Origin of the sequence: Nocardia inohanensis NBRC 100128, from assembly GCF_001612945.1 — a bacterium.
Classification (GTDB): Bacteria; Actinomycetota; Actinomycetes; order Mycobacteriales; family Mycobacteriaceae; genus Nocardia; species Nocardia inohanensis.
This window is the reverse complement of record NZ_BDBK01000011.1, coordinates 56,168-112,641: the sequence shown is the minus strand read 5'-3', so window position 1 is coordinate 112,641 and position 56,474 is coordinate 56,168. Positions and strand designations below refer to the sequence as shown.

Annotated in this window: 58 protein-coding genes, 1 tRNA gene, 1 other RNA gene and 1 riboswitch (2 of these 61 running past the window's edge); of the genes, 34 read left to right on the top strand and 26 right to left on the bottom strand. The window is 67.4% G+C overall.

What is annotated here, in order from left to right:
- Positions 1–3,414: the 5' portion of an AfsR/SARP family transcriptional regulator gene (locus NI1_RS22245; protein ID WP_157535265.1), read on the bottom strand. It extends 255 nt beyond the left edge of the window; only the first 3,414 of its 3,669 coding nucleotides appear in the window; its start codon is at positions 3,412–3,414; its stop codon lies off the left edge, out of view.
- A gap of 178 nt (positions 3,415–3,592) precedes the next feature.
- Between NI1_RS22245 and NI1_RS22240 the strand changes: the two genes are divergently transcribed.
- Positions 3,593–4,384 carry an SDR family oxidoreductase gene (locus tag NI1_RS22240; RefSeq protein ID WP_067824404.1) on the top strand — a complete coding sequence of 264 codons (792 nt, stop codon included), beginning with the start codon at positions 3,593–3,595 and terminating at the stop codon, positions 4,382–4,384.
- Between the two features lie 16 nt (positions 4,385–4,400).
- Positions 4,401–4,856: a T6SS immunity protein Tdi1 domain-containing protein gene (locus NI1_RS22235; protein ID WP_067824236.1), complete on the top strand. Its 456-nt coding sequence runs from the start codon at positions 4,401–4,403 to the stop codon at positions 4,854–4,856.
- 4 nt (positions 4,857–4,860) lie between these two features.
- Here the strand turns inward: NI1_RS22235 and NI1_RS22230 are convergent, their stop codons facing one another.
- Positions 4,861–6,840, bottom strand: a complete 1,980-nt coding sequence (locus tag NI1_RS22230; RefSeq protein WP_067824234.1) for a molybdopterin-containing oxidoreductase family protein — start codon at positions 6,838–6,840, stop codon at positions 4,861–4,863.
- A 64-nt stretch (positions 6,841–6,904) separates the two neighbouring features.
- Entirely contained in the window at positions 6,905–7,804 is a 900-nt protein-coding gene (locus NI1_RS22225; protein WP_067824232.1) for a TIGR03619 family F420-dependent LLM class oxidoreductase, read from the bottom strand.
- A gap of 175 nt (positions 7,805–7,979) precedes the next feature.
- Here NI1_RS22225 and NI1_RS22220 point away from each other — a divergent pair, with 175 nt between their 5' ends.
- The 3 genes from NI1_RS22220 to NI1_RS22210 are packed head-to-tail and all read left to right on the top strand — an operon-like array spanning position 7,980 to position 9,917.
- On the top strand, positions 7,980–8,342 hold the full coding sequence (locus NI1_RS22220) for a YciI family protein (RefSeq protein ID WP_067824229.1): 363 nt from the start codon (positions 7,980–7,982) through the stop codon (positions 8,340–8,342).
- Positions 8,343–8,349: 7 nt separating this feature from the next.
- Positions 8,350–8,679, top strand: a complete 330-nt coding sequence (locus NI1_RS22215; RefSeq protein WP_067824226.1) for a YciI family protein — start codon at positions 8,350–8,352, stop codon at positions 8,677–8,679.
- A complete protein-coding gene (locus tag NI1_RS22210; RefSeq protein ID WP_067824223.1) occupies positions 8,676–9,917 on the top strand; it encodes an RNA polymerase sigma factor in 1,242 nt (413 codons plus the stop codon). The genes NI1_RS22215 and NI1_RS22210 overlap by 4 nt, the downstream gene beginning before the upstream one ends.
- 102 nt (positions 9,918–10,019) lie before the next feature.
- On the opposite strand, the gene NI1_RS22205 is transcribed toward NI1_RS22210, so the two are convergent.
- Both NI1_RS22205 and NI1_RS22200 read right to left on the bottom strand, forming a co-directional pair.
- Positions 10,020–11,249 carry an acyl-CoA dehydrogenase family protein gene (locus tag NI1_RS22205; RefSeq protein ID WP_067824221.1) on the bottom strand — a complete coding sequence of 410 codons (1,230 nt, stop codon included), beginning with the start codon at positions 11,247–11,249 and terminating at the stop codon, positions 10,020–10,022.
- A 26-nt stretch (positions 11,250–11,275) separates the two neighbouring features.
- Positions 11,276–12,664, bottom strand: a complete 1,389-nt coding sequence (locus NI1_RS22200; protein WP_439957290.1) for an acyl-CoA dehydrogenase family protein — start codon at positions 12,662–12,664, stop codon at positions 11,276–11,278.
- A gap of 221 nt (positions 12,665–12,885) precedes the next feature.
- Here NI1_RS22200 and NI1_RS22195 point away from each other — a divergent pair, with 221 nt between their 5' ends.
- Both NI1_RS22195 and NI1_RS22190 read left to right on the top strand, forming a co-directional pair.
- Complete coding sequence (locus tag NI1_RS22195; protein WP_157535263.1) at positions 12,886–13,146, top strand: hypothetical protein; 261 nt, start codon at positions 12,886–12,888, stop codon at positions 13,144–13,146.
- A 69-nt stretch (positions 13,147–13,215) separates the two neighbouring features.
- Positions 13,216–14,646 carry a glycosyltransferase family 39 protein gene (locus tag NI1_RS22190; protein ID WP_067824213.1) on the top strand — a complete coding sequence of 477 codons (1,431 nt, stop codon included), beginning with the start codon at positions 13,216–13,218 and terminating at the stop codon, positions 14,644–14,646.
- 357 nt (positions 14,647–15,003) lie between these two features.
- Here the strand turns inward: NI1_RS22190 and hisN are convergent, their stop codons facing one another.
- Together hisN and NI1_RS22180 are read right to left on the bottom strand one after the other, a co-directional pair.
- A complete protein-coding gene (hisN, locus tag NI1_RS22185; RefSeq protein WP_067824402.1) occupies positions 15,004–15,789 on the bottom strand; it encodes a histidinol-phosphatase in 786 nt (261 codons plus the stop codon).
- Between the two features lie 69 nt (positions 15,790–15,858).
- Entirely contained in the window at positions 15,859–16,452 is a 594-nt protein-coding gene (locus NI1_RS22180; protein ID WP_067824211.1) for an NADPH-dependent FMN reductase, read from the bottom strand.
- Positions 16,453–16,608: 156 nt separating this feature from the next.
- Between NI1_RS22180 and NI1_RS22175 the strand changes: the two genes are divergently transcribed.
- The 11 genes from NI1_RS22175 (at position 16,609) to ssrA (ending at position 25,382) form a co-directional block, all read left to right on the top strand.
- Entirely contained in the window at positions 16,609–17,466 is an 858-nt protein-coding gene (locus NI1_RS22175; RefSeq protein WP_067824209.1) for a helix-turn-helix transcriptional regulator, read from the top strand.
- 150 nt (positions 17,467–17,616) lie between these two features.
- On the top strand, positions 17,617–18,741 hold the full coding sequence (gene prfB / locus NI1_RS22170; RefSeq protein ID WP_067824400.1) for a peptide chain release factor 2: 1,125 nt from the start codon (positions 17,617–17,619) through the stop codon (positions 18,739–18,741).
- A 6-nt stretch (positions 18,742–18,747) separates the two neighbouring features.
- Positions 18,748–19,605 carry a mechanosensitive ion channel family protein gene (locus NI1_RS22165; protein ID WP_067824206.1) on the top strand — a complete coding sequence of 286 codons (858 nt, stop codon included), beginning with the start codon at positions 18,748–18,750 and terminating at the stop codon, positions 19,603–19,605.
- A complete protein-coding gene (locus NI1_RS38090; protein ID WP_157535262.1) occupies positions 19,592–19,759 on the top strand; it encodes an Rv3103c transmembrane domain-containing protein in 168 nt (55 codons plus the stop codon). The genes NI1_RS22165 and NI1_RS38090 overlap by 14 nt, the downstream gene beginning before the upstream one ends.
- A 57-nt stretch (positions 19,760–19,816) precedes the next feature.
- Positions 19,817–20,506 (top strand): cell division ATP-binding protein FtsE, encoded by a 690-nt coding sequence (gene ftsE / locus NI1_RS22160; RefSeq protein ID WP_067824204.1) that lies wholly within the window; start codon positions 19,817–19,819, stop codon positions 20,504–20,506.
- Entirely contained in the window at positions 20,506–21,411 is a 906-nt protein-coding gene (gene ftsX, locus NI1_RS22155) for a permease-like cell division protein FtsX (protein ID WP_067824201.1), read from the top strand. The genes ftsE and ftsX overlap by 1 nt, the downstream gene beginning before the upstream one ends.
- 70 nt (positions 21,412–21,481) lie before the next feature.
- The gene (gene recQ, locus NI1_RS22150) at positions 21,482–23,641 is read left to right on the top strand and encodes a DNA helicase RecQ (RefSeq protein WP_067824198.1); all 2,160 of its coding nucleotides are present in this window, start codon (positions 21,482–21,484) and stop codon (positions 23,639–23,641) included.
- Between the two features lie 167 nt (positions 23,642–23,808).
- Positions 23,809–23,884, top strand: a tRNA-Glu gene (locus tag NI1_RS22145).
- 119 nt (positions 23,885–24,003) lie between these two features.
- Positions 24,004–24,068, top strand: a riboswitch (guanidine-III (ykkC-III) riboswitch).
- A 12-nt stretch (positions 24,069–24,080) separates the two neighbouring features.
- On the top strand, positions 24,081–24,395 hold the full coding sequence (locus NI1_RS22140) for a DMT family transporter (protein WP_067824196.1): 315 nt from the start codon (positions 24,081–24,083) through the stop codon (positions 24,393–24,395).
- A 48-nt stretch (positions 24,396–24,443) separates the two neighbouring features.
- Positions 24,444–24,920: an SsrA-binding protein SmpB gene (gene smpB, locus NI1_RS22135; protein WP_067824194.1), complete on the top strand. Its 477-nt coding sequence runs from the start codon at positions 24,444–24,446 to the stop codon at positions 24,918–24,920.
- Between the two features lie 89 nt (positions 24,921–25,009).
- Positions 25,010–25,382, top strand: a transfer-messenger RNA (tmRNA) gene (ssrA, locus tag NI1_RS22130).
- Positions 25,383–25,432: 50 nt separating this feature from the next.
- Here ssrA and NI1_RS22125 read toward each other — a convergent pair.
- From NI1_RS22125 to NI1_RS22105, 5 genes are all read right to left on the bottom strand, one after another.
- Positions 25,433–25,645: a DUF5302 domain-containing protein gene (locus NI1_RS22125; RefSeq protein WP_067824192.1), complete on the bottom strand. Its 213-nt coding sequence runs from the start codon at positions 25,643–25,645 to the stop codon at positions 25,433–25,435.
- Between the two features lie 38 nt (positions 25,646–25,683).
- On the bottom strand, positions 25,684–26,736 hold the full coding sequence (locus tag NI1_RS39915) for an ion transporter (RefSeq protein WP_084523538.1): 1,053 nt from the start codon (positions 26,734–26,736) through the stop codon (positions 25,684–25,686).
- A gap of 108 nt (positions 26,737–26,844) precedes the next feature.
- Positions 26,845–28,527 (bottom strand): ABC-F family ATP-binding cassette domain-containing protein, encoded by a 1,683-nt coding sequence (locus NI1_RS22115; RefSeq protein WP_067824398.1) that lies wholly within the window; start codon positions 28,525–28,527, stop codon positions 26,845–26,847.
- 94 nt (positions 28,528–28,621) lie between these two features.
- On the bottom strand, positions 28,622–29,311 hold the full coding sequence (locus NI1_RS22110; protein ID WP_067824186.1) for a DUF899 domain-containing protein: 690 nt from the start codon (positions 29,309–29,311) through the stop codon (positions 28,622–28,624).
- A 124-nt stretch (positions 29,312–29,435) separates the two neighbouring features.
- Positions 29,436–30,023: a hypothetical protein gene (locus tag NI1_RS22105; RefSeq protein ID WP_067824183.1), complete on the bottom strand. Its 588-nt coding sequence runs from the start codon at positions 30,021–30,023 to the stop codon at positions 29,436–29,438.
- 141 nt (positions 30,024–30,164) lie between these two features.
- Here NI1_RS22105 and NI1_RS22100 point away from each other — a divergent pair, with 141 nt between their 5' ends.
- The 4 genes from NI1_RS22100 to NI1_RS22085 all read left to right on the top strand — a co-directional run bounded on the left by NI1_RS22100 (position 30,165) and on the right by NI1_RS22085 (position 31,895).
- Positions 30,165–30,359: a hypothetical protein gene (locus NI1_RS22100; RefSeq protein ID WP_067824181.1), complete on the top strand. Its 195-nt coding sequence runs from the start codon at positions 30,165–30,167 to the stop codon at positions 30,357–30,359.
- Positions 30,360–30,458: 99 nt separating this feature from the next.
- Positions 30,459–30,803 (top strand): hypothetical protein, encoded by a 345-nt coding sequence (locus NI1_RS22095; RefSeq protein WP_157535261.1) that lies wholly within the window; start codon positions 30,459–30,461, stop codon positions 30,801–30,803.
- A complete protein-coding gene (locus NI1_RS22090; RefSeq protein WP_157535260.1) occupies positions 30,778–31,281 on the top strand; it encodes a hypothetical protein in 504 nt (167 codons plus the stop codon). Before NI1_RS22095 ends, NI1_RS22090 begins: the two co-directional genes overlap by 26 nt.
- 131 nt (positions 31,282–31,412) lie before the next feature.
- Complete coding sequence (locus NI1_RS22085) at positions 31,413–31,895, top strand: DUF3237 domain-containing protein (protein ID WP_067824172.1); 483 nt, start codon at positions 31,413–31,415, stop codon at positions 31,893–31,895.
- Here NI1_RS22085 and NI1_RS22080 read toward each other — a convergent pair.
- On the bottom strand, positions 31,871–32,515 hold the full coding sequence (locus NI1_RS22080; protein ID WP_067824169.1) for a TetR/AcrR family transcriptional regulator: 645 nt from the start codon (positions 32,513–32,515) through the stop codon (positions 31,871–31,873). The two genes, NI1_RS22085 and NI1_RS22080, sit on opposite strands and share 25 nt — an antisense overlap.
- 162 nt (positions 32,516–32,677) lie before the next feature.
- On the opposite strand from NI1_RS22080, the gene NI1_RS22075 reads away from it, so the two are divergent.
- The 4 genes from NI1_RS22075 to NI1_RS22060 all read left to right on the top strand — a co-directional run bounded on the left by NI1_RS22075 (position 32,678) and on the right by NI1_RS22060 (position 36,849).
- Positions 32,678–34,009, top strand: coding sequence for an MFS transporter (locus NI1_RS22075; protein ID WP_067824166.1), 1,332 nt, complete (start codon positions 32,678–32,680; stop codon positions 34,007–34,009).
- Between the two features lie 104 nt (positions 34,010–34,113).
- Positions 34,114–34,770: a VC0807 family protein gene (locus NI1_RS22070; RefSeq protein WP_067824163.1), complete on the top strand. Its 657-nt coding sequence runs from the start codon at positions 34,114–34,116 to the stop codon at positions 34,768–34,770.
- 133 nt (positions 34,771–34,903) lie between these two features.
- A complete protein-coding gene (locus NI1_RS22065; RefSeq protein WP_067824160.1) occupies positions 34,904–35,395 on the top strand; it encodes a VOC family protein in 492 nt (163 codons plus the stop codon).
- Positions 35,392–36,849 carry an FAD-binding protein gene (locus tag NI1_RS22060; protein ID WP_067824159.1) on the top strand — a complete coding sequence of 486 codons (1,458 nt, stop codon included), beginning with the start codon at positions 35,392–35,394 and terminating at the stop codon, positions 36,847–36,849. The genes NI1_RS22065 and NI1_RS22060 overlap by 4 nt, the downstream gene beginning before the upstream one ends.
- Here the strand turns inward: NI1_RS22060 and NI1_RS22055 are convergent.
- From NI1_RS22055 to NI1_RS22045, 3 genes are all read right to left on the bottom strand, one after another.
- Positions 36,783–37,499, bottom strand: coding sequence for a DUF4132 domain-containing protein (locus NI1_RS22055; RefSeq protein WP_157535259.1), 717 nt, complete (start codon positions 37,497–37,499; stop codon positions 36,783–36,785). The genes NI1_RS22060 and NI1_RS22055 overlap by 67 nt on opposite strands.
- An 8-nt stretch (positions 37,500–37,507) precedes the next feature.
- Positions 37,508–38,140: a TetR/AcrR family transcriptional regulator gene (locus tag NI1_RS22050; protein ID WP_067824154.1), complete on the bottom strand. Its 633-nt coding sequence runs from the start codon at positions 38,138–38,140 to the stop codon at positions 37,508–37,510.
- Positions 38,141–38,273: 133 nt separating this feature from the next.
- Positions 38,274–38,882, bottom strand: coding sequence for a TetR/AcrR family transcriptional regulator (locus NI1_RS22045; RefSeq protein ID WP_067824151.1), 609 nt, complete (start codon positions 38,880–38,882; stop codon positions 38,274–38,276).
- Positions 38,883–38,961: 79 nt separating this feature from the next.
- Here NI1_RS22045 and NI1_RS22040 point away from each other — a divergent pair, with 79 nt between their 5' ends.
- Complete coding sequence (locus NI1_RS22040; RefSeq protein ID WP_067824148.1) at positions 38,962–40,242, top strand: YhgE/Pip domain-containing protein; 1,281 nt, start codon at positions 38,962–38,964, stop codon at positions 40,240–40,242.
- 29 nt (positions 40,243–40,271) lie between these two features.
- Here NI1_RS22040 and NI1_RS22035 read toward each other — a convergent pair whose 3' ends face one another.
- The 7 genes from NI1_RS22035 to NI1_RS22005 form a co-directional block, all read right to left on the bottom strand.
- On the bottom strand, positions 40,272–41,822 hold the full coding sequence (locus tag NI1_RS22035) for an MFS transporter (protein WP_245663356.1): 1,551 nt from the start codon (positions 41,820–41,822) through the stop codon (positions 40,272–40,274).
- Positions 41,823–42,200: 378 nt separating this feature from the next.
- Positions 42,201–42,605, bottom strand: coding sequence for a large conductance mechanosensitive channel protein MscL (gene mscL / locus NI1_RS22030; RefSeq protein ID WP_067824142.1), 405 nt, complete (start codon positions 42,603–42,605; stop codon positions 42,201–42,203).
- A gap of 117 nt (positions 42,606–42,722) precedes the next feature.
- Positions 42,723–44,291 (bottom strand): BCCT family transporter, encoded by a 1,569-nt coding sequence (locus NI1_RS22025; protein WP_218026803.1) that lies wholly within the window; start codon positions 44,289–44,291, stop codon positions 42,723–42,725.
- Positions 44,292–44,364: 73 nt separating this feature from the next.
- Positions 44,365–44,697 carry a hypothetical protein gene (locus NI1_RS22020; RefSeq protein ID WP_067824136.1) on the bottom strand — a complete coding sequence of 111 codons (333 nt, stop codon included), beginning with the start codon at positions 44,695–44,697 and terminating at the stop codon, positions 44,365–44,367.
- A 13-nt stretch (positions 44,698–44,710) separates the two neighbouring features.
- The gene (locus tag NI1_RS22015; RefSeq protein WP_067824134.1) at positions 44,711–44,938 is read right to left on the bottom strand and encodes a hypothetical protein; all 228 of its coding nucleotides are present in this window, start codon (positions 44,936–44,938) and stop codon (positions 44,711–44,713) included.
- A 130-nt stretch (positions 44,939–45,068) separates the two neighbouring features.
- The gene (locus tag NI1_RS22010; protein WP_067824131.1) at positions 45,069–46,367 is read right to left on the bottom strand and encodes a D-arabinono-1,4-lactone oxidase; all 1,299 of its coding nucleotides are present in this window, start codon (positions 46,365–46,367) and stop codon (positions 45,069–45,071) included.
- A 62-nt stretch (positions 46,368–46,429) separates the two neighbouring features.
- A complete protein-coding gene (locus tag NI1_RS22005; RefSeq protein ID WP_067824128.1) occupies positions 46,430–47,104 on the bottom strand; it encodes a TetR/AcrR family transcriptional regulator in 675 nt (224 codons plus the stop codon).
- A 118-nt stretch (positions 47,105–47,222) separates the two neighbouring features.
- Here NI1_RS22005 and NI1_RS22000 point away from each other — a divergent pair, with 118 nt between their 5' ends.
- On the top strand, positions 47,223–48,719 hold the full coding sequence (locus tag NI1_RS22000; RefSeq protein WP_067824125.1) for an MFS transporter: 1,497 nt from the start codon (positions 47,223–47,225) through the stop codon (positions 48,717–48,719).
- 135 nt (positions 48,720–48,854) lie between these two features.
- Here NI1_RS22000 and NI1_RS21995 read toward each other — a convergent pair whose 3' ends face one another.
- Positions 48,855–50,048, bottom strand: coding sequence for a lipase family protein (locus NI1_RS21995; protein ID WP_067824122.1), 1,194 nt, complete (start codon positions 50,046–50,048; stop codon positions 48,855–48,857).
- A gap of 130 nt (positions 50,049–50,178) precedes the next feature.
- On the opposite strand from NI1_RS21995, the gene crcB (NI1_RS21990) reads away from it, so the two are divergent.
- The 6 genes from crcB (NI1_RS21990) to NI1_RS21965 are packed head-to-tail and all read left to right on the top strand — an operon-like array spanning position 50,179 to position 54,984.
- A complete protein-coding gene (crcB, locus tag NI1_RS21990) occupies positions 50,179–50,616 on the top strand; it encodes a fluoride efflux transporter CrcB (protein ID WP_067824119.1) in 438 nt (145 codons plus the stop codon).
- Positions 50,609–50,953 carry a DUF190 domain-containing protein gene (locus NI1_RS21985; RefSeq protein WP_067824116.1) on the top strand — a complete coding sequence of 115 codons (345 nt, stop codon included), beginning with the start codon at positions 50,609–50,611 and terminating at the stop codon, positions 50,951–50,953. The genes crcB (NI1_RS21990) and NI1_RS21985 overlap by 8 nt, the downstream gene beginning before the upstream one ends.
- Positions 50,950–51,312, top strand: coding sequence for a fluoride efflux transporter CrcB (crcB, locus tag NI1_RS21980; RefSeq protein WP_157535257.1), 363 nt, complete (start codon positions 50,950–50,952; stop codon positions 51,310–51,312). Before NI1_RS21985 ends, crcB (NI1_RS21980) begins: the two co-directional genes overlap by 4 nt.
- 47 nt (positions 51,313–51,359) lie before the next feature.
- Entirely contained in the window at positions 51,360–53,000 is a 1,641-nt protein-coding gene (gene pgm / locus NI1_RS21975; RefSeq protein ID WP_067824111.1) for a phosphoglucomutase (alpha-D-glucose-1,6-bisphosphate-dependent), read from the top strand.
- On the top strand, positions 52,993–54,195 hold the full coding sequence (locus NI1_RS21970; RefSeq protein ID WP_067824108.1) for an MFS transporter: 1,203 nt from the start codon (positions 52,993–52,995) through the stop codon (positions 54,193–54,195). Before pgm ends, NI1_RS21970 begins: the two co-directional genes overlap by 8 nt.
- Positions 54,196–54,246: 51 nt before the next feature.
- A complete protein-coding gene (locus NI1_RS21965) occupies positions 54,247–54,984 on the top strand; it encodes a DsbA family protein (protein WP_067824106.1) in 738 nt (245 codons plus the stop codon).
- Positions 54,985–55,022: 38 nt separating this feature from the next.
- On the opposite strand, the gene NI1_RS21960 is transcribed toward NI1_RS21965, so the two are convergent.
- Together NI1_RS21960 and NI1_RS21955 are read right to left on the bottom strand one after the other, a co-directional pair.
- Complete coding sequence (locus NI1_RS21960) at positions 55,023–56,033, bottom strand: ABC transporter substrate-binding protein (protein ID WP_067824103.1); 1,011 nt, start codon at positions 56,031–56,033, stop codon at positions 55,023–55,025.
- A gap of 87 nt (positions 56,034–56,120) precedes the next feature.
- Positions 56,121–56,474 carry the end of an ABC transporter ATP-binding protein gene (locus NI1_RS21955; protein WP_067824396.1) on the bottom strand. 414 nt of this gene lie beyond the right edge of the window, so the window shows 354 of its 768 coding nt (coding positions 415–768); its start codon lies beyond the right edge, outside the window; it ends in the stop codon at positions 56,121–56,123.

The window sequence follows — 56,474 nt, the reverse complement described above, 5'->3', positions numbered from 1 at the left end:
ATCAGCGCGGCGGGATTCGAACCCGTGCGGGTGGGCGGGATCGACGCGGCCATCCGGATCGAGGTCTTCGGCGACCTGCACGAGTTCGGCGGACTCGGGCATCCCGTCGCCCGCGCGGAAGCCGAAGCCGTGCTCCGGCAACGAGTCTGAACCAGCGCGGAGCATGGCGTCGATCTCGGCGAGTTCGAGTGCGGAGCCGATTCGCTCGGCCAGCGCGCGAGCCTCACACAGCAACTCCCAGGCTCGGGCGCGGTCACCTTCGGCCCGGTGCAGACGGGCCAGATCGATGAGTGCCGGAAGCAGCTCGACCGGGCTGTCCTGCGTGCGCAGCACACCGACGGCCCGGTCCAGCAGCTCCGGGGACGGGCCGCCGGGCGCGGCCAAAGCCTGTGCGCGCAGCGCTCTTCCGATGGTCGCCGGCGTATTCCAGCGCCGAGCGAGCGCCAGCTCGTCGTCCGCGAGCTCGCGGGCTCGTTCGTGTTCGCCCAGACGCACCAACTCGATCGCCGCGGAACTGCGCCAGGGGATGTGCGCCGGATTGGTTATGCCCACCGCGCCGACTCGCCGTCCGCATTCCAGGAAATAGCCCACCGCCGTACGGGATTCGCCACGCGCGACGCACAGCAGCCCCCGAATATGAACGGCGACCGTCCATTCCCACGTCGCCGGATTGGCCGCGGCGGTGCGCTGATCCAGCCAGCGCTCGGCCTCGTCGAGCCGGCCGAGGCCGATCAATGCGTGCGCGTACTGGGCTGCCAGCGTGGCGGGCGGCGTCACGAACCGGTCGTCGATATCGCCCAGCACCGGTCCCAGTTCCGACAGCACCGCACGGTACGCGCCCGCGCGCAGCATGATCTCGGCGCGCAGAATGGCCCGGTAGGTGTCGATGGCGCCGAAATGCTGATCGGCGCGCTGCTCGGTCAGGTTCAGCGCGGCGGACAGTTCGCCGTTCCACATCCGCAGATGCGCCAGCATTCCGAGCAATCGGCAGGGGATCATTTCTTCCGCGTGCTCGAGCGCCAGCCGGTGCACCGCGGTACGGGCATCGATCCGGACGCCGAAGGCATCGGCCCAGGTGAGGATGGCGGAGGAGATCAGATCGGGCGCCGGCCGCGAACGCAGTTCGGCGACCAGGCCACGCCAGGTCGAGGCCGAGAGCCCGGCGATCATCCACATGGACGCGCGAATCTCGGCGGCCGCCTCGCGATCGCGCGGTTCGGTCTCGGCGATGACGGCAGCGAGCAGCCGCATGGCCGCGGTCGCCTCCTGGCGGGTGGCCATGGTCCAGGCCAGCGGGACGGCCGCGGTGGGGCCGGCGGCATGCTCGCGCTGGCTGCGCAGCGCCTCGTCCAGATGTGCTCGCGCCGCGGCGGGATTGGTCCACAGCTCCAATTGCCCCAGCCGGACCAGCAGATCGTCCCGCTGTTCCGGCGTGCAGATGCGCAGGGCCAGCTCCAGCCAGCGCACCGCCTCGGCGATCAGGCATTCGCGCAGGCATTCCTCGGCGGCGTCGATGAGCACCACGGTCCAGCGGGCGTAGCGCGAACCGCACAGATCGCGCAGATAACGTGCGACATGGCGCGCCGGATGGCCGATGCTGCGGTCGTGCTCGGCGGCGGCCGTGCAGAACTCCGCGGACTCCTCGCGCCTGCTGAGCCAGTGAATGGTGTTGGCGATCAAGGGATGCCGGGTCCGGGGCGGCTCGGCGGCGGCGAGAACACCGGCGTCCGTGAGCAATTCGCAGCGGTGCCGCACCTCGCTGGGCGGCTGGTCGCAGGCCGCGGCGAGGGTCTCCACACTCGGATCGAACTGCTGGAGCGCGGCCAGGGCCCGCATCATCCGGGCCCCGCTGTCCGAAAACCCCTGTAGGAGACGGTTGGTCGCGCGCGAGTAGCGGCCGTCGAGCATGCGATCCGGTACCCGGGTACGGTCGGCGCGCTCGGCCATGTCCGCGATCAGCGCGTCGACGAGCAGGGGAATCTCGGCGGCGGCGCGTTCGATCTCCACGGCCAGCTCCGGCGGGCAGGACAGTCCGGTGCGCCGCTGGTACAGATCGGCGATGGCGGCCGGGCTCAACCGCCGCAATCGAAGCACCTGCGCCGCAATCGGTTCCAGGCGACTGTGCAGGTCCACGACGCGTTCATCCCAGAAGCTGCCGTCGAGAGCCACGACGATCAGGGCCCGGGCGGTACGCAGCGCGGGCGCGACGGCGGCCAGCGCTCGGGCCGAGCGCTCATCCATCCGGGTCGCGTCGTCGACCAGCACCAGCAGGTTCTCGGATCGACGCGCCAGGGTGTCGCGCAGTTGCGCGGTCAATGCTTCCTCGTGCGTGATCGGAGCCACGCCGTCGAGGCGGGACAGCAGTTCGTTCGCGAGATCGGCGCGATCTGCGGTCAGGTCTATCCGCAGCGCGTGCGGATATCGCCGCGCGATCTCGTCGAGCAGCGCGGTTTTGCCGTAGCCGGGGCGGCTGGTGATCACGACCAGCCCACCGGCACCGGCGGCCGCCCGGCTGGCGCAGGCGTCGATGGCGGCGCTCTCCCTATCGCGATCGACGAAGTACGGGTTGGGTGAATTATGTTCCGATACCGGAGTATTCGGCTTCGCCGGGACGATCGCCGCAGTCGCCCGCGGCGCTACATCCGGTTCCCGGCCGGCGAGAATGCGGTCCTGAAGCTCACGCAGCTCCGCACCGGGTTCGACGCCGAGTTCATCCACCAGCAACCGCCGGGTATCGCGATAGACGGCCAGCGCCTCGGAGCGCCGGCCACGATCGGCGAGAGCCCGCATCAGCACCGCGCGCAAACGCTCCCGCAACGGGTGCTCCCGCACCAGCGTCCGCAGGGTGTCGATCGCCTCATCGGCGCGTCCCAGCGTCACCGCGAGTTCGAGGCTGTCCTCGAAGATCGCGAGCCGCCGCTCCGCCAGCACGGCCCGCTGCTGCTCGGCCCACGGACCCGGAATACCCGCCAGCGGTTCGCCCGAGCACAGCGCGAGCGCCTCGGCATACCGTCGCGCGGCTTCCTCTCCCGCACTCGATCGGCGAGCCAGCACCGCCTCGGCTACCAATCGGTCCAGCACCCCGATATCGAGCTGATCGTCCTCGATGCGCAACTGGTAGCCGCCGTGCCCCGACAACAGCACACTCGGCGGGGTCCGCGGGGGCCGATCGGGCTCCAGCACCCGCCGCAAAGCCGAAATATGGGTCTGGATCACCGCATTGCCGCTGGCGGGCCGCTCATCCTCATACAGCGCGTCCAACAGCGCCGAAGCCGAAACCCATTGCCGCCGCCGCATGGCCAGCACCGCGAGCACGCCCCGTCGCTGCGGCGGTCCCAGCGGCCGGGTACGCCCGTCCAGCCGCGCCTCCACCCCGTCCAGCAGGATCAGCTGTAGCGCGCCGGCCCGACCCATCGAACTCTCCACGCCTTAGCAATCTGTTCACCCAGAGCAACGAATGGGTTATCCCGACAAATCAACCCGTGACTTTACCGGCCCGGCCCGGCCGCGCACCGCCGACCCCGCGGCGGTGTTCCCGGCGATCGAGGCGATTCGCACTCGCGAGCCGGTCGGTCCGCCGCAGAATCATTGGATGGAGGACCTTTTCGACTATTCCGGCCGTACCGTCTTCGTCGCCGGTGGCACCAGCGGCATCAACTTCGCCATCGCCGAATCCTTCGCCCGTGCGGGGGCGTCCGTGGCGGTGCTGTCGCGCCGTCCGGACAAGGTCAAGACCGCCGTCGACCGTCTCGGCGAATACGGCATCACCGCACTGGGTTTCGCCGCTGACGTGCGGGATTTCGACGCTGTCGACTCCGCGCTCACCACCACCCAGGCCGAGCTGGGCGAGCTGGATGTGGTGATCTCGGGCGCCGCCGGGAACTTCCCCGCGCCGGCCGACTCCATGTCGCCGCGGGCGTTCGCGGCGGTGGTCGATATCGATCTCAAGGGCACCTACAACGTGTTGCGCGCCGCGCACCCGCATCTACGCAAACCCGGGGCCGCCGTCATCAATATCTCGGCTCCGCAGGCCACCGTGCCGATGAGCTTCCAGGCGCACGCCTGCGCCGCCAAGGCCGGGGTGGATATGGTCACCAAGGTCTGCGCGCTCGAATGGGGTCCCGCCGGTATCCGGGTCAATGCCATCGTGCCGGGGCCCATCGCCGATACCGAAGGCATGTCCCGGCTCGCGCCGACGCCCGAATTGGCCGGTGCCGTAGCCGATTCCGTACCACTGGGGCGCTACGGCACCACCGATGACATCTCCGCGTGCGCGCTGTGGCTGGCTTCGCCGCACGCCTCCTACATCAACGGTGCGATCATTCCGGTGGATGGCGGCTGGTCCCTCGGCGGTGCCGCCGTGCTCACCCGGGGCGCTCCATGAGTTGTATTGTGCGCGTGTGGAACTGATCAAATCGTTCACGCCGGACCAATACGCCGACGCCCTGGACACCTGGGAATGGATCGGCCTCGACGGCAAAGCGCCCCTGTTCACCTCGCTCTTCGGTGACATCTTCCTGCGCGCCGACGACGGGATCTGGTGGTTGAACACCATCGACGGCGAGTTCGAACGGGTGTGGGATTCGATCGACGCACTCGAAGCCGAGCTCAATACCGCTGACGGGCAAGCGAAGTACCTGATGGCCGAGCTGGCCGAGGAGCTCGAACGCCGCGGCCTGGTGCCCGGCGCGGACGAGATCTACGACTTCACCCATCCGCCGGCGCTGGGCGGCGAGCTCGATCCCGACAATGTGGATCTCACGAATATGGCCATGGGCGTGAACATTCTCGGCCAAATCCACGATCAACTGCGCGCCGTGCCGCCCGGCGCGCGAGTCAATATCGAATTCTCCTGACCGGCTACCGGACCATCGCCGGATCCCGCGGGGTGATGTGCACGCGGTTGTCGTGGAACACCGCGCCGCCGCCGAAGTCCGCATCGCGTTCGGCGATGGTCGAGTTCACGGTCGCACCGCCGGAGAGCTTGGCCCAGCGGCCCTTGGTGGTCGCGGCTACGCCGGGGCGGACCGCATCGGAGACCGCGGCGATCGCATCGAACGAGCCGCGAGCGTTGGCGACCGTGATCGCGACGCCGTCCGCGATGCCGAGGGCGGCCGCATCCTGCGGGTGCAGGGTGACGGTGGATTCGCCTGCACGGCGGCGCAATTCGGGGTTCGCGCCGAAGGTGGAGTTGAGGAAGAAGTGGGATGCCGCGGAGATGAGCACCAGGCCGTCACCAGGATCCGCGGGCGGGGTGTAGCCGGCGAGCGGATCGTGTCCGGCCTTTTCCGCGCGCCAGGAGACGAACTGGAGTTTGCCGTTCGGGACGGGGCCCGGCTCGACCTTCAGGAAGCCCTCGGCGCGCAGCCGGTCGATGTCGTGGCCCTTCAGCAACTGCTGGGCCAGTTCTTCGTCGGAATCGTAGAGCGCCGGTTCGGTGAGGTTCATGGTCCGGGCCAGCCGGCGGAAAGTCTCTGTGGTGGAAAGGCATTCACCGGGCGGGGTGACCGCCGGTTCGTTCCACACCATGTAGAGGTTGCCGTAGGCGGCGATCACATCGAGATGCTCGGGCTGCATGGTGGCGGGCAGCACGATATCGGCGTAATCGACGGTATCGGTCGGGAAGTGTTCCAGCACAACGGTGAACAGGTCCTCGCGAGCGAGCCCTTCGCGCACCCGGCGCTGATCCGGGTTGGACGCCACGGGATTCGCGGCGATCACGAACAGCGCCTTGACCGGCGGACCGTCGATATCCAGCAGCGCTTCGCCCATCCGCGTCATGGACAGTGTGCGCACCGGATTCGGCAGCAGGTCGTAGCGGGCCAGCTCGGAGAGGTTGAACTTGAAGTGCCCGCTGGTCGAATAGTGCAGGCCGCCACCGGGAATCGCCCAGTCGCCGGTGACGCCCGGCAGGCAGGCGAGGGTCCGCAACGCCATCCCGCCGCCCGCATGCCGTTGAATGCCCTGCGAGACCCGGATCGAGGTGGGCCGGGTGGTCGCGATCCGCTCACCGAGCGCCACGATCCGCTCCACCGGCAGGCCGGTGATCTCGGCGGTTCGCTCCGGCGTGTATTCCATTACCCGGGACCGGAATTCGTCCCAGCCGTCGGTGTGCTCGGCGAGAAAGGCATCGTCCTGCGCGCCCATCGAGATGACGATCCGCATGAGCCCCAGCGCCAGCGCCGCATCCGTACCCGGCAGCGGCGCGAGATGCTCATCGCAGCGTTCGGCCGTCCGCGTGCGCACCGGATCGATCGCCACCGTGTAGGCATCGCTGTCCTGCACGAACTTCCAGCCGTGATGCCCCGAGGTGAGCGGGTTCGTGCCCCACACCAGGATCAACTTCGACTTCGCGAAATCCTCCGGATCCATTCCGCCCGAAGTGCCCAGCGTGTACTTCAACCCGGTCGTGCCCGCGATTGAGCAGATGGTCGGATCATGCAGCGAAGCGCCCAGCGCATTGAAGAACCGCCGCCCCGAAAACCCTTCCAGTCCTTGGATATATCCGAGGCTGCCGGTTCCGTGGAACGGCCAGATGGCCTCCGCCCCGTGCTCTTCGATGATCCCGCTCAACCGCGCGGCGATCTCCCCGAGCGCCTCGTCCCAGCTGATCCGCTCGAACCGGCCCTCGCCCTTCTTCCCCACCCGCCGCATCGGATAGGTGATGCGCTCTCCGGAGTTCAACTGCTCCAGATACCGGTTCACCTTCACGCACAGCGCCCCGCGCGTGATCGGATGCGCCTTGTTCCCGCGCAGCCCGACCGCGACCCCATCCTCGACGTCCACCACCCAAGAACAACCGTCCGGGCAATCCAGCGGGCAAGCTCCCAGCACCTTCACCCGCTCGATCCTAGGCGGCCCCGCGAACCGGCCGCCTGCCCAACATTCCAGGGTGGTGAGGTGGTCAGCCCGGTATCGGCAGGCTGAGCCCGGCCGCGAGCGCTTCCAGCAGTTCCACCTGCTGCTCGGGGAGGGACGGAATGAGATGTAGTGCGATGTGCATCTCGTCGGCACCGACGGACGCGGCGTGTTCGAGGTCTTTCAGAACGGTTTCGGTGAAGGCGCGGGGCGAAAGCCGGTGACGCGCGGGGATCACGTTCACCACCACGGTGCCGGTGCCGCCGGCCGCTCGATACCAGCGGATATTGGTCCGGGTGTCCTCCCAGTCGATCGCGGTGGTGATGAAGCCGTCCCCGATGCGGGCCGCCCGTTCGATGGTGCGCCGGTTGATCGCACCGATGAACACGGGGATGGTGCCCGCATACGGTTTCGGGCCGACCATCGACATCGGAATCCGGTAGTGCTCGCCCTGGAATTCGACCGGGTCGGGGGCCCAGCAGGCCCGCATGGCGGCGATGTGCTCGACGAATCCGGCGCCGCGGCGACCCACCGGCACGCCCGCCGCGACGAACTCCTCGGGAATGTAGAACGGTGGCAGCCGGGTGCCGCCGCCCTGACCGACGCCGACATCCAGCCGCCCCCGCGACAGCCGATCGAGCGTGGCCAGCCTGCGCGCCAGGATGACGGGCGGCTGGAAGATCGAGTTCACGATGTCGGTGGTCACCCGGATCCGCCGGGTGTGCGCGGCCGCCCAGGTCAGCACCTCCAGCGAGTCCCAGGCGTGCGCCTCGGGCAGACCCGCGTCGTTGTTCCAGTGCGGTCCCGCGGGGATCAGCATCCGATCGCTGGCCGAAACGGCATGGAATCCGAGCCTTTCCACCGCCTGAGCCACCGTGACGACGGCGTCGGGGCCGGCGTAGGGCTCGATGTACGGCAGGCTGAAGCCGATCTGTGGCAGGTTCATTCTTGATCTCCCGTGGATCGTTGTCGGGTGCGGAACGCCCAGGTGTGGCGTCCCGTTCGGGAGATAGTCGGAGCCGTGGCGAGATTTTTGCGGTCGGCGCGCAAGAATGCGTCATCGGCTCCGACTTGATGGTGAACGGCGCACAGGACGCCGACCGATCGACAGAGGAGACAACGTGAAGTTCTTGCTGATCATGCACAGCAACCCGCAGGTCTGGGAGGCGCTGACCGAGGAGGAGCGCACCGAGGTGATGCGCGGCCACGGCGCGTTCATGGACACCGTCACCAAGTCCGGGGAACTGATCAGCACCGCCGCGCTGGCCGATCCGTCGCAGAGCGCGGTGGTCCGGGTGCGGTCCGGCGTTCCGGCGGTAACCGACGGGCCGTACCTCGAGGCCAAGGAGTACCTCGGCGGCTACTACCTGGTGGAGTGTGAGAACCGGAAGCGGGCTTTGGAATTGGCGGCGCTCATCCCGGACGCCGCCGTCGACGGCCTCGGCATCGAGGTGCGGCCGGTGGTCTTCGCGGCCGACCATTGAGCACGCCGTGAAGTTCCTGCTGAACCTCTATCTGCGCGCAGCGGCGCTGCCTGGGGACCACTTCGACCACGAACGGTTCCCGGCGGCGCCCGGGGAGTTGATCAGCGCTCACCTGTTCGCCGATCCGTCCATCAGCGCCGTGGTTTCGGTGTCGGACGGTGTCGTGACCGTGACCGAGGGGCCGTATTCGCGCACCCCGGATTACGTCGCCGGCCACTACCTGATCGACTGTGAAAGCCGCGAGCGCGCAGTGGAATTGGCGGCCACGTTGTCGCGTGATCACGATGCCGGCGTGGAGGTGCGTCCGCTGATGGATTCGGCAGGGATGGAGATGTGAACGCCCCCGCACCACTCGAGAACCTGCTGCGCGAGTTGGCGCCGCAGGTCCTCGGGGCCCTGCTGCGCCGCTACGGCGGTTTCGAGGAGTGCGAGGATGCGGTCCAGGAGGCCCTGCTCGCCGCCGCGATGCAATGGTCCGCCGACGGCATCCCGGAGAACCCGCGCTCCTGGCTGGTCACCGTCGCCGCCCGCCGCCTGGTCGATCAGGTCCGCAGTGAGCAGGCCCGCCGCCGCCGGGAGGCGACCGCGGCAGTACGCGAAGGGCCCGCCGATCTCACACCGACCCCCGGCGACGAAAACCCCGCCGACCAGGACGACACGCTCGCACTGCTATTCCTGTGCTGCCATCCGGCCCTGACGCCCGCCGCCCAGGTCGCACTCACCCTCCGCGCGGTCGGCGGCCTCAGCACCGCAGAGGTGGCGCGGGCTTTCCTCGTGCCCGAGGCCACCATGGCCCCCCGGATCAGTCGCGCCAAGCAGCGGATACGTTCCGCCGGAGCATCTTTCGCGATGCCCAGCCCCCCGGAATGGTCGGCCAGGCTGGACGCCGTCCTGCACGTCCTCTACCTGATCTTCAACGAGGGCTACACCGCCAGCTCCGGCCCCGATCTGCACCGCGGCGAACTCACCACGGAGGCCATCCGCCTCACCCGCATGCTGCGCCGTTCCCTCCCCGATGACGGCGAGGTAGCCGGCCTGCTCGCGCTGATGCTGCTGACCGATGCCCGCCGCCCGGCCCGCACCGGCCCCGACGGCACCCTGATCCCGCTGGCCGAACAAGACCGAACCCGTTGGGACACAACCCTGATCGAAGAGGGCACCGCCCTGATCACCACCGCCATGTCCACTTCCCCCCTCGGCCCCTACCAACTCCAAGCAGCAACCGCCGCCCTCCACGTCCAAGCCCCCCGAGCCGAAGACACCGACTGGGAACAAATCCGCATCCTCTACGGCATCCTCGCCCGCATCGCCCCCAACCCCATGGTCACCCTCAACCACGCAGTCGCCGTAGCGATGACCCAAGGCCCCCAAGCCGGCCTGGACCTCCTCAAAGAACTCGACACCGACCCCCGCATGACCAACCACCATCGGCTCTACGCCGTCCGAGCCCACCTCCAAGAGCTGGCCGGCGACCACCCCGCAGCCCGCACGAACTACGACCTGGCCGCCCGCCACACCACCAGCCTCCCCGAACAACGCTACCTACGATCCCGAGCCGCCCGCCTAGCCCGATAGCCGTTCCAATTCACCGGTTATGCCGATGATTCCGCTGGTATCGGGAACGAAAAAACCGGTGTGGCCCGCAGTGGGCCACACCGGTTTTCGTTGGTGCAGTTCTTACTTCAGCTTGTCGGAGCCGAGGCCGAGGACTCGGCGGGCGACGATGAGCTGCTGGATCTGCTGGGTGCCTTCGAAGATGTCGAGGATCTTCGAGTCGCGGCTCCACTTTTCCAGGAGGGTGCGCTGGGAGTAGCCGGTGGTGCCGGCCAATTCGACGGCTTTCAGCGTCACATCCGTGCCCATGCGGCCGGCCTTGGCCTTGGACATGGAGGCTTCCAAGGAGTTCGGCTTCTTGTTGTCGGCCATCCAGGCGGCGCGGAGGGAGAGGAGGTAGGCGGATTCGTAGTCTGCCTCCAGGCGGAGGAATTCCGCGGCGGCGGCGTGCTGGTTGTTGGCGGGCTTGTCGTAGGAGATTTCTACGCCTGCTTCTTCGAGGACCTTGCGGAGTTCCTCGAGGGCGGCGCGGCCGACGCCGACCGCCATGGCGGCCACGAGGGGGCGGGTGTTGTCGAACGTCTGCATGACGCCGGCAAAACCCTTCTCCACGTTGACTTCCGGGGAGCCGAGGATGTTGTCCTTGGGGATGCGGCAGTCTTCGAAGCGGATCTCGGCGGTGTCGGAGGCCTTGATGCCGAGCTTGTGCTCCAAGCGGGACACGGTGAGGCCCTTGGCGTCACGGGGGACGACGAAGGACTTGATGGCGGCACGGCCGAGGGAGCGGTCGACCGAGGCCCAGACCACGATGTGGGTGGCGCGGGAACCGGCGGTCACGAAGATCTTGGTGCCGTTGAGGACCCACTCGTCACCGTCGAGGGTGGCGGTGGTGGTGACGGCGGCCGAGTCGGAGCCGAAGGACGGTTCGGTGATGGCCATGGCGGCCCACACCTTGCCGAAACGCGCCAGCTGCTCGTCGGTGGCGACCGCGGCGATGGCGGCGTTGCCCAGGCCCTGGTAGGGGATCGACAGCATCAGGCCGACGTCGCCCCAGGAGGTCTCGAGGGCGTTCATCAAGGCGGACATGTTGCCGCCGTTGGTGTTTCCGAGCAGCTCGGTGGCGTGTGCGTCCTTGTCACCGTCGACCGAGCGGCCGCCGGTGGCGCCGGAGATCTGCTCGGTGCCGGAGTCGGACAGGCCCTCGACCATGGCGGCCATGGTGTCCAGCTCGACCGGGTATTCGTGCTCGGCCAGGTCGTACTTGCGCGAAGCCGGGCGGAAGATCTCGGCGGCAACCTGGTGGGCCTGGTTGGCGCTGGCCCGCAGCTTCTTGGGGAGTTCGAGATTGATCATGGTGGTCTCTCCGTTGAGAAGTCGGGTCAGATGAGGACGACGCCCTCGGCGATGCCGACGGCACGAAGATCGCGGTACCAGCGCTCGACCGGGTGCTCCTTGGTGAAGCCGTGGCCGCCCAGCAACTGCACGCCGTCCAGGCCGATCTGCATGCCCTTGTCGGTGGCCAGCTTCTTGGCCAGCGCCGCCTCGCGAGCGAACGACAGGCCCTGCTCCGCGCGTGACGCACCCCGCAGGGTCACGAGACGGAGACCGTCGAGCTCGATGGCCATATTGGCGACCATGAAGGCGACCGCCTGCCGGTGGGCGATGGGCTCGCCGAACGCCTCGCGCTCCTTCACGTACGGAATCACGTAGTCCAGCACGGCCTGACCGGTACCGATGGCCAGCGACGACCAGCCCAGGCGGGCCAGGCGCACGGCGTCGGCGTAATCCTCGGTGCGCTGCGCCACCTCGGCGTCACCCAGCAGGGCGGTGGCGGCGACAGCGACATTGTTGAGCAGCAGGCGACCCAGTCCGGCGGCGCGCAGACCCATCGACGGATCGGCCTCGATGACAACGCCTTCGGTGTCGGCCTCGACGATGAAGAACGCGGGACGACCATCCAGTTCAGCGGCGACGATGAACAGCTCGGCGTCACCGGCGGCCGGCACCAGGCTCTTCACGCCGTTGAGGCGGAAGCCGCTGGGGGAACGGGTGGCCTTGGTCTTCAGGGCGAACGGGTCGAACAGCGCGCCCGGCTCGGAGATGACGACCGAGGACTGCGGCACGTTCTCGCCGGTGAAGGCGCCCAGGTAGGTCTGCTGCTGGGCGTCGGTGCCCCACTGGGACAGCGCGACGGCCACACCGGACGGCGCGAGGATCGGCAGCGCCAGACCCATGTCGCCGTGCGAGAGCGCCTCGGCCACCAGGGAATTGGTGACCGCGCCACGCTCGGAGGCCGCGCCTTCCAGCTCCTCGGGCACATTGATCAGGGTGATGCCGAGCTCGGCGGCGCGCTCCAGCAGGTCGCGCGGGGCCTTGGCGGCATTGTCCGCGTCGTAGGCCGCGGGCCGCAGGATCTCGGCGGCGAACTCGCGCACCGTCTCGACGATCATCTGCTGCTCGTCGGAGGGGGTGAGGTCGAAGTAGTCCTTCTTGCGAGACTCGTTCGCGGGCAACCGCTTCGGCGCGCCGCCGCCGGCGACCTTCTCGAAGGCCCGGGTGGCCGCGCCGAGGGTGCGGAAGCCGGTCTTGGTGCCTTCGTAGGTCAGCCGTTCGATGGGCTTGCGCAGGTTGTACTTCTCCGCGAGCGGCGACCCGGTAATGGTCGTCATGACCCGCATGGCCGTGCCCATCCAGTCGCGCTTGACCGGGTTGAGGCCGACGGCGGAGGTATCCCGCTTCGTTGCGGTGTCTCGAGTGCTCATCATCACCAGTTTTCTTGAGTGTGGAGGGTGATCCTGCCCAGCAATCTTACTCCAGAGTAAGACTATCTTACTCCAGAGTAAGAAGAACCGTCGAGCGTTGTCGAATCGGCAGGTAGAAGCGGTGGTTTTCGGATATTCCGGAGATAGTGAAACAAACTTCCTTCAGACGGGCGGCGATTGGGTTACCGTGGCGGCGCACCATCCCCCAGGAAACGAAGGTCTTGCATATGAAGAAGACAGTCATCGGCGTGGGCGGCGTCGCCGCGTTCACCCTGCTCGGTATGCCCCTCGCCCAGGCCGCGCCGGCCACCGGCCTGCCGCTGGAGCCGGTCGCGGGCATCGAGCTCGGATCCAACGGCAGCCCGGCCGCCGACACCACCATCGGCCTCGGCTCGGTGGCGGTAGGCTCGGCCGCCCCGGGTGGCCCGTACGTCGAGTTCGGCTCGGCTCGCTACTACCTCGGCACGGGTTCGGTCGCGCTGCACTGACCCCATCCGGGCATCCTGGCGTCGGGGCCGCAGCACCCGGCGTTCACCGCGAACAGGCAGGGTGGCCGAATGTATTGGGTGGGTGGAAGTTTCGCGCTGCTCCTGCTGGTCTACGCGGACCGCTACGGCTACCACCGTGACGAGCTGTACTTCCTGGCCGCCGGTCGCCGGCTGAACTGGGGATACGCGGATCAACCGCCCCTGGTGCCATTGCTGGCGCGAGCCATGTCGGCGGTGAACGCGGAATCGGTGGCGGTATTACGACTTCCGGCGATCGCGGCGGCCGTGCTGGTCGTGCTCTGCGCGGGCTGGATGGCGCGAGAACTCGGCGGCGGCCGCCTCGCGCGCGCCCTGGCCGCGGCCGCGGTGGCATCGGCGGCGCTGCTGTTCGGGGCCGGGCATCTGCTCGGCACAACGATTTTCGATCTGGCCGTCTTCTCGGCGATCCTGGTGCTGACACTGCGGCTGCTGCGCCCCGAGACCGACCGGCGCTGGTTGCTCGTCATCGGGGTGCTGGCGGGGCTCGGCTTGCAGGTCAAGGCGCTCACCGCGATTCCATTGCTGCTGCTGGCCTTGGCTTTCGCCTGCGCCGGACCCCGGAAGATATTCGCCACCAAATACTTTCCCCTGGCGCTGGTCCCGGCGACGCTGATCGCGCTGCCGTATCTGGCGTGGCAGGCCCGAAACGGCTGGCCGCAATGGGAATTGAGCCGCGCCATCGCGGGCGGATCGTCCGGCACCTCCGGCTCGCGCGCCGAGTTCGTACTGTTGCAGTTCGGCCTGATGGGCCCACTGTTGGTGCCGCTGTGGATCTTTGGGCTCGGGTGGCTGTGGCGGCAGCGTGAATACCGCGCCTTCACCATTGCCTACCTGCTGCTGTTCACCACCTACCTGCTCACCGGCGGCAAGGCGTACTACCTCGGCGGTATGTATCCGCTCCTGCTCGCCGCCGCCGCGACCGGCCTCGAATCGAAGTTGACGGGACATCGAATCCGGCTCGCCGCAACCGGTTCCGTGATCGCGGTCAATGCCGTGGCCTGCGCCCTGCTCTTCCTGCCGGTGCTCCCGGAAACCGCGCTTCCCGGCTCCCCGGTGCTCGCCGTGAACTACGACGCGGGGGAGACCATCGGCTGGCCGGGGTACGTCCGGCAGCTCGCCGAAGCGCGTGCCCGCGTCGCTCCCGACGCCGAAATCCTCACGGCCAATTACGGAGAAGCCGGTGCCGTGGAGCGCTTCGGCTCCGAATACCAGCTGCCGGTACCGCACAGCCCGCACAACTCCTACTGGTGGTGGGGCCCGCCGGCCGATGGCCGCCCGGTGCTCGTGGTCGGTATGAGCGAGCAGCGAATCGCACTGTTCTGCAAGGATTTTAAACTAGTCATTCACCTAAGTAATGAGTTCGACATACACGCCGACGAGTACGACGCGCCGGTGTACCTGTGTAGCCAGCCGCTGGATTCATGGGCTGAATTGTGGCCTGGTCTGCGGCGACTGGGATAGCCATCGCGCATGCTCGGATTCATAGGATGACATGTCAAAAGCGCTGTCCTACACAGTGATTCACAGCATGGTGAAGTTTGTATAACAGGACTTCATTGCGGTTATTTCGTTGCGGTTACGGCAACTGTCAAGGGCCACTACGTTTTTGGGCGAGACGAAAGGAGGATTGCTCATGTTGTCAGGACTCGTCTCTGTGGTAACCAGTCTGCTCAGTGGTCTCGTCGGTGTTCTCATCGGAAGCCCCGGTGGAGGCTCCGGCTCGGCCTAACGAGCTCGAATACGAAAGAGCACCCCCCGTGTGTACGACGGGGGGTGCTCTTTCGTTATACCGGAAGCTCGGACCGGCAGGCCGCAGGATCAGGCGGACAATGCCGCCAGCACTTGGTCCTGTAGCCGGGAATTGGTGGCCACCGCACTGCCGCCGTGCGGTCCGGGCACGCCGTCCAGGGAGGTGAAGGTGCCGCCGGCCTCGCGGATCAGAATGTCGAGCGCCGCCATATCCCACAGCGACAGTTCGGGTTCGGTGGCGATGTCCACCGCGCCCTCGGCCAGCAGCGTGTAGCCGAAGAAATCGCCGTAGCCGCGCACCCGCCACACCTCGTCGGTCAGCACCAGCAGCTTCTCCCGCCGCCCGATGGCCCGCCACCCCGACAGGCTGGAGATGGCCAGGCTCGCCGCGCCCAACTCCGCCACCGCCGATACCGAAATCGGTTTGGCCGCACCCTTTTCGAAGCTGGTGAAGGCGCCCGCACCGGCCGCCGCCCACCAGCGCCGGGACAGCGCCGGGGCGCTCACCACGCCCACCACCGGCACGCCGTCCTCCAGCAGCGAGATGAGCGAGGCCCACACCGGCACGCCGCGCACGAAGTTCTTGGTGCCGTCGATCGGATCGATCACCCACTGGCGACCGGTGAATTCGGCATCGCCGCCGAACTCCTCGCCCAGCACCAGGTCATCAGGGCGTTCGCCCTTCAGGATGTCCCGGATCTCCCGCTCCACCGCCAGGTCGGCGTCGGAGACCGGCGTCAGATCCGGCTTCGAGTCGATCTTCAGATCCAGCGCGCCGAACCGGTCGCGCGTAATGACATCGGCGGCGTCGGCCAGCCGCAGGGCGAGTTCGAGATCTTCGGAGTAGGAGCTCACCTGCGACACGTTAGTGCGTGTCAGTGAACATTGCGTGACGGCAGCGAACCCCGGGCATCCAGGGCGTTCTCAGGCCGGGACCGGCGTCTTGCGGGCGGCGGCCAGCGCGGCGCCCCACCAGTGCAGCTGATCCAGCATGCCGCGCGCCGCCGCCTCCGGACCGGACGGTTCGATCGGCTGTCCATCCTGGTCGAACAGCAGGAAGTACTTGGGGAACGCGACATAACCCTGCACGGTGTGCGCGTGCAGCTCCCCGAGCACCTGACGCAGATGCTCCATCGCCAGGATCCCGCCGGTACCGCCGCCGTACCCGACGAAACCGACGGCTTTGTGATTCCACTGCGTGTAGTGCCAGTCGATCGCGGTCTTCAGCGACGCCGGGTAACTCCGGTTGATATCCGGGGTGACCACGATGAAGGCATCGGCCGCCGCCAGCCGCTCCGCCAGCTCCTCGGTGCCCGCCGGGCGCACCGGATTCGGTTCCATCAACGGCGAGACCGCGGGCAGTGCGTGCGGCAGCGGGTAATCGGCCAGATCGATGACGTCGACCTCGAATGCCCCGTGCTGCCGGGCCTGCTCGGCCGCCCAGTTCGCCACCACCGGACCGAAACGCCCCTCGCGGACGCTGCCGATGACCACCGCGAGACGAAGAGTGTTGCTCATGGGACTGCTCCTTCGAGTGTTCGCCGCGACCGGATCGGCCGCTCGGCAGCAACATTGCCGCGCCGGAAGAAGCGGAGGGAGACCATCTCGAGGGTGGTAGTGAGAGGGATACCCTGGGAACCGATTTCGCTTGCCCGGCCTTGCTACCTTCGACAGGTGAGCGATAACGAGCTGGGACTCTTCCTACGATCGCGCCGGGAAGCGGTCACGCCCGCCGAGGTGGGGCTGCCCGCCGGAGCGCGTCGTCGCACGCCCGGACTGCGCCGCGCGGAGCTGGCCACGCTCGCCGGGGTCAGCATCGAGTATCTGACGCGGCTCGAGCAGGGCCGGGATCGCAATCCGTCGCCACAGGTGTTGTCCGCCTTCGCCGATGCGCTGCGGATGACGCCCGCGCAGCGCGTGCACCTGCTGCGGCTGGGCAAGGCATCGGATCCGACCTTCAATTGCATGGGCGGCCAGGGTCCCAACCGGCGGGTGCGTCCGGCGGTGCGGGCGATTCTCGATCAGCTCGAGCCCGCGCCCGCCGCGCTCATGAACCGGCTCAGCGAAATCCTCGCCTGCACAGCGGGTTACGAGCGGCTCTTCGGTCCGATCGGACTCCTCGACGACGGTCTGCCCGGCAATTACGCCCGCTTCGTGCTGTCCGATCCGCGGGCGCGCGCGGCGTATCCGGATTGGGAACACAAGGCGGACAAGGTGGTAGCGACGCTGAAGCAGGGGCCCGGGCGCGCCGACCCGCAGGTTCGCGCCCTCATCGACGACTTCACAGTCCTGGTCGGCCCCGAATTCACCCATCGCGTGGAGACCATCCCGGGCCTGCCCGACACCAACGGTGTCGGTCGCGTGCGTCACCCGGACGTCGGCGAGCTGCGCCTGGCCTACGAGACCCTCGAACTCTCCGCGGACGACGATCAGCACGTGATGATCTACCTCCCGGCCGATGACGCCACGGCCGCCGCGCTCGACCGCCTGAACGGCCGTATCCCCGGGAGCCTGCGCGCTGTCGCCGGTTGAACTGATTTCGTAAGGATCGGGGTAACTCGCCGGGGACGTCCAGAATTTAGCTCGGATCCAGACCGCCGGCACGCGTTGCCAATGGTTCACGGCACCCGGTTGGGCGCCGAAGTTTCGGGGAGGCGGTGGAGACTAGTAGCCTTGAACACCGTGCATCCTGACGTCGCCGCTGATCTTGCCGAACTCGACTCGACCTTGAAGACGGTCGAATCGGTGCTCGATATCGACGAATTGGCTCGTCGCATCGACGAACTCGAGCACCAGGCAGCGGACCCTGAGCTCTGGAACGACCAGGAACATGCCCAAAAAGTGACCAGTGAGCTCTCGCATGCGCAGAGCGAGCTGCGGCGCGTACGGGACCTGCGGCAGCGGCTGGAAGACCTGCCCGTGCTGTACGAATTGGCCGAGGGTGAAGAGGGCGACGCGCGTACGCAAGCCCTCGCCGACGCCGACGCCGAGCGTGCCTCCCTGCACGCCGATGTCGAGGCCGTGGAGGTCCGCACCCTGCTGGCCGGCGAGTACGACAAGCGTGAAGCGCTCGTCAACATTCGTTCGGGCGCGGGTGGCGTGGACGCCGCCGACTGGGCCCAGATGCTCATGCGCATGTACGTGCGCTGGGCCGAACGCCACAAGTACCCGGTCGAGATCTACGACACCTCCTACGCGGAAGAGGCCGGCATCAAGTCCGCGACCTTCGCGGTCAAGGTGCCCTATGCCTACGGCACGCTGTCGGTCGAGATGGGCACGCACCGCCTGGTGCGCATCAGCCCGTTCGACAACCAGGGCCGCCGCCAGACCTCCTTCGCCGAGGTCGAGGTGCTGCCCGTGGTCGAGACCACCGACCACATCGACGTCAACGAGAACGAAGTCCGTGTCGACGTGTACCGCTCGTCCGGCCCGGGTGGGCAGTCGGTCAACACCACCGACTCGGCGGTCCGACTGACCCACATCCCGACCGGCATCGTCGTCACCTGTCAGAACGAGAAATCGCAGCTCCAGAACAAGATTTCGGCCATGCGGGTGTTGCAGGCCAAGCTACTCGAGCGCAAACGGCAGGAGGAGCGCGCCCAGATGGACGCGCTGAAGACCAACGAGGGCGCGAGCTGGGGCAACCAGATGCGTTCGTACGTCTTGCATCCCTACCAGATGGTCAAGGATCTGCGTACCGCCTACGAGGTCAACAACCCCACCGCCGTGCTCGACGGCGATCTCGATGCTTTCATCGAGTCCGGCATCCGCTGGCGTATGCGGGAGCAGCAGACAACCCAGGGGTAAGGCTTTATGAGTTCGATTCTCGCCGCCGGCACCGGAGCCGATATAGGTAATTGGGTCCGGTCCAGCGGACTCGAGATCGTCCTGTTGATCGTCGGTGCGATGCTGTTCAGCCGCGCCGCAACCTTTGTGCGCGACCGGATTACGCGCAAGATCGACGCCACCTTCCGCTCCAGCGATTCGCTGGTGCGGTCGGAGGCGGCCAAGCACCGGCATGCGCTGGCCCAGGTCGTCACCTGGGTGGTGCTCTCCATCGTGTACTTCCTGGTCAGCCTGGAAGTGTTGCAGCGCTTGGGATTCCAGCTGACTGGTCTGGTCGCGCCGGCCGCCGTGCTCGGTGCCGCACTGGGTTTCGGCGCCCAGCGCATCGTGCAGGATCTCCTCGCGGGATTCTTCCTGATCACCGAAAGGCAGTACGGCTACGGCGATGTCGTGCGCATCGCAGTTACTGGCTCGGCACTGGACGCGGAGGGTACGGTCGAGGACGTCACGTTGCGCATCACGACATTGCGTAGCGCCGACGGCGAAGTGATCACCGTACCGAACGGCCAGATCGTGAAAGTGACCAATCTGTCGAAGGATTGGGCGCGTGCGGCAATCGACGTGCCCGTCCCCGCGACCGCCGACATCAACAAGGTCAACGAAGTCCTGCACGATGTGGGCGCGAAAGCCTTCGCCGACCGCAAGCTGAAGACGCTGCTGCTCGACGAGCCCACCGTGATGGGTGTCGAAGATCTCACCGTCAACCAGATGAATATCAAGATGGTCGCCCGGACACTGCCGGGCAAACAGTTCGAAGTCGGGCGTGAGCTGCGCGTGCGAGTTGCCGCGGCGCTACGCCGGGAGGGTCTCAGTGAAAACACGTAAGTCCACGGCGATCCTGCTCACCGTATGGATCGCCACGTTCGTGCTGTACCTGTTCGTCAAGCCCGATACACAGAGCCACACCAACTACACCCCGATCGTGAACACCATGCTCAGCAACCACCTGTCTGGCACACCTGAGCCATCCACCCGCTAACGGCGTGTCTGCGCGGCGTGGCCGGGTAACGGTCAGGTCTCGGTACACTCGGACCTCGTGATTAGCCTGCGGAGTGTCAGTAAGGCGTACCCGACCTCGACGCGGCCCGCGCTGGACAATGTCTCCGTCGACATCGGAAAAGGCGAGTTCGTCTTCGTGATCGGACCGTCCGGCTCCGGCAAGTCGACCTTCATGCGTTTGCTGCTCAAAGACGAGAAGCCGACCACCGGAGAAGTCTGGGTAGCGGATTTTCGAGTCGACAAGCTACCGGGCCGCAAAGTCCCGAAGCTGCGTCAGCGCATCGGCTGCGTGTTCCAGGACTTCCGGCTGCTCCAGCAGAAGTCGGTGGAGCAGAACGTGGCGTTCGCGCTGGAAGTGATCGGTAAGAACCGGTCTTTCATCAATCGCGCGGTGCCCGAAGCCCTGGATATGGTCGGGCTCTCCGGCAAGGCCGACCGGCTGCCGAGCGAGCTGTCCGGTGGTGAACAGCAAAGAGTCGCGCTGGCACGGGCTTTCGTGAACCGGCCGCTGGTGCTGCTGGCCGACGAACCGACCGGCAACCTCGATCCCGAGACCAGTCAGGACATCATGACGCTGCTGGAACGCATCAACCGCACCGGCACCACGGTGGTGATGGCCACCCACGACAACACCATCGTCGATGCCATGCGGCGGCGCGTGGTGGAGCTCGATCGCGGCCGGCTGGTCCGCGACGAGGAGATGGGCGTCTACGGGGTGGGCCGGTAATGCGCTTCGGATTCCTGTTCAGCGAGGTCTTCACCGGCCTGCGCCGCAACATCACCATGACCATCGCCATGATCCTGACCACGGCGGTATCGCTGACCATGCTCGGCGGCGGGCTGCTGGCCGTGCGCATGGCGGACAAGATCGAGGACTACTACGTGCAGCGGGTGGAGATCCGGCTGTACCTCGACGAGGACGTCTCGCGCACGGACCCGGATTGCACCGCCGATCCGTGCAAGACGCTGATGGCGGATCTGAAGAAGCATTCGGATGTGGCCAGCGTGCAGTTCGTGAACTCGGCGGACGCGGTGAAGGAGGTCAGGGAGACCACCTTCAAGGATCAGCCGGGGCTCGCCGACGAGGTCAGCAAGGACGGGCTGCCCGCTTCGTTCCGGGTGAAGCTCACCGATGTCACCAAGTACCGGAGCATCTACGACGACTTCGCCAAGCGGCCCGGCGTGATGACCGTGCTGAACGATATGGACATCGTGGACCGGCTGGTGAGTTTCTTTGTCGGACTGCGGAATGCGGCGTTCGGGCTGGCGGCGTTGCAGGCCATCGCGGCATTGCTGTTGATCGCCAATATGGTTCACGTGGCGGCGATGGCGCGCAAGACCGAGGTGTCGATCATGCGATTGGTCGGCGCGACGCGATGGTACACGCAGCTGCCGTTCCTGCTGGAAGCGGTGCTGGCGGCCTTGGCGGGTGCGGTGCTGGCGGTGGGCGGATTGTTCGTCGCGCAGCCGCTGGTGATCAATCGGGCGCTGGGGAGTCTCTTCAACGATCAGGTGCTGCCGCGCATCACCGGGGACGACATCGCGACCGTGGCTTTGATCGTGACTCCGGTGGGTGTCGGGTTCGCGGCTTTGACCGCTTATCTGGCATTGCGCTTCTACGTTCGGGAGTGATTCGGCGTGTCGGTGCGCGAAGTTGGCAACGGCTGGATCGGTGTCTGCCGGTGTCCGTAGGATTGCCGGCGTGAGCGCACCGGAGGTCGAGGCCGTCAACCGCAACCAGACCCTGGGGTCCGCGGAAAGTGATGCGGCGCACCAGGTTCTGCGAAAGACGTTCGGCTACGACAGTTTTCGCGGACCGCAGCGGGAGATCGTCGAACAGGTGATCTCCGGCGGGGACGCGCTGGTGTTGATGCCGACCGGTGGCGGTAAATCGCTGTGCTACCAGATTCCGGCCTTGGTGCGCGACGGCGTGGGTGTCGTGGTGTCGCCGCTGATCGCTTTGATGCAGGACCAGGTCGATGCGTTGAACGCGGTCGGGGTGCGGGCGGGGTTCCTCAACTCCACCCAGTTCCCCGACGAACGGCGCACGGTCGAGGCGCAATTCGTGGCGGGGGAGCTGGACCTGCTCTACCTCGCGCCCGAGCGGCTGCGGTTGGAGTCCACGGCGGCCCTGCTGGACAAGGGCAAGATCTCGCTGTTCGCCATCGACGAGGCGCACTGTGTGTCGCAGTGGGGTCATGACTTCCGGCCGGATTATCTGGCGTTGTCGATGCTGCATCAGCGCTGGCCGCATGTCCCGCGCATCGCACTGACCGCCACCGCCACCGCGGCGACTCGTAAGGAGATCGCCGAGCGGCTCGACCTGGTGTCGGCCAAGCACTTCGTGGCCAGCTTCGACCGGCCCAATATCCAGTACCGGATCGAGGGCAAGAACCGGCCCGAACAGCAGCTGCTGTCGTTCATCCAGAACGAGCACGCGGGGGAGGCGGGCATCGTCTACTGCCTGTCCCGCAATTCGGTGGAGAAGACCGCGGCGTTCCTCTCCGCCAATGGCGTGGCGGCCGTGCCGTATCACGCTGGGCTGGACAACCGGGTCCGCGCGACCAATCAATCGCGGTTCCTGCGCGAGGACGGACTGGTGGTGGTCGCCACCATCGCCTTCGGCATGGGCATCGACAAGCCGGATGTGCGTTTCGTCGCACACCTGGACCTGCCCAAATCGGTCGAGGGCTACTACCAGGAGACCGGCCGCGCCGGCCGCGACGGCCAGCCCTCCACCGCCTGGATGGTCTACGGTCTCAGCGACGTTGTGCAACAACGCAAGATGATCGACATGTCCGACGGTGACGCCATGCACCGCCGGCAGCTGCAACTGCACCTGGACGCCATGCTCGCGCTCTGTGAGACCGTGCAATGCCGCCGCACCCAGCTGCTCGCCTACTTCGGCCAGGACGGCCAGCCCTGCGGCAACTGTGACACCTGCCTCAACGCCCCCGAATCCTGGGACGGCACCGTGCCCGCCCAGAAGGTGCTCTCCACCATCCTGCGCCTGAAACGCGAACGCGGCCAGAGCTTCGGCGCGGGCCACATCGTCGACATCCTGATCGGCAAGCGAAACCCCAAGGTGGAGCAGCACGCCCACCACGAACTCAAGGTCTTCGGCATCGGCACCGAACTCCGCGATATCGAATGGCGAGGCGTGATCCGCCAGCTGCTCGCCCAGGGCCTGCTGGCCGTGCACGGCGACTACGGTGTGCTGACCCTCACCGAATCGAGCAACGAGGTGTTGTTCGACGGCCGTCAGGTCAAACTCCGCCGCGAACCCGAACGCGCCAAGGCCGCCCGAACCGCCAAGGCCGCCAAGGCTTCCCGGCCCGCCGCCGACCTCGCGCCCGGCGACTCCGACCTGTTCGAGAAGCTGCGGGCCTGGCGTGCGGCCACCGCCAAGGAGCAGGGCGTCCCCGCCTACGTCGTCTTCCACGACGCCACCCTGCGCGAGATCGCCGCCCGCAAACCGGCCTCCCTGGCCGACCTCGGCACCATCTCCGGCATCGGTGAGAACAAGCGCGCCAAATACGGTGACGGTGTGCTCCAGGTCATCGCCGAAGCGGGTGCGGGTGGCGCGGTCGCCGCCTCTGCCGCTCCGGCCGCCGCGGCGAAAACCGCGGCGCCCCGGCAGTCTTCCCGCTTCGGGGACGCCGCCCCCGGTGCCCGCTCCGCCGCCGAGACATCCGGGCAGCGATCGGTGGCGACTACCGCGGCGAGCGCGCCGGCGCGCCCCATCGCACCGGTACGGCCTGCCACCGCATCGGCCGGGCCCAGCTCGGTGGCAGCCGATGACATTCCGTGGCCGGACGAGGCTCCGCCGGAGTTCGACGACCTGCCGCCCGATTACGCGTAGCCGACCGCCGGGTGGTGCCCGAGGTGCCGTCCGGCGATGGGCACGCGGCTGCCGCGCCCGCCGTAATCGACCACCAGGAGTGCCGATAGCCAGCGGATTTGGTCGGAGGGCGCTGCCGCGATAAGCTTTCGGAGCTGCCGCGGTCCACGGATCGCAGTAAAGCTCCTGGTCCCGTCGTCTAGCGGCCTAGGACGCCGCCCTCTCAAGGCGGTAGCGCGGGTTCAAATCCCGTCGGGACTACCAAGAACGGCCCTCGACTTCGGTTGGGGGCCTTTCTCGTTGGCGCGCAACGTTTTTCGCCGAGGGAGACCGAGCTCACCGCCGCGGAATTTGCCACCCTCGCTGAGCGTTTGCCATGGTGGAATTGGTTCCTCCCTGGAACCCCGGACGATGGAGCCGTACCCGGTCAGCGACAAGACGGCCTCTCAGGAGGCTCGTCATGTACTGGATCATTCTGCTCGCCTCGGGCGTCTGCGAAGCCGTATGGGCCACCGCCCTCGGCAAATCCGAAGGCTTCACCCGCCTCGCCCCCTCGATCGTCTTCGGCGTCGCCCTGCTCGCCAGCATGGCCGGCCTCGCCTATGCCATGCGCGGCCTGCCCGTCGGCACCGCCTACGCGGTCTGGGTAGGCACCGGCGCGGTCCTCACCGTCGCCTACGCCATGGCCACCGGCGCCGAACCCGTCTCAGCTCTGAAGATGCTGCTGCTCGGCGGCATCGTGGCCTGCGTGATCGGCCTGAAAATCATCGCCTGACCCGGCCTCGGAATAAACCGCTGGCCCTGACCGATAATGTTGACCGTTATGAAGGAGAAGGGGCGCAAGGCCATCGCGACCAACCGCAAGGCGCGGCATCTGTATTCGATTCTGGATACCTACGAAGCCGGGGTCGCACTGGTCGGTACCGAAGTGAAGAGCCTGCGCGAAGGCAAGGCCTCGCTCGTCGACGCCTACGCCACCATCGACGACGGTGAAGTCTGGCTGCGTGGCCTGCACATCCCGGAGTACGGCAACGGCAGCTGGACCAACCACACCCCGCGCCGCAGCCGCAAACTGCTGCTGCACCGGCGCGAGATCGACAAACTGGTCGGCAAGACCAAGGAGTCCAGCCTCACCCTGGTCCCGCTGTCCATGTACTTCTCCGACGGCAAGGTCAAGGTCGAACTCGCCCTCGCCAAGGGCAAGCAGGAGCACGACAAGCGCCAGGACCTGGCCCGTCGCACCACCGAACGTGAGATCACCCGCGAACTCGGCCGCCGCATCAAAGGCATGCGCGGTTAATGGGATGATCCGGCGTTTGACCGGTGTTACTATGTGTGGCGCCCTGGTGAGAGCCGGGGTGTGTTCATCTGAATCGGATGAAACAGCTCGGGGCTGAACGGTTTCGACTGCGTACGTTGATTCAGGGGAAGCGTGTCAGTGCAGGCAGGAGACCACTGTATAAGCGTCGCTGCAACCCTATAAGCGCCGATTCCAATCAGCGCGACTACGCTCTCGCTGCCTAAGCAACGAAGCGTGTCTGTCAGCCCGGGTTCGCCCTCGACCCGGTCCCTGGCATCAGCTAGAGGGCTCTACTGTCCGATGCGGCCGCGGCATCGGACAGGACACCTAACAGCGGCTGGGATCGTCATCTCGGCTTGTTCGCGTGACCGGGAGATCCGAGCAGAGGCATAGCGAACTGCACACGGAGAAGCCCTGAAAATGCGGCGGAGGACCCGGGTTCGATTCCCGGCAGCTCCACCAGGAAAGGCCCGGTCCATCGGACCGGGCCTTTCGTTATTCAGGGGCGTCGGCTATCCGCCGGCGCGGCGCCGGAAGGTGCGCTTTCCGCCCGCTTGGGCGTGGGTGCCGCGCACCTTCGCGTCGTTCTGGTGGGCGCCGCCTGCCGCGGCGTGGCCGTTCTTCTTGGCGAGGGCTTCCCGGAACTTCCGTTTGGTTGCCTCTTCGGGGGATTCGTTGGGGTCGCCGTCGAGATGTTCGGCGGTGACTTCGATTTCATCGGCCATGGACTCAGCGTGTCACGTCCGGAGGCATTTCGCGGTATTCAGGGGTGGCGCAGGATGCCTCGGCGTTGCAGGGCGGTGCGGATGGTGGGGTGGGTCACGCCCAGGTTGTCGGCTATGTGGGTCAGGGGGTGGCCGGTGCGGTAGAGGGTGACGGCGTGGGCCAGTTCGGTGTCGGTGAGTTGGCGGCGGGTGTCGCGGACGAGGGTGGGGGTTCGGGTGGCGGTGCGGGCGCCGTTGCCGTTAGGGGTGCCGTTGCCGTCGGGGGTGGTGAGCGGGCGGTCGATTGCGGCGCGGAGGGACTTCAGTTCGGCGAGAATCTCGGTGTAGGCGGCGGTTTCGTCGACGTCATGGGAGTCGCGTTCCCGATTCTCTTCCGCGCGAATGTCTTCGGCGGCGCTGACCATGACGGCGAGGAACAGGTTCAGCACCACGAAGGTCGAGACCAGGATGTAGAAGAGGAAGAAGATCCAGGCGAGCGGCTTCTCGGCCATGACCTCGCGGGCGATGTCCGGCCACGCCTCGCCGGTCATCACCTGGAACAGCGTCCACATCGAGGTGCCGAGGCTGCCGAAGTATTCGGGGGTCACCGCGCCGAACAGCTTGGTCGCCATGACCGCCGCGACATAGAGGACCAGCGCGAGAAGGCCCAGAATCGAACCCATCCCGGGAAGTGCCGCGAGCAAACTCGCGACCACCTTCCGCATGCTCGGGGTAGCCGACACCAGCCGGAGCACCCGGAGAATACGGAACGCCCGCAATACCGACAGGCCACCGGCCGCGGGCAACAGGGCGATCGAGATGACCAGGAAGTCGAAGCAATTCCACGGATCGCGGAAGTAGGAGAACCCGTACGCATACAGCTTCAGCAGCATCTCGACGATGAAAACGACCAGCGCCGCGGTATCGGCCAGCTCGACCGCCCCGCCCGCCACCGTCATGACCGATTCCGACGTCTCCAGACCCAGCGCGATCGCATTGAGCAGGATCACCGCAATGATGAACTGCTGGAACCGAAGTGACTCGACAAGATTTCGAACAGCATCGCGCGACAAAACGGACAGCCTCCTGATTCGGCACTCTGCAAACGTCATGACCGGCGTAACCAGCTGGATGAGAATGGATCTGGAACCGGGGCAACATCCTACGGCGGCGGTGCCGGCGGGAACGTCCCTCGCCGCGTCAGCGTTTCGCCGCGAGACTCAGCGGGTGCGCTGCACGCGAGCCTCGTCCCATACCGGCGTATCGCTTTCGTAGACGACGCCGTCGGAGCCGAAGACGAGGAAACGATCGAAACCGCGCGCGAACCAGCGGTCGTGGGTGACCGCGATGACGGTGCCGGCGAAGCCCGAGATGCCGTGTTCGAGGGCTTCGGCGGAGTGCAGGTCCAGGTTGTCGGTGGGCTCGTCCAGGAGCAGCATCGTGACGCCGGAGAGTTCGAGCAGCAGGATCTGAAGCCGAGCCTGCTGGCCGCCGGAGAGATCGTCGTAGCGTTGTTCGGCGGCGCGGGCGAGTTCGTAGCGGTCCAGGACTCGGGTCGCGGCTTCGCGGCCCATGCCGTCGCGGTGTTCGTCGCCCAGGTGCAGGATTTCGAGGAGGGTTCGGCCGGAAAGGTCTGGGCGCGAGTGGGTTTGGGCGAAGTAGCCGGGGCGGACGCGGGCGCCGAGCGCCGCGGTGCCGGTGTGCGGGACCGCGGTGAGGTTCAGGCTCTGGATCGGCAGGTGTTCGGTGTCCGGGTCGGTTCCGCCGGTGGCGAGCAGGCGCAGGAAATGCGATTTGCCCGAGCCGTTGGAGCCCAGCACGGCGACGCGGTCGCCGTACCAGATCTCGGTGTCGAAGGGCTGCATCAAACCCGTGAGGCCGAGCTCCGAACAGACGAGCGCGCGTTTGCCGGTGCGGCCGCCGGTGAGACGCACGGTGACGTTCTGCCGCAACGGGATTGCCTCGGGCGGACCGGCTTCCTCGAACTTGGCCAGCCGGGTCTGGGCGGCGTGATAGCGGGCGGCGACGCCGTCGTTGAACTTGGCCTTCTCGCGCAGGCGCAGCACCAGGGCGCGGAGTTTCGCGCGGTCTTCGTCCCAGCGCCTGCGAAGTTCGTCCAAGCGGGCATTGCGATCTTCCCGGGCCTGCTGGTAACTGGCCAGGCCACCGCCGTGCACCCACGCGGTCGCACCGTTGATGCCGGGTTCGAGGGTGACGATCCGAGTCGCCGCGTTCGCGATCAGCTCCCGATCGTGACTGATGAACAGCACCGATTTACTCGACTCGGCGATAGTGCGCTCGAGCCACTGCTTCCCGGGAACATCCAGATAGTTATCCGGCTCGTCCAGCAGCAGCACATCGTCCGAACCCGCGAACAGCGCCTCCAGCACCAGGCGTTTCTGCTCGCCCCCGCTCATCGCGCTCGCCGCCCGCCACTTGGCCCGATCGAACGGGACGCCCAGCGCGGTCACGGTCACCTTGTCCCAGAACGCCTCGAACTCGTACCCCCCGACATCCGCCCAATCCGACAGCGCATGCGCGTAAGCCAGCTGCGTCCGCTCCGAATCATCCTCGATCAGCGCGTTCTCCGCCGCATCGAGCGCCTCGGCCGCCTGCTTGATATTCGCCGGCGACACCGACAACAACAGATCCCGCACCGTCGACTCATCGCGCACCTGCCCCACGAACTGCCGCATGATCCCCAGCGACCCCGACCGCGTCACCGCCCCCTCATCGGCATCGACATCACCGGCGATGATCCTGAGTAAGGTCGTCTTACCGGTCCCGTTCGGCCCGATCAGCGCTGCTTTCACCCCCGCCCCGATCCGGAAGCCGACCCCACCCAGCAGTTGCCGCCCATCGGGCAGGAAGTACTCGACCTCGCTGACGTCTATGTGACCCACCGGCCCAGCCAACCCGTTATTCGCGGGCAACACAACTCGATTAGCCCGGCGGGCTCGGCCGGTTGCGCCGAGCCGCCTTGTCGCGGTGCGGGATTCAGGCGTTCGGGTCGCCGTAGCGGGCGGCGATTTCCTTGGAGTCGGCCCAGCGGCTGTAGGTGGGGGACTGGGGCCAGCCGGTGGGGGAGTCCTGCCATTCTTCCTGGCGGCCGTAGGGGAGGAGGTCGATGAGGGGGAAGGAGTGGCTGAGTTGTTCGGTGCCGCGGCCGTTGGTGTGCCAGGTGCGGTAGACGGTGTCCTGGTGGCGGAGGAAGACGTTGACGGCGAAGCCGGCGTTGGGTGGGGCGCCGACGTCGGCGCCGAAGGGGCTGTTGGCGGTGGAGTACCAGGCCATTCGGTTGCCTACGCGGCGTTTGTAGGCGAGGGCTTCGTCGATGGGGCCCTGGGTGACGATGACGAAGCGGGCGTCGTAGTTGTCGAGGAAATCCAGGCGGGTGAATTGGGAGGTGAAGCCGGTGCAGCCGCTGCACTGCCATTGCTCGCCGGGGAACCACATGTGGTTGTAGACGATGAGCTGGGGTTTGCCGTCGAAGATTTCGGCCAGGCGGATGGGGCCGTCTTCGCCTTCGAGGGTGTAGTCGGGCATTTCGACCATGGGGAGGCGGCGGCGCTGGGCGGCGATGGCGTCGAGTTCGCGGGTGGCCGCTTTTTCGCGGATGCGCAGCTGGTCGAGTTCGTGCTGCCAGGTGGCGGCGTCTACGACGGGTGGGAGTGCTTGGGTACTCATCGGATCCTCCAGTCGGTGTCCACAGAGCGCGGGCTGTGGGTGTAGACGCCGCCGGGACGCCGAATTCATCGGTGGGCGTGAAGTTTCCGGGCGGTGTTCCGCATCTTCACGGCCGCACCGTGATTCAGCTGGTGGCGGAAGGGGTGAGGGCGCCTTCGACAGCGCCGACGGCCGCGCCCACCGCGGCTCCGGCGGCGGCGAAGGGGGCGGCCACCATGGCGTATCCGAGCGCCGCGCCCGCCACGGGGACGATCACCAGGCCCACCGGTGCGAAGGCCAGTCCGGCCACGACGCCCGAGACGACGCCGATGAGCGCACCGGTAGAGGCGATGGGTGCCGCGGCGGTGGCGCCGACGGCCGCGCCGATCGCGGCATCGGCGAGGATGGCGGCGGCGATCTGATCGGAGCGGGCGGCATCGAGCCCGGTCGATTCGAGAGTGCGAGCCAGGGTGGATTCGGCGCCGGTGGTGGCGGCGTTGATCTCGGCGGCCTGCTCGGGGGTGATCCAATCCGGCCGGTCGGCTTGGATCTTGCCGATGCGGATCACATTCTGGGTGGCGCTGGTATCCGGTTGCGTGAGCACGGACTCCTCGGCGGGCGACTCGGCCAAGGCGGGGGCGGCGCCGAGCAGGACCGGCGTCAACGGAAGTACCGCGCTGAACAGCAAGGCGGCGGCGCGGCGGGCGGGAGTTGCGGGCGGCTGTATGCCCATAGGAAACCTCATTCTCGGATATCGATGCTTACGCACCGACATTCGAAGCCGCCGGCCGTTCGGATATGCCCCACTTTTTGGGGGCTTTCGTGATTCCGTTCCATCCCGATGCAACGTGCCGATCCTGGGTATCACCGGTACATGTTCGCTATCGTCGCCGCAGTACTGTTCGGGCTCGCACTACTCCTCGAGCTGGTCGACCGCACCAGCGGAGCCATCGACGCCCTCGTCATCGCCGGATTGCTCGGTCTGGCACTGCATCTGGCCGGATTCAGCTCACGCGTCCCGAAGGGCGGGCAGTGGCGCTCGCGCGCCAAGTGGGGGCGCAAGTACTGACCGCACCCGATCGCCCGACGTCAGGGGCGGTGGAGGTGCGTTGCCTCGGAACGGCGTTCCGTGCCAGCCTGGTTGCAGAGCGGAACCGAGGAGGACGTGGTGAGACACGAGGCCGGAGTGGAGGGGGTGGCCGCGCTGTCGGTCAGCGTCGAGTTCGCCGCGGGCGGGCGCGGGGAAGTGGGAGTCAGCTGGTCCGCGGCCACCGCGTCGGGGGTTCGGAAGAAGTTCGAATGCGCGCGAATCTTCCTGGTGCCGTTGGGCGGTGCGGCCGAGCGGGTCTATCTGGGCATCGTGGACGGCCTGCCGCGGGCATCCGTGCCGGTCCCGGAAGCCATCGGTCCGGGGGAGTGGGCCGTCGAGGTCGATGCCTACGAGAGCGCCAGCTGGGGCGATGGGCGATTGGACGCGCGAGGGCGCAGTGAGTTCTTCACGATCGGGGCGTAGGGCCGGATGGGCCGCGGCCGTGGTGGCCGCGCTGGTGGTCCTCGGCGCGCTGGCCGCGATGTGGGGGCGGGACGCCTCGACCGGCGACGGGAGCGGATCCACCGTCGCACGGCCGGACGACACCACGCCGGCGGCGGGCACCTGGGCGGTGCCCAAAGCCTTTCTGGGGGAATGGAAAGGCACCGCGGGGAACGGGGACGAGAGTTACTCGATCGACCTGGTGGTGCGGTCGGGCAAGAACGGCGAAGAGGTCGCCACCACCGTGCTCGGCGATGAGCGGTCGGGTGCGCGGTGTGAGCGCATCGAGCGGCTGGTCGTCGCCGAGGAGTCCGAATTGTCCTTCGCGGCAAGGAATATCACCGGCCCGGGCTGCGGCGCGGACGGGCGCACCTCCACGATCGTGCTGGCGGCGGACGGCGGCCTGACCTATCGATCGCAGGCGGGCGGGATGATCTCGGGAACGCTGCGCAAGGCGTAGCCGGGAATCCCCGAGAGTGGGACGGGGGCAGCACTTTTCACGGAGGCGGCACCGTGACGATCGACAATACATACGGCCGACCGTATAGTTTGAAGTGCCGGCAAGCGCCGGCGGTTCGAAGGGAGACGATCATGGATGCGCGAATCAAGGACGTCGGGGAACCCGAGACCCGGCTGCTCTTCGACATGGCGATAGATCTGGCGGAACCGCTGGACTTCGGGGCGGGACCGATCGGGCGGCGCGTGCTGTACCGGGGTGTGGGCGGCACCTTCGAAGGCCCCAAACTGTCCGGGGAAGTCGTTCAGGGCGGCGGGGATTGGGCCGTGTTCCGTGCGGACGGTTGCATGCAACTCGATGTGCGGCTGATCCTGCGGACCGACGACGGAGATCTCATCCACGTGACCTACGGCGGGCGCTGGGTGGTGCCGGAGGAGGCGCGCTCGGAGGTCGCCGACACCCGGCACCTGGTGGAACCGTCCCGGTACTACTTCCGCACCACGCCGCTGTTCGAAACCGGATCGCGAAACTACGCCTGGCTCAACGGGATCGTGGCCATCGGCAGTGGCTATCTGATCGAAAACGGCGTGGCCTACCGCGTCTCCGAGGTGCTCTGAGGAGCTCGGTCCGGCGGTGCGAGCAAGCCGTCCAGCAGTCGCCGGACCCGGCTCACGCTGTCCGGATCACCCAGTCGCAGTGCGATATTGGTGGCATTGAGGAAGGCGTCGATCTGGAATGCCACCAGATCCGGGTCCAGCGGCGCGATTTCGCCATTGTGTACCGCGGTCATCAACTGATCCGCGAGCAGCGCCAGCCACTGCTGCCGATTCTCGCGCAGCGCATCGCGCACCGGCCCCGGGCGGCTGTCGAATTCGGCGAGGTTGGCCGACCAGAAACAGCCGCCGGGCAGCAGCGGGGCGGCGGCGTAGTCGATCCAGCGGTCGAGCAGCGCGCGCAGCCGGTCCGTCCCGGCGGCGGCGGTGAGCGCCGGGCGGATGACGGCATCGACGAAGACGACCCGCGCCTCCTCGAGCGTGGCCAGCTGCAACTGCTCCTTGGTGCGGAACAGGGTCTGGATGCCGGCCTTGCTGATGCTCAAGTCCTCCGCGAGCCGCCCGAAGCTGAGTCCGTACAACCCCTCGGACGAGGCGATATCGACCGCGTGCCGGGTCACCGCCTTGCGGGACCGCGCGCCGCGCAACAGGCGACGATCCCCCGATCCCTGTGCTACATCCATACGGTCGATCGTATGCCAGCCGGTCGGCGGGCCGGGTTTCGAGTGGCCAACGAAAGCCCCCCGGCGGCGTGTCAGCGCCGCGCCCACCCGGTCGCCCCCGGTAGGTTCGCGACATTTGCCAGATATTCGCGAAGCTGGGTCCGGGGGTCAGGAGGGCGAGAGTTGAGCACGGTAATCGACGACGCACCGTTCACGTCCTTCCACAAGCGGCTCGCGGTCGCCTGCTCCGGCGGCCCGCTGCTGGACGGCTACATCCTGAGCATCGTCGGCACCGCGCTGATCGGCATGCGCCCCGAACTCGACCTCAGCACCGGTGAAGTCCAATTGATCGGCGCCGCAGCGCTTATCGGCATGTTCGTGGGTGGCGCGCTGTTCGGCGTGATCACCGACAAGATCGGCCGGGAAGTCATGTACACCGCCGACCTGGTGGTCATGGGCCTGTGCTCGATCCTCTCCTTCTGGGTCGAGAGCACCTGGCTCATCGTGGTGCTGCGGTTCGTCCTCGGTATGGCGGTCTCGGCCGACTATCCGATCGCCACCTCATTGCTGGGTGAATGGCTGCCGCTCAAAATGCGCGGCCGGCTGCTCGGTTTCCAGATCGTCGCCTGGTACGCCGGTTCGGTCCTGGCCTACGTGGTCGGCTATCTGTTCCTGACCTTCTTCGGCAATGGCAGCTGGCGCTGGCAGCTGGCGAGCGCCGCGGTGTTGTGCGCGTTCTTCCTGATGGTGCGGCAGGGCTCGGCCAAGGAATCCCCGCGCTGGCTGGCCCAGCACGGTCGCGCCGACGAATCCGCCGCCATGGTGCAGAAATTCCTGCACGTCGACGTCGCGCCGCGCGACATGATGGAGACCGGTGAGACCCCGGCCAAACACGGCTCACTGCGGGAACTCTTCACCCCCGAGTACCGCAAGCGCACCATCTTCTGCTGCGGTTTCTTCCTCTGCCAGGTCGCGGTGCTGTTCGCCATGCTCACCTTCGGCCCGGAGATCCTGGCCGCCTTCGGAATGCCCTCCGGCACTTGGATGGACACCCTCGGCACCGCCCTGATCAGCTCGGTGTTCCTGGTCGGGTGCCTGCCCGCCATGCGGCTCATCGACACCGTGGGCCGCCGTCCGGTCATCATCTGGTGCTTCGGGTTGATGATCCTGCCGGTGCTGTTCATCGGCATCTGGCCGAGCATGCCCGCGATGCTCGCCTTCACCATGCTGTGCCTGTACGCGTTCTTCTGCGGCGGCCCGAACGTGCTGGACTGGACGTATCCGAACGAGTTGTTCCCCACCCACATTCGCGCCACCGCGGTCGGTTTCGCCACCTCCATCAGCCGCGTCGGCGCGGCGCTGGGCACCTATCTGCTGCCGTGGTCGCTGGACCATTACGGCATGGGCCCCACCTTCCTGGCCGCCGCCGCGCTCACCGCCGTCGGCTTCGGGATCTGCGTCTGGGGCGCGCCCGAGACCAAGGGCATCTCACTGGAGAACGCCGCGCAGGCATGACAGTTGTCATGCCGGACAGGTGATGGTTGGCAGATCTGCACGAGCTCGCGCGCTCGTAGATTCAATTCCTGTAAGGCTCAGTCGATTACAGGGGAGCAGCCGAAATGACCAGCACCGACACCACCGTCACCACCGCCCCGAATACCCCGGCGCGCCCGGAACTGCGCAAGATGCTGGCTCCGATCGCCCGCGACATCCTGGTGCCGATGGCCGCCTACTACGCCCTGCACGCGGCGGGCTGTTCGGATTTCGTGGCGCTGCTGGCGGGCGCGGTCGCCTCGGGGGTGATCGTGGCCGCCGGGGTGGTGCGGGCTCGCAAGCTCGATCTTTTCGCGGCGATCGTGCTGGGCGGCTTCGCGATCGGCCTGATCGGTTCGATGATCAGCGGTGACGCCCGGATGATGATCGTGCGGGATTCCTTCGGCACCGCCGCGGTCGGCGCGGCCTTCCTGATCGCCACCCTGCTGGGTAAGCCGCTCACCTACCAGGCGGTGCGCAAGGCGCTGGCCGGAACCGCGCGAGCAGCGGAGATCGAGCAGGCGTACCGCACCAATGCGGTGGTCCGCCGCGTGCACACCCGGTTGTCCGCACTGTGGGGCGCGGGCCTGCTCGCCGAGTCCGCTACCCGGATCGTGCTGGCCTATCAGCTGCCGGTTTCGACCATGGCGTGGCTGTCCAGTGTGCTGATGGCGGGCACGGTCACGGTGCTGACGGTCATCACCATCCGCACCGTCAAGGCCATGCGCAAGACGATGGCCTGAACCGAGTTCCACCCGGCCCGGTCCCGATGGGCCGGGCCGTTTTCGTGTGCCCAAGCCGCTGTCCGGTCTCCGGGCTTGACGTATTAAGCGAATATGATTAACTGCCGATACCGGTTCAGCGAGCGGAGTATCGATGCAGGTTGCCGAAGGCCCCGTCACCCAGATCGCCTGGGTCGTCGCGGATATAGCGCGGGGCGAGGAATTCCTGACCGCGACCATGGGTGCGCGCAAGTGGATGCGGATGCCGGAGGTGCACTTCGCGCCCGAGACCTGTACCTACCGTGGCGAACCCGCGGATTTCACGGCACACATTTCGCTGTCCTACAGCGGCGATATGCAATTGGAGCTGATCCAGCCGGTGCGCGGGACCTCCATCTACAGCGAGTTCCTCGAGCGCGGCGGTCCGGGACTGCATCACGTGTGCGTGGAACCGGAGGACTTCGACGCCGCCTTGAAAACCGCTGCGGCACAAGGTATCGAGGTGCTGCAACAGGGCGATATGGGCGGGCAGATGCGCTTCGCCTACCTCGACGGCGCGGCGGCCGGGATGCCGTACCTGGAGCTGGCCGAAGTCGGGCCCGGTATGCGATTGTTCTTCGAACAGATCAAGAAGGATGCGTCGTGAGCACACCATTGCCGGAACTGATTGCCGCGGAGTCGATTACCGAGTGGGGTGACGAATTCGACGTGGTAGTCGCCGGATTCGGCATCGCGGGCGGCTGCGCGGCGGTCGAGGCGGCGGCGCGCGGAGCCCGGGTGCTGGTGCTGGAACGCGCCGCGGTGGCCGGCGGCACCACCGCGCTGGCGGGCGGGCACTTCTACCTGGGCGGCGGCACCGCGGTCCAGCAGGCCACGGGGCAAAAGGATTCCGCCGAGGAGATGTACCGGTACCTGATGGCGGTCGCCCGCGATCCGGAACCGGAGAAGATCCGCGCCTACTGCGACGGCAGCGTCGAGCACTTCGACTGGCTGGAAGCCCTCGGCTTCGAATTCGAGCGCAGCTACTACCCGGAGAAGGCGGTGATCCAGCCCGGCACCGAAGGGCTGATGTACACCGGCAACGAGAAGGTCTGGCCCTACCGTGACCAGGCGGTACCCGCGCCGCGCGGGCACAAGGTGCCGGTGCCGGGCGAAACCCAGGGCGCGGCAATGGTGATCGAACTGCTGGTGAAGCGGGCGGCGGCGCTGGGGGTGGAGGTCCGGTACGAGACCGGCGTGACGAACCTGATCGCCGGCCCGGACGGCACCGTGGTCGGTGTGGCCTGGCGCAAGCCCGGCGAAACCGGTGCGGTGCGGGCGAAATCGGTGGTGCTGGCCGCCGGCGGCTTCGTCATGAACTCCGAGATGGTGGCGGCGCACGTGCCGTGGCTGGCCGAGAAGCCGTTCGTGCTCGGCACCACCTACGACGACGGCCTGGGCATCCGGCTGGGGGTGTCGGCGGGCGCGGGCACCCGCAATATGGATCAGGCGTTCGTGACCGCGCCGGTGTATCCGCCGGCGCGGCTGCTGACCGGAATCGTGGTGAACCGCAACGGTGAACGGTTCGTCGCCGAGGATTCCTATCACTCCCGGACCTCGGCCTTCGTGCTCGAACAGCCCGGTGCGGCAGCGTATCTGATCGTCGACTCGGAGCATATGGAGCGCCCGGCCTTTCCGCTCGCGCCGTTCATCGACGGCTGGGAGACGGTGCAGGAGATGGCGGAGGGGCTCGGAATCCCTTATCACGCACTGAAATCCACCTTGGATCGGTACAACGAGCACGCGGCGCGCGGCGAGGACCCGGACTTCCACAAGGGGGCCGAGTGGCTGGAGCCGCAGGACCGCGGGCCGTGGGGCGCGTTCGATCTCACCCTCGGCAAGGCGCTCTACGCCGGCTTCACGCTCGGTGGGTTGCGGACCTCCGCCGCCGGAGAAGTGCTGCGGGACAACGGGACACCGATTCCAGGTCTGTACGCGGCCGGCGCCACCGCAGCCACGCTCGCCCAGGACGGCAAGGGGTACGCGAGCGGGACTCAGCTCGGGGCGGGATCGTTCTTCGGCCGCCGTGCGGGTGCCGAAGCCGCGGGCCGCGCCAGCTGACGCAGCATTTCGGAGGCGGTGACTTCGTCGATCGCGCCGAAGGTGCCGCCTTCGATGGTCACCGAGACGATGCGCTGCTCCTCGGCCTCGTAGCGGTAACCGCCTTGCAGGCCGGGGTCGAGGGCGACGCGCACCCGGCGCCGGACGCCGACGGGTAGGGAGATCTCGTCATTGGTCAGCTCCCAGCCCTGGCGTTGCATGGTGTACAGCCGTCCGGTCGGGATCGACTGATTGTCGAAGCGGCGCAAGCGATCTGCCGTCGCTTCCTTCGCGGTGAGCCGATGCACGGCCCGATGGAGCTGCTCGAAGGGCTGGCTCGTCGCGCGTTCGGCGAAGGCTCGTCGCCATCGGCGCAGCGAGTCACCGAGATGCAGTGGATGGGCCACCCCGACCAGCGCCTCCTCCGGTAGCTCGATGGACCCGCCCGACGCATCCGTGAGCTCGCCACCGGTATGCACCCGGAAAGCTCCGAGCACGGTGCCTGCGGGTTTCTCCGGCCCGGCCGCGTTCGAGGCGTCCCCGGCGGCGAAGATCGCCCACACCAGCTGACGCGCGATCACGCCCAGCTCCGCATCGTCCACGATCAACGCGCGAAACGGCGCCGGCCGCCAGCGCCGGCCGGTCACCATGGCCGCTTCGAGCCGCCGCACCTGATGCACTAGGGCTGGACGATCAGCGAAACCGCCACCGGGACCAGCAGTTCCACCAGCTCGGGCACCGGCGGCCGCGGGTCGGAGAGCAGCCACTCGTGTGCCAGGCCGTTGATGGCGCCGATCAGGGCGCTACCGGCGAGCTCGGGATTGCCGCGAATCCGCGCGCCGGGTCCCGCGAGGGGTTCCAGCGCGAGCAGGATGGTGGCGATCCAGGTGTGGCGGCGGGCGCGGCGATGCTGTTCCATGCGCTCGCTGACGCCGACCACCTCGACGAAGGCGACCTTGGCGCGGTTGGGGTCGGAGCCGACCGAGCCGAGGTAGCCGGTCAGCGCCCGGGTCACCGTGGCGACCGGATCGGGGGCGAGTTCGGTGCCGCCCAGGGCCGCGGCCAAGGCGGCGGCGGCTTGATCCTGGATATGGTCGTACGCCGCGATTAGCACGTCCTCGCGGGTCGCGAACTCCTCGTAGAACTGCCGCTTGGACAGCCCGGCGACGGCGCACAGATCGGCGAGCGAACAGTTGGCGTAGCCGCGTTCACCGAAGCTGGCGATGGCGGCATCCAGAAACCGTTGCCGCCGTTCGGCTTTGCGTTCGGTCACCGCACGACCGCCGTACAGGCGGCCCTCGACGGTCACCATGCTCCCGCGGGTCGCACGCCGGCGGTCTCGCCATGCTCCTCGGCCCGCACGCCGCGCCGCAAAGCACTGCCTTCGATCGTCACTGTCCGCCCTCGCACATCACGCACACCACGGTATCGGGTCCGCGGCACTTTCAGTTTCGGGGCCGCAACCCTTCGCGCATGTGGGTCACCGTCTCTTCGAAGATCTCATCCGCCTCACCGGCCGCGACGAGGCCCGATCCGACGATCGAGGCCAGCCCCTGCAAGGCCGCCACCGCCGAGAGACAGATGCGGCGCGGATCGCCCGGCACCACCTCGCCGAGCTGCTGCGCCTCGGTGACCATGGTGATCGGCACCAGGAAGGCGCGGCTGGCGGCCTGCTCGACGGCGGGCACCGGACGGCTCTTGCGCGCGAACATCAAAGCCAGCAACTCCGGATTGTCCATGGCGAAGCGCAGATAGGCCCGGGCCATACCGTGCAGCCGATCCAGGAAGGTGTCGGTGGCCGCGGCCTCCTCGAAGGAGTCGCGCAGCCGGTCGAAACCCGCCACCACCAGCTCATCCAGCAGCGCCTGCTTGTCCTTGAAATGCCGGCTCGGCGCGGCGTGGCTGACGCCGGTATCGCGGGCGAGCTGGCGTAGCGACAAACCGTCGACGCCGGCGCGTCGCAGGGTGGCCTCGGCGCGGCGCAGCAGTTCGGCCCGCAGATCCCCGTGATGGTAGGAGCGGACCCGCTCCACGGCTCGTTGCTTGATGGACATGGTGACAGCAGGATATCGGACACACTCCGGGATGTTGGCGTTGACTACTTTGTAGTCACTGCCTACATTTGCGGATGCTATGACGAAAAACAATGTGCCGCTGCGCGGCTGGATCGGCCCGATGCTCGTGGTCACCTTGCTGGCCGCGCTCATGGGCGTCATGTACCTCGGCTACACCTCCGATCCGGAGAAGAACCTGCACGACTTCCCGGTCGCGCTGGTCAATCAGGACGACGGGGACGTGGTCGACGGCAAGGCGATCAATATCGGTGATCAGGTCGCCGAAGGACTGACCTCGAAGGTGCCCGCGGACAAGGTCGACCTGCGGCTCATCGGCATCAACGAGATGCATCGCGAGTTGCAGAACGGCGAGATCTACGGCGCGATCGTCATTCCCAGCGACTTCAGCAAACGCCTCTCCATCCTCGCGGCCGCCTCGGTGGTGCCCGGGGACGTCGAGCGGCCGTTCATCAGCGTGCACACCAATCCGCGTGCGGGCACCTACGCCTCGCAGATCGTGACCCGGGTCGGTGACCGGACGCTGGCACAGGTCAATGCCACCGTGGGCACCCAGCTCGCCGATCAGGTCAAAGCGAAACTGCCCGGGGCCGAGCTCAGCGGCGCGGCCCGGCTGCAACTGGCCAAGCCCATCGACGTGCAGATCAGCGCGTACCGCCCCCTGCCCGAAGGCACCGGACAGGGCCTGTCCGCGTTCTTCTACACCCTCATCCTGCTGTTCTCCGGCTTCAGCGCCTCGCTGATCATTCACTCGATGGTGGACAACACCCTCGGCTATCTGCCCGCCGAATACGGCCCCTGGTACAAGCACCTCACCGCGCCGATCGCCATCAGCCGCTGGCGGACACTGCTGGCCAAATGGGGTATCGCGGTGGTGACCGCGCCGATCATCTCCGGCGTGTTCCTCGGTATCGCCACCCTGCTGGACATGCCCATCGATCACGCGCTGCCGCTGTACCTCTACGGCACCCTGGCCATCGCCGCGGTCTCGGTCACCGGGCTCTCCGTGCTGGCCGCCTTCGGCACCCTGGGCCTGATCATCAACATGATCGTCTTCGTCATCCTGGGCCTGCCCTCGTCCTCGGGGACCATCCCGGTCGAGGCGACGCCGCGCTACATCGCCTTCCTGTCGCATTTCGAACCCATGCACCAGATCTATCTGGCGGTGCGCGCCATCCTGTTCTTCGACGGGCACCTGGAGGCGGGCCTGAGCACCGGCATCTGGATGACGGTCTTCGGCCTGGGGCTCGGAGTCTTGCTGGGCGCGGTCACCACCCACACCTATGACCTGCGCGGGCTGTACCGGCTCGGCGTGCCGCACAAGCCGGTTCCGGCTGAGTAGCCGGCGCCCGGTCGCGGCTCGCGCCGGCGTCAGTGCGAGCTGGTGGCGGTGAAGCCGCGCGGGACCAGCACGACGGTGAGAACGGCGACCGCGCCGACCATGGCGGCCGAGATCCACGATGTGGTGGTGAGGGCGGAATCGTAAGCGTGCCGGGCGGTTTCGAGGATGCGGGCGCCGGTTTCACCGCCGATCTCGTCGGCGATGTAGGCCGCGCCGCCGACCGAACCGCGGGCGGTCTCGAGTTGATCGCCGCGGAGCGGGAGGTCGGTCATGTGTGAGACGAACAGGCGGCCGTGGATGCTGCCCAGCAATGCCACGCCCAGGCCGATGCCGAGCTCGTAATTGGTCTCCTCGACCGCGCCCGCCATGCCCGCGCGTTCGGCGGGCACGGCCGAAACCAGCACGGCCGCGGCGGTGGTGATGGCCACGCCGTCGCCGATGCCCAGGCAGACCAGCACCGCGGCGACCAACGGGTAGGTGGTATCAGGGACGGCCGCCAGCACCAGGAAGCCGAGCGCGAGCGCACCGAGCGCACCGCCCATCAGGATTCGGACGCCGACATGTCGCATGAGCCAGGGCGTGGCGAGCGAACCGAGCAGGGTCGCGATGGCCGCGGGCAGCGTACGCAAACCGGCTTCCGACGGTGAGTAGCCGTGAATGTATTGCAGCCACAAGGAGATCAGGAACAGCGCCGCGCCGATGGCGAGCATGGCCAGCAGCGTGGCCAGCGCCGCGGCGGTGAAGGCGCGGTTGCGGAACAGCCGGACATCCAACAGTGGGTCGGGCGAACGCGATTGGCGATAGGCGAACAGGCCGAGCAGCAGGAACGCGGCCGCCAGGATCAGCAGATCGGCCGGGGCCGGATCACCCTTGGCCACATGCTTGATGCCCCATGCCAGCGCGATGATGCCGAGCACCGACAGCACTGCGCTGAAATAGTCGAGCCGCCCCACCTGCGGAGCCCGGTACTCGGGCAGCAGCCACAATCCGGCAACCACGGTGATGACGACCACCGGCACGTTCAGCCAGAAGGCCGCCGACCAGCCGAACCGCTCGACCAGATGCCCGCCCACCAACGGCCCGATCGCCGCGCCCGCGCCCGCCACCGACGCCCAGATGCCGATGGCCGTGGTGCGTTCGCGATCGTCGGTGAAGATATTGCGGATCAGCGAGAGCGTGGACGGCATCACCATGGCCCCGCCGACGCCCAGCAGCGCCCGCCCCGCGATCAATTGCGCGGGCACGTGCGCGGTCGCCGCCACCACCGAAGCCAGCCCGAAAAGCACGAATCCGCCGATGAAGAGCCGCTTCCGCCCGTACCGATCACCGATCGCCCCGGTCGTGATGAGCAGCCCGCCCAGCACGAGCCCGTACAGATCCACGATCCAGAGCTGTTCCATCGGACTGGGTTCCATATGGTCGATCAGCGAGGGCAGCGCCACATTCAGAATCGTGGCGTCCATGGCGACCAGCAGCAGGCTCGCGCACAACACCGCGAGCATGTACCACCGCCCACCCGGCCCCCGCCCCACATCGCCGCCCCGCGCCCCGGACAACTCCCCCGGAGAGTTCCCGCCCACGCTCCCGCCTTCCTCGCGCACCGCCAGCACCGCACAGCAACACTCTGGCTAGCACCCTAGCCGCTGCCCGGCCCAGCACCCGAGCTTCAGCACCAAGCCCACCGGGAAGTCGTGATCGGTTTCAGCGGCAGGACAGCGGGACTCCCGCGGTCGTTCGAGGTCGACGCCGCCGCGTCTCGGACGCCCGCAGCGTTCCCGCGGGTTCGCCGCGGAGGTGCGGAGAGGCCCGAGGGGGTTGGGGGCGGAGGTGCGGAGCGTCCCGAGGAGGTTCGGGGGTGACGCTCCCGCAGAGTCCCGGGAGGTTCGGGGGCGACGCTCCCGCAGAGTCCCAGGGGGTTCGGGGGCGAAGCCCCTGAGAGTCCGAGAGTTGCCCGCCCCCTACTTCTTCAGCGCATCGCCCTGCTGCTTGGCGAGCAGGTCGCGGATCTCGGTGAGGAGTTCGAGTTCGGTCGGGTCGGCCTTGACCTCGGTGGGCTTGGAGAGCCGCGCCTTCAGGTGGTTCATCGGCAGGATGAGCACGAAGTAGAGCACGGCCGCGACGGTGACGAAGTTGATGGCCGCGCTGATGATCGGCCCGAGCGCCACGAAGGTCGACGGCTTGCCCGCGAGGATCTGGAAGCCCAGCCCGAATTCGCTGTTGCCGCCGAGCACGGCGAGCAAGGGTTCGATGAGCCCCTTGGTCACCGAGGTGACGATCGCGGTGAAGGCGGTACCCATCACCACCGCGACCGCGAGATCGATGACATTGCCCCTCATCAGGAAATCTTTGAAGCCCTTGAGCATGACGCTGACTGATCCAATCCAAGACGAATTCGTAATCTTCCGCGCCGGAGTCTAGGCGCTGGCCGAACCCCGTTTCGTACACGGCACACCGCCGTCTCTTACGTCACATTGCGCAGCTCACACCCGGCCGTCCGGTGTGTTTTCGGCGCGGAAGGTGCGCACCAGCGCGGCGCACATGGCGAGCATGACGACGCTGAACGGCAGCGCGATCAGGATGGCCACGGTTTGCAGCGTGGTCAGCGCCGACGCGCCGGTGCCGCTGGCCACCAGCAGTGCGATGGCGACCGCGCCCTGCGCGCAGGTCCAGAAGATCCGGCTCCAGTTCGGTGGTTCCGGATTGCCGCCGGAGGAGAGCATGTTCACCACCAGCGCGCCGGAGTCGGCCGAGGTGACGAAGAACAGCACGATGACCAGAATCGCCAGGCCCGCGGTGACGGTGCCGCCGGGCAGGGTGTGCAGCAGGGCGAAGAGCGCGCTGTCGCGGTCCGGGCCGTCGGGGCCGACCAGTCCACCGCCGCCGAACATTTCGCGATGCAGACCCGCCCCGCCGAAGACGGCGAACCAGACGAAGGTCAGCAGGGTCGGCACCAGCAATACCCCGGCAACGAACTCGCGCACGGTGCGCCCGCGCGAAATACGGGCGATGAAGACCCCCACGAACGGGGCCCAGGAAATCCACCAGCCCCAATAGAAAACGGTCCACTGCTGCGTCCAGGCGGTGCCGGTCGGCCCCTCGGTGGCCCCGGTATAGAGGCTGATCTTCGGCAGCGTCTGGATATACGCCCCGATGTTCTGCACCAGGTCGTTGACGATGAACAGGGTCGGCCCGGCCACCAGCACGAAGAGCAGCAGCAGCCCCGCGATCCCCATATTCGCCTGCGACAGCAGCTTGATGCCCTTGTCGACGCCGGTCACCACCGAGATGGTGGCCAGCGCGGTGACCACCACGATCAGCACCACCTGCGCGCCCTTACCCGGTTCGTGAATCCAGCCTTGATAATTCAGCCCCGCCGAGATCTGGAGTACGCCCAGCCCGAGCGAGGTGGCCACGCCGAAAACGGTGCCGATCACCGCCACGATATCGATGACGTCCCCGCGCCAGCCCCGGATCTTGTCGCCCACCAGCGACTCCAGCGACCAGCGGATCGACACCGGCCGGCCCTTGCGATGAATCGAATACGCGATGGCCAAACCCACCACCACGTAGATGGCCCACGGGTGAATCCCCCAGTGCAGGAAGGTCTGCACCATGGCGGCGTCCGCGCGCTGAGCGGGCGTCTCGCCGACGCCCGGGCGCGGATCGTCGTAATGGAACAGCGGCTCGGCCACACCCCAGAACACCAGCCCGATGCCCATGCCCGCCGCGAACAGCATGGAAAGCCATGCGCCCATGGAGTATTGGGCGGTTTCGCCGTCGTCGCCGAGGATGATGTCGCCGAACCGGCCCAGCCCCAGCCAGATCGCGAACACCACGAACAGCGTGACGATGACGATGTAATACCAGCCAAATCCGCCGATCACATTGTCCTGCAAGGCTTTCGCCTGTCGTGCGGCGGTATCTTGAAACACGATGGCGTACACCGTGAATGCCAGCACGACGACGGCGGACGGCCAGAAAACCCTGGGCGCCACCGCGGCCCGGTGATGCACGGCCGGTACGGGCGGGGTACTGCTCGGTGCGCTCACGAAATCCCCTGTGCTGTTGGAACAACCCCGGTCCCGGGCGTGCGGACAGCCCGGGATCGGGGTCGCATGGGTGCTACTTGCCGCTGACCTTGTCCTTGACGGTGTTGACGATCTCGTTCACGGCCGCCATCACGTCCTGGGCGGCGTGTTCGAGATTGGCCCGCACCTGTTCGAGGGTGACTTGCACATCCTCGGTATTGAGCTTGTCGGCGAACGCCTTCGCCATGTCGGCGAGTTCGGCGGCCGCGCTCTGCGCACGGTCGGCGAGTTCGGCGGCGGCGCCGCTGGCGCGTTCGGCGAGCTTTCCGGCGGCGGCTCCGGCCTGATCGGCCAGATTGCCCGCGGTGCTGCCGGTGTCGTCGGCCAGCCGTTCGGCGTTGTCGCCGATATCGTCATTCGTCGGCATCGTCGGTACCGGCCTACTTCGCGCCGCCGCCGAGCTTGTCCTTCATTTTGCCCATGAAGTCGCCGACCTTCTCTTTCATTTCGTCGGCGGCGTGCTCGAGGCGGTCGCCCATCTGATCCGCGGCGTTCTTCATATCGCCCATGGCGTTGCCGGCGGCATCGCGGGTTTTATCGGCTGCGCCCTGCATATCGGCTTTGGCTTTGTCGCCGGCCGCGTCCATCTTGTCGCCGAAAGAAGACATCGGAACCTCCTCGCATATGGACGCGCCCGCGGACCGGGCGCGTATCCAGGACAGTTCGACGAGCTGTATCGCTTTGCAGCGATCTTTCAGCAAACCAGCATAGTCGGAATGTCCGACTCTCGGAGGTTTCTCAGTGCTGCGGGCCGAGCACCCGATCGATATACGCGTTGCTGAACCGCCCCTTGGGGTCGAAGCGGTTGCGGACCTCGGCGAATTTGTCCCAGTTCGGGTAGCGCTCGCGGAGGGTCTCGGCGGTCTGGAAATGGCGTTTGCCCCAGTGCGGGCGGCCGTTGTAGCGGTTGAACACCGCTTCGCAGGCGCGGAAATAGGGTTCGTACTCCATGCCCTGGTACTGGTGCACGGCGATGTAGCAGGTCTCGCGCCCGCCGGCGGGGGAGAGGAAGGCGTCGTCGGGGGCGACCCAGCGCACCTCGATCGGCATCGGGGTGTCGTAGTGCTTGGCGACTTCCTTGATCTCGCGGATGGCGTCGGCCGAATGTTCGCGCGGGATGGCGTATTCCATCTCGGTGAAGCGGAACAGGCGGGGGCTGGCGAAGACCTTGTAGGACCGTTCCACCTGCCGCCGGTAGCTGCCGGCGTAGGCCGCGCCGCGCTGCACATAGGGGATCGCGGACGGGTAGCGCCGGGTGAGGCGGCACAGCGCGTCGAAGGTGTAGTTGGTCATCAGCACGTCGGAGAACCAGTCGACGGCCTTGCCGCGCGGCTGTTCCGGAAGCTCGACGGTGTTGTTGCGCTTGGTCATCGCGAGCGGGCTGTGCGCGAAGACGTAGAACTCGAAGTGCTCGTTGCCGTCGATATGGGTGTCGAGGTCTGCCAGCAGATCCTCCACGGGCTCGGGCGTTTCCACGCCTTCGAGCACGAACGACGGCACCATTTGCAGGGTGACGGCGGTGACCACGCCGAGCGCCCCCACGTTCACCCGCGCGGCGCGCCAGCCGTCCGGATCGGTCCGTTCGTTGAGCTCCACCCGGCTGCCGTCGGCCAGCATGAGTTCGACCGATTGCAGTGCGGCCGAGAGGTTCTGCAACTTGGAGCCGGTGCCGTGGGTGCCGGTGGCGGTGGCGCCGGCCACGGACTGCACGTCGATATCACCCAGGTTGGGGAAGGCCAGTCCGAGCGGGTGCAGGGCATTGCTGGCGGCATTGAGCGTGATGCCCGCCTCGGCGCGCACCAGCCCGCTCTCCCGGTCCACCGACAGGATCTTGTTCAGCTTGTTCAGCCGCATCAGGGTGCCGTCGGTGAGCACGGTTTCGGTGAAGGAATGGCCGGATCCGGCGACGCGAACGGTGTGGCCGGCGGCCTCGGCCTGAGCCAGTAGAGCGGCGACTTCCTCGGGCGTGCCCGGTTCGGCGATGGTCGCCGGAGTGCAGCTCTGGTCTCCAGCCCAATTCACCCAAGAGTTGGTCATGTGACCAACTGTAAACCGCGCGTGTGATCCGCGCTACTAGAACGCCGGTTTTCGCGCCGCGATCAGCGCTTGCGGCACTCGTACATGGCCGCCTTGGCGCGATCCACCTCGTCCTCGGTCAGGGCCGGGGTGGTGAGCGGCAGGCGCGGGCGGTCGTCGCCACGAATGCCGTTGAGGACCATGGTCATATAGCGCTGCCAGGCATCGGGGTTCACCGGGCGTGCGAAGCCCGCGACCGCGTCGACCATGTTCACCATGGCGAAGAAGTCGCCCGCCTCGATCTCGGGCTGAATCGCCCCCGCCGCCTTGGCGCGCTCGATGACCGCGGTCATGCCGGGGCGTACCCGGTCCTTGAGGCAGACGAAGCGCTCCATGCTGTCGTGCATTTCGAGCATCACTTCACCGAAGCCGCGATTGCCGGCCATGTGACGGCAGGCGTAATCGAACAGATCGGCCAAACCCTGCCACGGGTCGGGATGGTGCAGCGCGACCTCACAGGCCCGGCCGAGCTCGGTGATCATCTGGTCGAAGACCTCGAGGATCAGCTCCTGCTTGTTGGCGAAGCGGCGATAGACGGTGCCGACGCCGACGCCGGCCTGCTCGGCCACGTCGTCGAGGGTGACCTCGAGCCCGCGATCGGCGAAGAGCTCGCGCGCGGCCGCGATGATGCGCTGCTGATTGCGTGCCGCATCCGCACGCAAGCGCCGAGGTGGAGGCGCGGTGGTGACGTGATTCACACCCTAATCCTAACAGGGAACGGGATTAAGTGGAGGACTTCTCTCCGTTTAGCTGGTAGCTTCATGAAATGAAACGGAGATGCTGTCTCCGTTAATCCTAGGGGACGAGGAAATCCACATGACTACTGCTCTCGAAAAAGAGGTGAGCGCCCCGGCCGACACCGGTCGCCGCGGCTCACACGCCATGCGCTGGTGGGTGCTCGCCGTCCTCGGCGTGGCCCAGCTGATGGTCGTGCTCGACGCGACCGTGGTGAACATCGCGCTGCCCGAAGCCCAGCTCGACCTCGGCTTCTCGAACGCCGACCGCCAGTGGGTGGTCACCGGTTACGCGCTCGCCTTCGGTTCGCTGCTGCTGCTCGGCGGCCGCCTCTCCGATCTCTTCGGCCGCCGCACCACCTTCATCGTTGGCCTGATCGGCTTCGCGCTGGCCTCCGCCGTCGGCGGCGCGGCCGCCAACTTCGAGATCCTGGTCGGCGCTCGCGTCGCACAGGGTGTCTTCGCCGCACTGCTGGCCCCCGCCGCACTGTCGCTGCTGACGGTCACCTTCACCGAACCCGGTGAACGCGCCAAGGCGTTCGGCATCTTCGGCGCCATCGCCGGTGCGGGCGGTGCGCTGGGCCTGCTGCTCGGCGGCGCGCTCACCGAATGGGCGTCGTGGCGCTGGGTCATGTACGTGAACCTGGTCTTCGCGGCCATCGCGCTGGTCGGTGCGATCCTGTTGCTGGCCAAGCATGTCGCCACCGAGCGGCCCAAGCTGGATCTGCCCGGCACCGTCACCGTCACGGCGGCGCTCTTCGGCATCGTGTACGGCTTCTCGCACGCCGAATCCGACGGCTGGACCAACAGCGTCACCCTGGCCTTCCTGATCGGCGGCGCGGCGCTGCTGGCGCTGTTCGTCTTCATCGAACTGCGGGTGGCCCATCCGCTGCTGCCCATGCGCGTGGTGCTGGACCGCACTCGCGGCGCCTCCTACATCACCGTCTTCGCCATCGGCATCGGCATGTTCGCGATGTTCCTGTTCCTGACCTACTACATGCAGCAGCAGCTCGGGTACTCGCCGATCGTCACCGGCCTGGCGTTCCTGCCCATGGTGGCCGGCATGGTGGCCTCCTCGGTCACGGTGCCCTCGATCTTCCTGCCCAAGGTCGGGCCGAAGGTCACCCTGGTGACCGGGTTCCTGCTCTCCGCGCTGGGCATGGCCCTGCTGACCCGCATCGGCGTCGACACCGCCTACGCCAGCCACATCCTGCCCAGCCTGCTGCTGATGGGTGTCGGCCTCGGTACCGCCATGTCGACCGCGTTCACCGGCGCCACCTCCGGTGTGCACCACACCGACGCCGGCGTCGCCTCGGCCATGGTGAACACCAGCCAGCAGGTCGGCGGTTCCATCGGCACCGCGCTGCTGTCGACCTTGGCCGCAACGGCTTTCGAGAACTACGTCGCGGACCACACCCCGCCCACCCCGGGCGTGCTGGCCGAGGCCGCGGTGCAGAGCTACACCACCACCTTCTGGTGGGCCGCCGCGATCTTCGTGGTCGGCGCGGTGGTGACCGGGTTCATCATCCCGAACAAGGTCCCGGTGCCCGCCGAAGGCGAACCCGTTCTCGCCCACTGAGATTCGTTCCCGCTCGGTAGGTGAGAAACGACGGTCCCGCTCGCGGACGCGCGAGCGGGACCGTGCTTTTCCGGGACGCGAAAAGGCCCTGCTCACTGCGGTGAGCAGGGCCTCTCGTACATCACACGGCGATGGTCAACGGCAGTTCGACGGTGCCGGGATGCCGGCGAAGCGATCGGAGAGGTAGCCGATGGCATTCGAAGCGCCCGGGAACATCGCGGTCCCGTGGTCGGCGCCGGGGATGATGTCGAACTGCACCGGGGTGCCCGCCGCGCAGTAGCGGCCCGCCGTGTACTGGGCGAGACCGAGCGGCACCTGATCGTTGCTGCCGTGCCATTCGTACAGGGGTGCGTGAATGAGCTCGGGCACGATCTCCAGGGCGTTGTCGTGCATGGTCCGGATCATCACCGGGTCGTTTTCCATACCGCGATTGAACATTTCACCGATGCGGTGATTGGCTCCGGCCGAAATGATGTCGTCCACACAGGCATTGGCGATCCGATCCCGCAGCGCGAACCCGGCCGGGGTCAGCGCCTGATCGAGCGGCAGCTGATCGGGGTATTCGCGCTGAATCCCGACCGCCACCGCGAATCCGAGTCCGAACAGCGGCTGCGGCGTATCGCCCGCCTCGATCGCGATCTTGCCGGGGTTCACCGGCACTCCGCCCTGGGCGACGCCGACGATCGGCAGTTCGGGCGCGTAGTCCGGGGCGATGGCCGCCGCGAACCCGGTCGCCATGGCCCCGCCGGAGTAACCGGCCAGTCCCACAGGCGATCCCGCGAGCCCGGCCGGGGCGAAGCGTTTGGCGGCGCGAATGCTGTCGAGGGTGATCTGCCCGCCCAGCCGTGCGGCCCCGTACGCACTGGTCGGTCCCAGGTGGTCGGGCACATTGAGTGCCCAGCCGCGCGCGAGCAGCAGATTGAGCGCGCTCGCCTCTTTGAGCCCGCCGTCGAGCAGGGCGTGCGACGGAGCGCATTGCAGGCCCAGGGAATTCACGAACGGCTGATACGAGACCAGCGGGCGCGGACCGCCGCCGGGCACGATCAGCGTCGTCACGGCGGCGATGGGCCCGCCCTCGGAATTGGTGGACCGGAAGGCCAGCTGCCATACGGTCGAGCCCGGCCACGGGTGGGCGGGGACGATCCGGGACCGCAGTACGTCGCCCGGCGCGTAATTGCCGAGATCGGCTGGGCCGTAGTAGAACCCGTCCGGGTCCGCGACCGGGTATATCGCGCCCGCATGGGCGGCCGGCGCTCCGGCCATGGCCGCGATGATCACCGCGGCGACGCTCGCCCCCTGGACCAGCGTCCTTCTGATCGTTTGGCGCACCGCCAACTTCGCTCCTCGAGGCCGATGGGACAACTCCGGGCAAGCGGCACTATCCTCGCAGTTCCCGGGGTCTGTTCCGGCTCAGCAACACGCCGAACAGTTACGAATTGGCAAATTGGAGAGGAGGGCGGTGGGTTCCAAAGGCGCGAGCGCCGACGCGGCCATCCTCTCGGTCATCGCCCTGGGCGGCGGAATCGGTGCGGTGGCCCGCTACGGCGTGAGCCTGTGGGTGCCGCAGACCGGCGATATTCCGTGGCAGACCTTGGCGGTCAATATGATCGGCTGCTTCGCCATCGGCGTGCTCATGGTCTGCATCACCGAGATCTGGTCCGCGCACCGGCTCTTGCGCCCGTTTCTCGGAGTCGGTGTACTGGGTGGCTTCACCACCTTCTCCACCTTTGCCGTGGAAGTTCGTAGACTGCTCGAATCGAGCCGAACCGTTTACGCCGGGCTCGGCTACCTCGGGGGGACCGTGGTGGTGTCGCTGGCGGCGGTGGTGCTCGGGGTGAGCGTGACGCGGTGGCTATCGGGAACGGTGCGACGAGGATTGGGGGCAGGCGATGAGTGAAACGGTCCGGCGGTGGGTACCGGCTTCCCGGCTGACGGTGCTGCTCGGCGAGGACGACCTGATGGGCCGCAAGCCGCGCTATCACGAGATCGTGCGGCGGGCCCGCGATGCCGGGCTGGCCGGGGCCAGCGTGTGGCGCGGGGTCGAAGGCTACGGCGTCTCCTCGCAGATCCACACCACCCGCCTGCTCGATCTGGCCGAGCGGCTGCCGGTGCTGGTGATGATCATCGACGACACCGCGCGACTGCGGGAATTCGTCGAGTCCAACGCGGACCTGCTGGATTCGGTCACGGTGGCGCTGTCACCCGTAGAAGTATGGGACGGGGTGCGACGGTGACGGTGGCGCTGGTGATCGCCGGCGGCATGGTCGGAGCACCCACCCGGTATCTGGTGGATCGCGCGGTGGCCCGTCGATTCGATAGTGTCTTCCCACTGGGCACATTGGTGGTGAACGTGATCGGGTCGGCACTGCTGGGTGCGTTGATCGGCGCGGGAGCAAACCATTGGCTGCTCGCGACCGTGGGGACCGGGTTCTGCGGGGCCCTGACCACGTTCAGTACGTTCGGCTATGAAACGGTTCGATTGGCTGAGGAGGGCGCTTACAGCTATGCGGTGGCGAACGTCGTGATCGGCGTTACGGCGAGCCTGGCCGCGGCCTTCTGCGGTGCCTTCCTCGGGCAGCAGGTGTGGCCGTGATCCTGATGACGAGCCGGGCACAGGCGATTCGGAAGGGAGGCACGAATTTGGCGCACGATCGTGCCGGTCGGCCCGCGCGCCCCACGGACCTCGAGGACATCGCGCATCTGGTGACGGCGTACTACAGCCGGATTCCGGATCCGTCCGATCCCGAGCAGCTCGTGGCATTCGGGACCTCCGGGCATCGGGGGTCCTCGCTGGACTGCGCCTTCAACGAGTCGCACATTCTGGCGATCACGCAGGCGATCGTGGAGTACCGGGCGACGCGCGGGATCACCGGGCCGGTGTATCTGGCGCGGGATACGCACGCGCTCTCCGAGCCGGCGTGGACCACCGCCATCGAGGTGCTGGCCGCCAATGATGTGACGGCCATTATCGATTCGCGGGATCGGTACACGCCGACGCCGGCGCTGAGCCATGCCGTGCTGCGGCACAATCGCGGCGGGACCCGGCATCAGGCCGACGGCATCGTGGTGACGCCGTCGCACAATCCGCCGCGGGACGGCGGGTTCAAATACAATCCGCCGCACGGTGGTCCGGCCGATACGGTCGCCACCGACGCCATCGCCGCGCGCGCCAACGAGCTGCTGCGCAACGGCCTGGCGGAGGTGAAGCGCACTTCGCTCGCGCATGCGCTGGCCACCAGCGTGGAGCGCTACGACTATCTGGATCGCTATATCGGGGATCTACCCAATGTGCTGAATCTGGACGCCATTCGGGGCGCGGGGATTCGGCTGGGCGCGGACCCGATGGGCGGGGCGTCGGTGGATTACTGGGAGGAGATCGGGCAGCGGTACGACCTCGAGCTCGAGGTGGTCAATCCGTTCGTCGATCCGACCTGGCGGTTCATGACCCTCGACAGTGACGGCCGGATCCGGATGGATCCCTCCTCGCGGTACGCCATGGCTTCGCTGGTCGCCATTCGCGACGATTACGACATCTCCACCGGCAACGACGCGGACGCCGACCGGCACGGCATCGTGACTCCCGATGCGGGGCTGATGAATCCGAACCATTTCCTGGCGGTGGCGATCGAGTACCTGATCGCCAATCGGATGGGCTGGGACGCGCTGACCAAGATCGGCAAGACGGTGGTGACCTCGTCCATGATCGATCGCGTGGTCGGCGTGCTGGGCCGCGACGTGTACGAGGTCCCGGTCGGGTTCAAATGGTTCGTGCCCGGATTGTTCAGCGGCAGTCTGGCTTTCGGCGGCGAGGAATCGGCCGGCGCCTCGTTCCTGCGCATGGACGGCACCGTGTGGACCACCGACAAGGACGGCATTCTGCTGGCCCTGCTGGCCGCCGAGATCACCGCGGTGACCGGGCAGAGTCCCTCCACCCGCTACAGCGAACTCGAGAAGCGGTACGGCTCACCGGCCTACGCCCGGGTGGACGCCAATGCCACCGCGGAACAGAAAGCCAAGCTGGCGGCGTTGACCCCCGACATGATTACCGCGACCGAGATCGCCGGGGAGCCCATCACCGGTATTCAGACCCGAGCCCGCGGCAACGGCGCGGCGCTCGGGGGCGTGAAGGTGGTGACCGAGAACGCGTGGTTCGCCGCGCGGCCCTCGGGCACCGAGGACAAGTACAAGATCTACGCGGAATCGTTCCAAGGTCCCGAGCATCTGACCCAGGTGCAGGCGGCCGCGGAGGAGATGGTGGGACGGGCGCTATCCGGTGAGTAGATCCAAATCCCTGCCGGTCGAGATCTGGGTACTGGTGGGGTCGGCCTTCACCATCGCCATCGGTTTCGGTCTGGTAGCACCCGCACTTCCCCAATTCGCTCGCAGCTTCGGCGTGGGCGTCGCGGCGGCCTCGTTCATCGTGAGCGCCTTCGCCCTGATGAGGCTGCTGTTCGCCCCCATGAGCGGGCGCCTGATGCAGCGCCTCGGTGAGCGCCCCGTCTATCTGACCGGCCTGATCATCGTCGCGGTCTCGACCGGTGCCTGCGCCTTCGCCCAAACCTATTGGCAATTGCTGATTCTGCGTTCGCTGGGCGGCATCGGCTCGACCATGTTCACGGTATCGTCGCTGGCCCTGGTGATCCGGATGTCTCCGCCGGCCGAACGCGGGCGGGTCTCGGGCGTCTATTCCACCAGCTTCCTGATCGGATCGATCATGGGTCCGCTGGTCGGGGGTGCGCTGTCCTTCCTCGGGCTGCGCGCGCCCTTCGTCATCTACTGCATCGCCCTGCTCATCGCGAGCCTCATCGTCTATGTGGCGCTGAAGGATTCGCCGCTGGTGCTGCCGGAGTCCGGTACCGGTGCCCCCGTCATGACCTTCCGGCAGGGCTTGGAGCAACCCGCCTATCGCGCCGCTCTCTGGTCCAATTTCGGCAATGGCGCGGCGGTATTCGGCGTCCGTATGGCGTTGGTTCCGCTGATCGTGGTCGAGGTGCTGGATCGGGACGCGGCCATGGCGGGCGTGGCGCTGACCGTTTTCGCCGCGGGCAATGCCGCCGTGCTGTTCCTGTCGGGCCGCTGGTCGGATCAATTGGGCCGCAAGCCGTTCCTGGTCTGCGGCACTTTGATCTGCGCGCTCGGCACCGCCGGTCTGGGCCTCGCCCCGGCGCTGCCGTGGTTCCTGGTCGCCTCCTTCATCGCGGGGCTCGGTTCCGGCATGTTCTCCCCGGCGCTCCAGGCCGCGGTGGCCGATATCGTCGGCCCGGGCACTCGCGGCGGCCCCGTCCTGGCCGGGTATCAGATGTCGGCCGACCTGGGCACCTTCCTCGGTCCCTACGTCATCGGCCTGCTCGCCGACCGTGCCTCCTACGGTGTCGCCCTCACCGCCACCGGCGTCCTGCTGGCCTCGGCCTCCGCGGTCTGGATCCTGGCCCCGGAAACCTTGCGCCGCAGCGAACCCGCCGAGGTCGCCTCGTAGCCGCGGACCCCGGACTGTGCCGCGGCGGCGGGTTGGGGCAGAGTGTGCGGGGTGAGCAATCCGACTTCGAAGCACACACCGCAGCCGGTTTCCAGCAAGACCACCTATGCGCTGGCGGGGGTGGCCGTGGTGGTGGTCGCGCTGATCGTGTTCGCGGTGTTCCAGTGGAATCGCGGGAGCGACGAGGTGCGCAACGACGGGTACGGCCCGGTGCGCGATCCGGCGGTCACGGTGGCGATGGACTCCGACGGGGCGATCGTGCTGGGCAAGCCGAACGTCGCGAAAACCATTGACGTCTACGAGGATCCGATCTGCCCGGCCTGCGGACAGCTGGAGCGGATCTACGGGCAGGAGATCGCCCAGCAGGTCGACGAGGGAAAGCTCGCGGTGCGGTATCGGCTGCTGAACTTCCTCGACGGCCAGTCCAGCAGCAAGGACTATTCGACCCGGGCGGTCGCGGCCAACGAGTGTGTGGCGCAGGCGGGCGCCGGTCCGGCCTACTCGAAGTTCCACGAGTTGCTGTTCACGAGCAAGCAGCCCTCCGAGGGCGGATCGGACCACGACAACAAGGCGCTGGCCGAGATCGCCAAGGAGGCGGGGGCTTCCGACGAAGCGGTCAAGTGCATCACCTCGGGGGAGCGGGTCGACAATGCCCGCAATCACGCCGAGGCGGCCGAGCAGGCCCTGTCCAAGGCGTCGAGCGGGCGGGTCGCCACGCCGTCGGTGTTCCAGGACGGCAAGAAGATCGACGTGAACGACCAGGACTGGGTTTTGAACGTGACCAAGTAGTTCGGTGCGGGTGGGTTCGAACCCACCCGCCGAACCGGCTACTGCGGCGCCGGCACCCCGGTCGCCTTCGCCACGTCGTCGAGCATCCGGTTGGCCGCCTGCACGCCGATGCCCGACATCCAGGTCTCGTCCGGCACCTCGATCACCTTGCCGCCCTTGACCGCCGCCAGATCCTTCCAGACCGGGCTGGTGGTGAAGGTGTCCTTCTGGGTCTTGCCCGGATCGTCGATGGTGGCGACGAAGATGAAATCGGCGTCGGCCTGATCGATCTGCTCCGGGCTCACCTCCGTCATGATCTTCTTGGGATCGGTGGCGACCTGCGAGGCCGGGCGCGGCAGCCCGATATCGCCGAGCACCACGCCGCTGAACGAGGCGCTCGTGTACAGGCGGGTGGGACCGGCCAGGAAGCGGACCACCGATACCGTGGGCAGTGCGCCGTTGTGCTCGGCCTTGATGGTTTCACCCAGCGCGCGGGCCCGGTTCTCGTAGATCTGGAGCGCGGTGGCCGCCTGCTGCTCGAGGCCCAGCGCCTTACCGTGCACGGCGAGGTTCGCTTTCCAAGGGCCGCCGGTGGTTTCGGTGAACACGGTGGGCGCGATGCCGGACAGCTTGTCGTAGATCTTGTCGTGACGGATCTTCGACGACAGGATCAGATCCGGTTTCAGTGAGGCGATGCGCTCCAGGTTCGGCTCCAGCAGCGGGCCCACATCGGTGACGCCGTCGAGTCCGGCCAGATAGTCGGGGAAGCCGCCGTGCGTCTTGGTGTGCGGCACCACCGCGCCGACCGGTTTGATGCCGAGCAGCGTCACCGAATCCAGTTCCGCGGTGTCCAGCACCACCACGCGCTGCGGGACCTTCGGGATGGTCACCTGACCCTTGACGGTGTCGAGGGTGCGCGGGAAGCCGGCCGGATCGGCCGCCGACGCCGGGGAATCCGATGTGGTGGAGCCGTTTCCGCAGGCGGTCAGCCCGGACAGGCCGATGGCGGCCGCGCACAATGCGATCGTGACGCGACCGAATCCGCGCATGCGGAATCGCCGTGTGGACATGGTTCGTCCTCGTTTCTGGTGGGTGCCGTCATCGGGGTCGAATGACGGTGCGGCCGTGCGGGTATCGGACCCGGACGGGAGTGGGGCTCATGCGCCCGTCGCCGGCCTCGCATCGATATGCCGTGCCGCGCGAGCGCGCGGAATGATCAGCGGGGTACCGGTTTCCGGGTCGGGAAGGACCCGGCAGTCGACCTCGAAGACGGTGCGTACCAGGTCGGCGTCGAGGATCTCGGTGGGCGGTCCGGCGGCGGCCAGCTTGCCGTCGTGCAGGACGACCAGATGATCGGCGTAGCGGGCGGCCTGGCCGAGATCGTGCAGCACCATGATCACGGTGCGTCCGGCCTCGGCGTGCAGGTCGGCGACCAGGTCGAGGACGTCGAGTTGATGACGCAAATCCAGGAAGGTCGTAGGTTCGTCCAGTAGCAGCAGATCGGTGTCCTG

What these genes read in the sequence shown, in the direction of transcription:
- NI1_RS22205 (WP_067824221.1), bottom strand. Translation starts at nt 11,249, where the DNA reads ATGATCAATCTCGAACTCCCCAAGAAGCTGCGGGCCAGCGCCAACCAG.
- NI1_RS22180 (WP_067824211.1), bottom strand. Translation starts at nt 16,452, where the DNA reads ATGAGCAACACTCTTCGTCTCGCGGTGGTCATCGGCAGCGTCCGCGAG.
- NI1_RS22040 (WP_067824148.1), top strand. Translation starts at nt 38,962, where the DNA reads ATGACGAAAAACAATGTGCCGCTGCGCGGCTGGATCGGCCCGATGCTC.
- NI1_RS21960 (WP_067824103.1), bottom strand. Translation starts at nt 56,033, where the DNA reads ATGTCCACACGGCGATTCCGCATGCGCGGATTCGGTCGCGTCACGATC.
- NI1_RS22140 (WP_067824196.1), top strand. Translation starts at nt 24,081, where the DNA reads ATGTACTGGATCATTCTGCTCGCCTCGGGCGTCTGCGAAGCCGTATGG.
- NI1_RS22045 (WP_067824151.1), bottom strand. Translation starts at nt 38,882, where the DNA reads ATGTCCATCAAGCAACGAGCCGTGGAGCGGGTCCGCTCCTACCATCAC.
- NI1_RS22240 (WP_067824404.1), top strand. Translation starts at nt 3,593, where the DNA reads ATGGAGGACCTTTTCGACTATTCCGGCCGTACCGTCTTCGTCGCCGGT.
- NI1_RS22050 (WP_067824154.1), bottom strand. Translation starts at nt 38,140, where the DNA reads ATGGTGACCGTCGAGGGCCGCCTGTACGGCGGTCGTGCGGTGACCGAA.
- NI1_RS22165 (WP_067824206.1), top strand. Translation starts at nt 18,748, where the DNA reads ATGAGTTCGATTCTCGCCGCCGGCACCGGAGCCGATATAGGTAATTGG.
- mscL (WP_067824142.1), bottom strand. Translation starts at nt 42,605, where the DNA reads ATGCTCAAGGGCTTCAAAGATTTCCTGATGAGGGGCAATGTCATCGAT.
- NI1_RS22105 (WP_067824183.1), bottom strand. Translation starts at nt 30,023, where the DNA reads ATGGGCATACAGCCGCCCGCAACTCCCGCCCGCCGCGCCGCCGCCTTG.
- NI1_RS22085 (WP_067824172.1), top strand. Translation starts at nt 31,413, where the DNA reads ATGGATGCGCGAATCAAGGACGTCGGGGAACCCGAGACCCGGCTGCTC.
- NI1_RS22100 (WP_067824181.1), top strand. Translation starts at nt 30,165, where the DNA reads ATGTTCGCTATCGTCGCCGCAGTACTGTTCGGGCTCGCACTACTCCTC.
- NI1_RS22225 (WP_067824232.1), bottom strand. Translation starts at nt 7,804, where the DNA reads ATGAACCTGCCACAGATCGGCTTCAGCCTGCCGTACATCGAGCCCTAC.
- NI1_RS22015 (WP_067824134.1), bottom strand. Translation starts at nt 44,938, where the DNA reads ATGTCTTCTTTCGGCGACAAGATGGACGCGGCCGGCGACAAAGCCAAA.
- NI1_RS22125 (WP_067824192.1), bottom strand. Translation starts at nt 25,645, where the DNA reads ATGGCCGATGAAATCGAAGTCACCGCCGAACATCTCGACGGCGACCCC.
- NI1_RS39915 (WP_084523538.1), bottom strand. Translation starts at nt 26,736, where the DNA reads ATGACGTTTGCAGAGTGCCGAATCAGGAGGCTGTCCGTTTTGTCGCGC.
- NI1_RS22070 (WP_067824163.1), top strand. Translation starts at nt 34,114, where the DNA reads ATGACCAGCACCGACACCACCGTCACCACCGCCCCGAATACCCCGGCG.
- NI1_RS22020 (WP_067824136.1), bottom strand. Translation starts at nt 44,697, where the DNA reads ATGCCGACGAATGACGATATCGGCGACAACGCCGAACGGCTGGCCGAC.
- ftsX (WP_067824201.1), top strand. Translation starts at nt 20,506, where the DNA reads ATGCGCTTCGGATTCCTGTTCAGCGAGGTCTTCACCGGCCTGCGCCGC.
- NI1_RS22000 (WP_067824125.1), top strand. Translation starts at nt 47,223, where the DNA reads ATGACTACTGCTCTCGAAAAAGAGGTGAGCGCCCCGGCCGACACCGGT.
- NI1_RS22065 (WP_067824160.1), top strand. Translation starts at nt 34,904, where the DNA reads ATGCAGGTTGCCGAAGGCCCCGTCACCCAGATCGCCTGGGTCGTCGCG.
- NI1_RS22010 (WP_067824131.1), bottom strand. Translation starts at nt 46,367, where the DNA reads ATGACCAACTCTTGGGTGAATTGGGCTGGAGACCAGAGCTGCACTCCG.
- smpB (WP_067824194.1), top strand. Translation starts at nt 24,444, where the DNA reads ATGAAGGAGAAGGGGCGCAAGGCCATCGCGACCAACCGCAAGGCGCGG.
- NI1_RS22195 (WP_157535263.1), top strand. Translation starts at nt 12,886, where the DNA reads ATGAAGAAGACAGTCATCGGCGTGGGCGGCGTCGCCGCGTTCACCCTG.
- NI1_RS22080 (WP_067824169.1), bottom strand. Translation starts at nt 32,515, where the DNA reads ATGGATGTAGCACAGGGATCGGGGGATCGTCGCCTGTTGCGCGGCGCG.
- NI1_RS22110 (WP_067824186.1), bottom strand. Translation starts at nt 29,311, where the DNA reads ATGAGTACCCAAGCACTCCCACCCGTCGTAGACGCCGCCACCTGGCAG.
- NI1_RS22190 (WP_067824213.1), top strand. Translation starts at nt 13,216, where the DNA reads ATGTATTGGGTGGGTGGAAGTTTCGCGCTGCTCCTGCTGGTCTACGCG.
- NI1_RS21985 (WP_067824116.1), top strand. Translation starts at nt 50,609, where the DNA reads ATGAGTGAAACGGTCCGGCGGTGGGTACCGGCTTCCCGGCTGACGGTG.